Raw genomic sequence first — 56,821 nt, 5'->3', positions numbered from 1 at the left:
TGAGTTCTCAAGGAACGGTCGCTTCCTTTGTACTCACCCTCTCGGGCTTTCCTCCGGGCTTCCCTTCGGTCTTGCGTTTCCGACTCTATCAGATCCTTTTCGACCCGATTTCCTCGGTGCTTTCCAGGTTCCCGCTTCCGCGTTTCCCTTTCCGGCGATTCCGACTTTATCAGAAGTCCTGAGTCGAAATTCCCCTCCCCGGCCGGACATGGTTCCTGGTGCCTAAGTTGGCCCGGGTGCCCCGTCGGGAGGAGTTGTAAACCTACTGGAGCGGGGCGCCTCGATGCAAATCGAGGCGCCCCGCTCCCAGTTGGCGCTTGCTCAGGCCCGACGGACCGTCAGACCTCCACCACCACAGGCAGGATCATCGGACGGCGCCGGTAGGTGTCCGAGACCCACTTGCCCAGCGTGCGGCGTACGAGCTGCTGAAGCTGGTGGGGCTCGACCACGCCGTCCTGCGCGGAGCGTTCGAGCACCTCCGTGATCCGGGGCACCACGTCAGCGAAGGCGGAATCCTCGATGCCGGAGCCGCGGGCCTGGATGTGCGGGCCGCCGGTGATCTTCCCGGTGGACGAGTCGATGACGAGGAAGACCGAGATGATGCCCTCGTCGCCGAGGATCCTGCGGTCCTTCAGCGCCGGCTCGCCGACGTCACCGACCGAGAGGCCGTCGACGTAGACGTATCCCGCCTGGACCTTGCCGGAGATCTTGGCCTTGCCCTCGATGAGGTCGACGGCGACGCCGTCCTCGGCGATGACGATGCGGTCGTGCGGGACTCCGGTCAGGGCGCCGAGCTCGGCGTTGGCCCGCAGGTGGCGCCATTCACCGTGCACCGGCATCAGGTTCTTCGGGCGGCAGATGTTGTAGAAGTACAGCAGCTCGCCCGCGGACGCGTGGCCGGAGACGTGGACCTTGGCGTTGCCCTTGTGGACCACGTTGGCGCCCCAGCGAGTGAGGCCGTTGATCACGCGGTAGACCGCGTTCTCGTTGCCCGGGATCAGGGACGACGCGAGGATCACCGTGTCGCCCTGGACGATGCGGATCTGGTGGTCGCGGTTGGCCATGCGGGACAGGGCCGCCATCGGTTCGCCCTGGGAGCCCGTGCAGACCAGGACCACCTCGCTGTCCGGGAGGTCGTCGAGCGTCTTGACGTCCACGACCAGGCCCGGGGGGACCTTCAGATAGCCCAGGTCACGGGCGATGCCCATGTTGCGGACCATGGAGCGGCCGACGAAGGCGACACGGCGGCCGTACTCGTGTGCCGCGTCCAGGATCTGCTGGATGCGGTGCACGTGGCTGGCGAAGCTCGCGACGATGATGCGCTTGCGGGCGCCGGCGAAGACCTGGCGCAGGACGTTGGAGATCTCCCGCTCCGGCGGGACGAACCCCGGCACCTCGGCGTTCGTCGAGTCCGAGAGGAGGAGATCGATGCCTTCCTCGCTCAGACGTGCGAATGCGTGCAGGTCCGTGAGGCGGCTGTCCAGCGGGAGCTGGTCCATCTTGAAGTCGCCGGTATGGACCGCCATGCCCGCAGGCGTGCGGATGGCGACGGCCAGCGCGTCCGGGATGGAGTGGTTGACCGCGATGAACTCGCAGTCGAAGGGACCGATGCGCTCGCGGTGCCCCTCCGCCACCTCGAGGGTGTAGGGGCGGATGCGGTGCTCCTGGAGCTTGGCCTCGATGAGGGCGAGGGTCAGCTTGGAGCCGATCAGCGGGATGTCCGGCTTCTCGCGCAGGAGGAAGGGGACACCGCCGATGTGGTCCTCGTGCCCGTGCGTGAGCACGATGCCCTCGATGTCGTCGAGGCGGTCCCTGATGGACGAGAAGTCCGGCAAGATCAGGTCGATGCCGGGCTGCTCCTCCTCGGGGAAGAGCACGCCGCAGTCGACGATGAGAAGGCGGCCGCCGAATTCGAAGACCGTCATGTTGCGGCCGATTTCGCCGAGGCCGCCGAGCGGGGTGACGCGCAGGCCGCCTTCGGGGAGCGGCGGGGGCGTGCGGAGTTCGGGATGCGGATGACTCAAAAGACTCTCCTCACCACGCGCGCCACGTACCGGTGGGGCACGTGGCGCGCGTGACGTTCGTGCAGAAGCAGTTGTCTGTGTGGGGTGCGGGCACCGGTGGCCCGCTTATTCAGTTGTGAAGCAGGTGCGCGGAGGTCCGCGCGAAGTCTGATGTCAGAGCTGTACCCCGCCCGCGGCAAGATCGATCTTGAGTTGCTCGATCTCCTCGGGCGCGCACTCGACCATGGGGGCACGCAGGGGCCCGCCGGGCAGCCCCTGCAGGGCGAGCGCCGCCTTGGTGGTCATGACGCCCTGCGTGCGGAACATACCCGTGTAGACGGCGAGCAGCCGCTGGTGGATCTCGGTGGCCTTCTGGACGTCGCCCGTGGTGTACGCCTCGACCAGGGCGCGCAGCTCCGGGGTGACGACGTGGCCGACGACCGAGACGAAGCCGACCGCGCCGACCGAGAGCAGGGGCAGGTTCAGCATGTCGTCGCCGGAGTACCAGGCGAGGCCGGAGCGGGCGATGGCCCAGCTGGCGCGGCCGAGGTCGCCCTTGGCGTCCTTGTTGGCGACGATCCGCGGGTGCTCTGCCAGGCGGACGAGCGTCTCGGTGTTGATCGGGACGCCGCTGCGGCCGGGGATGTCGTAGAGCATCACCGGAAGGCCGGTGGTGTCGGCGACGGCCGTGAAGTGCCGGTAGAGGCCTTCTTGCGGGGGCTTGTTGTAGTACGGGGTCACGACGAGCAGGCCGTGAGCGCCGGTGCGCTCCGCCGCCCGGGCGAGTTCCATGCTGTGGTGGGTGTCGTTGGTGCCGACTCCGGCCACCACGTGGGCACGGTCTCCGACCGCCTCCAGGACCGCCCGTACGAGATCCGCCTTCTCCGCGTCGCTGGTGGTCGGGGACTCGCCGGTGGTGCCGTTGATGACCAGGCCGTCGTTGCCTGCGTCCACCAGATGGGCGGCGAGCCGCTGCGCGCCGTCGAGGTCGAGTGCGCCGTCCGCCGTGAAGGGCGTGACCATGGCGGTGAGGACCCGCCCGAAGGGGGTCTGCGGAGTCGAGGTCGGAGCCATGGGTTACACGCTACTCGTTGCTCAGGACCGGGTCTGCCCATGGGGCAGGCGACAAGTCGTGACAAAGGCGGAGCCCGGCACTGCCTGCTCGGGGGTTCAAGCAGTGCCGGACCCGTTTGATCAGGCTAGATGAACTTCTCCAAATGCCGCAATACGGACACTTCGCGCGGCTGAACCGTACATCTGTACCTGACCGGGTGATCTGGGCCGCGTTACGGCGCCACGCGTCCGTTCCCGTTGAAGGCCGCGTAGGTGAGCGGCATGAGCCGGGACCACTCGGCCTCCATCTTCTCGCCGACCATCTCGATCTCGCGCTGCGGGAAGGACGGGACCTTGGCCAGCTCGTGCTGGGTGCGCAGGCCGAGGAAGTGCATCAGCGAGCGGGCGTTGCAGGTGGCGTACATCGAGGAGTACAGGCCGACCGGGAGGACCGAACGGGCTACCTCGCGGGCGACGCCGGCGGCGAGCATCTCCTGGTAGGCCTCGTACGCCTGCCGGTACGAGTCCTCCATGACACGGCCGGTCAGCTCCTGCTGGGCCTGGGTGCCCTCGACGAACACGTACTTGCCCGGGCGGCCCTCCTGGACCAGTTTGCGGGACTCGTCGGGGACGTAGAAGACGGGCTGGAGCTCGCGGTAGCGGCCGCTCTCCTCGTTGTACGACCAGCCGACGCGGTGCCGCATGAACTCGCGGAAGACGAAGATCGGGGCGCTGATGAGGAAGGTCATCGAGTTGTGCTCGAAGGGGCTGCCGTGCCGGTCCCGCATCAGGTAGTTGATCAGGCCCTTGGAACGCTCGGGGTCCTTCTTCAGCTCGTCCAGGGACTGCTCGCCGAGGGTCGAGACGCGGGCGGCGAAGAGGACGTCCGCGTCGGACGCGGTGTGCTTGACCAGCTCGACGGTGACGTCGCTGCGGTAGCTGGGTTTGAGGTCGTCGGCGGGAGTGTCGGTCACGGTTGGCAGGGCCTTCCCATCTCGTCGTGTGGCGACGCCACTCTACGGCCCGGCCGATTCGGTGCGATCGGTGGCGTGCCGCAATGAAGTTGGTGAAACAGGGCACCTCTGAGGGAGTTCGTTCGTCTCTACAGACGAAAGTGATCCGTTCCACCCTTGAAGGAGACGTACCCCTGATGTTCGGTCGGCGTGAACCCGTACCGTTTGCCTTCGTCGCCGAGGCCGACAGGTTCCGCAGCAATGTCACTCCCCCGCCGCGCGAGCGGTCGTCCGTCGGTCAGATGGCCGGCCGTTGGCTGCTGGGGCTCACCATCGTGGCGGGGCTCGTGGGGTCCCTGGTCATCGGGACGCCCGCGCTGACGCCCGGCAAGACGGCTGATCAGCCGCAGCAGTCGCAGGCGTCCGAGAGGCGCTGAACCGCACCGCTGCGGCGGCGACTCCATCTGGCCCCCCGCCAGTGGTGACCGAGCACACAGATCGGTAGCCTCACCGGGCACAGCCCACGCATGGATCGAGTGAGGACCAGCCGTGCCCCTGCCCTTCCTGACGGCCGACCGCGTTTTCGAGGCGACGGACGACGTTCCGTTGCCCTACGAGGACCGTGACCGCTGGCGGCGGCCGTACCGGCCCGGGCCCTGGCGCGTGGCCGTCGCGGCGCTCGCGCTGCTGCTCGCCTCGTTCGTGCTGTTCGCGGCGGTCATCATCGCCGTGACGGCCGAACTGCCTTCGGCCGCGGTGGTGTTCGCGCTCGCGCTGCTCGTCATCGCCGCGGCGCTGCGGCTGCTGCGCATGGGCGTGTGGGTCAGCGCGCGCGGGCTGCGGCACGTGGGATTCCTCACGACGCGTACGGCGTCCTGGGAGCAGGTCGTCTCCGTGCGTACGGTGCAGCAGCCGGTGCGCTGGCTGGCCCTGCCCCGGACCGTGCAGGGGCAGGCGCTGCTGCTCGGGCGCCAGGGGCAGGACGCCACCCCGACGCCGTTGATGACGACGCACAACGCGGACTTCCTCGGCCGCGCGGAGGCCTTCGACCGGGCGGCGGACTCGGTGGAGGCGTGGGCCGAGGAGTACGGCCCACGCTGACGTCCTCGATCTCATGACGGCGGGGACCGACCGTTCTCACGGTCGGGCCCCGCCGTCATGAGTGGGCCGCGGTTCAGGCGGCTTCGGACTGCTTGCCGTCGTGCAGGGCGATCGCGTGCTGCATCGCCTTGCGGGCGCGCGGGGTGTCGCGGGCGTCGTGGTAAGCGATGGCGAGGCGGAACCAGGTGCGCCAGTCGTCGGGGGCGTCCTCCGTCTCGGCCTTGCGCTTGGCGAAGACCTCGTCGGCCGAGTCGCGGTCGATGCGGCCGCTGGGGGTGCGCCGCAGTTCGTCGACGGGCAGCCCGCCCTCGGCGTCGAGTTCGGCGGCGAGTTGATTGGCCCTGCGGGCGAACTGGGTGTTCTTCCACAGGAACCACAGGCCGATGACCGGCAGGATCAGCACGGCGACACCGAAGGTGACGGTGAGGGGCGTGCCGGTCTCGATGAGCAGGACGCCACGGCTGCCGACCAGGACGAAGTAGACGACCAGGACGGCGGCGGTGACGGCGTAGGTGAGCTTCGCGCGCATGACGGTCAGAGGCTCAGTTCAGGTCCAGGAAGTGTTCCAGGCCGAACGTCAGGCCCGGAGTGCTCACCACGCGGCGGGCGCCGAGCAGGATGCCCGGCATGAAGCTGCTGTGGTGGAGCGAGTCGTGGCGGATGGACAGCGTCTCGCCCTCGCCGCCCAGCAGGACCTCCTGGTGAGCCAGCAGGCCACGCAGGCGGACGGAGTGCACGGGGATGCCGTCGACGTCCGCGCCTCGCGCGCCGTCCAGGGCCGTCTCCGTGGCGTCCGGTGCCGGGGCGGCGCCCGCCTCGGCACGAGCCGACGCGATGAGCTGGGCGGTGCGCGTGGCGGTGCCCGACGGGGCGTCGACCTTCTTCGGGTGGTGGAGCTCGATGACCTCCACCGACTCGAAGTACGGTGCCGCGATCTGCGCGAACTTCATGTTCAGCACGGCCCCGATGGAGAAGTTCGGCGCGATGAGCACGCCCGTCTGGGGAGCGGCGGACAGCCAGCCGTTCAGCCGGGCGAGGCGCTCGTCGGTCCAGCCGGTGGTGCCGACGACCGCGTGGATGCCGTGGCCGAGGCAGAACTCGAGGTTGGCCATGACCGAGTCGGGCGTGGTCAGCTCGACCGCGACCTGGGCGCCGGATTCGGTCAGCGTCTCCAGCTTGTCGCCCCGGCCGAGGGCGGCGACCAGTTCCATGTCCTCGGCGGCTCCGACGGCTCGTACGGCTTCCGAGCCGATCCGGCCCTTGGCGCCGAGGACCGCCACGCGCAGCTTGCTCATCTCTTGTGCTTCCTTCACCAGGGGGATTGTCAGGCGACGGCGTCGTTCAGGCGGGCCGCCTGTTTGTCCTTCAGCGGGCCGATGACCGACAGGGAGGGCCGCCGTCCCAGGATCTCGCGGGCTACCTCGCGGACGTCGTCAGGGGTGACCGACGCGATGCGGGACAGCATGTCGTCGACGGACATCTGCTCGCCCCAGCACAGCTCGCTCTTGCCGATACGGTTCATCAGCGCGCCGGTGTCCTCCAGGCCGAGGACCGTGGACCCCTGGAGCTGGCCGATCGCACGCCCTATCTCGTCGTCCGAGAGGCCGTGCTCGGCGACCTGGTCGAGTTCGTCGCGGCAGATCTTCAGCACGTCGTGCACCTGCGAGGGCCGGCAGCCGGCGTAGACGCCGAACAGGCCGCAGTCGGCGAAGCCCGAGGTGTACGAGTACACGCTGTAGGCGAGGCCGCGCTTCTCGCGGACCTCCTGGAAGAGGCGGGAGGACATGCCGCCGCCCAGGGCGGTGTTCAGCACGCCCAGGGCCCAGCGCCGCTCGTCCGTGCGGGCCAGGCCCGGCATGCCGAGCACGACGTGCGCCTGCTCGGTCTTGCGGTCGATCAGCTCGACGCGGCCCGCGGTGCGCAGGGCACGCGTGCCGCTGCGCGGGGCGACCGGGTCGGCGGCGAGGTCGCCGAAGGCGCCTGCCTTCTCGAAGGCGGCGCGGACCTGCCGGACGACCTTGGCGTGGTCGATGTTGCCGGCGCAGGCGACGACCAGGTGGGTCGGGTCGTAGTGCTTCTTGTAGAAGCGGCGGATGCGGTCGGCGGTGAGGGCGTTGACCGTGTCGACCGTGCCGAGGACCGGGCGGCCGAGGGGGTTGTCGCCGAACATCGTGTGCGCGAACAGGTCGTGCACGCAGTCGCCCGGGTCGTCCTCGGTCATGGCGATCTCTTCGAGGATGGCGCCCCGCTCGACGTTGACGTCGTCCTCGCGGATGAGCGAGCCGGTCAGCATGTCGCAGACGACGTCGATGGCCAGCGGCAGGTCGTTGTCGAGCACGCGTGCGTAGTAGCACGTGTACTCCTTCGCCGTGAACGCGTTCATCTCGCCGCCGACCGCGTCGAGCGCGGCGGAGATGTCCAGGGCCGACCTGCGGCTGGTGCCCTTGAAGAGCAGGTGCTCCAGGTAGTGGGTGGCGCCGTTCAGGGCAGGGGTCTCGTCGCGGGAGCCGACGTGCGCCCAGATGCCGAAGGTCGCGGAGCGGACCGAGGGCAGGGTTTCGGTGACGATGCGCAGGCCGCCGGGGAGGGTGGTCTTACGGACCGTGCCGATGCCGTTCTCGCCCTTGATGAGGGTTTGGGTACGGGCGACGGCCCGCGCCTCCGAAGAGGTGCGGGCCGTCGCCTTGGAGCGCTGGGACGTCACTTGTCGGCGTCGTCCTTCTTCTCGTCCGAGCCTTCCTCGCCCTCGATCACGGGGATCAGGGAGAGCTTGCCGCGGGAGTCGATCTCGGCGATCTCGACCTGGACCTTGTGGCCCACACCGAGGACGTCCTCGACGTTCTCCACGCGCTTGCCGCCGGCGAGCTTGCGGATCTGCGAGATGTGCAGCAGACCGTCCTTGCCCGGGAGCAGCGAGACGAACGCGCCGAAGGTGGTCGTCTTGACGACCGTACCCAGGTAGCGCTCGCCGACCTCCGGCATGGTCGGGTTGGCGATGCCGTTGATCGTGGTGCGGGCGGCCTCGGCGGACGGTCCGTCGACCGCGCCGATGTAGATCGTGCCGTCGTCCTCGATCGTGATGTCGGCGCCGGTGTCCTCCTGGATCTGGTTGATCATCTTGCCCTTGGGGCCGATGACCTCGCCGATCTTGTCCACGGGGATCTTGACGGTGATGATCCGCGGGGCGTTCGGGGACATCTCGTCCGGCGTGTCGATCGCTTCCATCATCACGTCGAGGATGTGGAGGCGGGCGTCACGGGCCTGCTTGAGGGCCGCGGCCAGGACGGAGGCCGGGATGCCGTCCAGCTTGGTGTCGAGCTGGAGGGCGGTCACGAACTCCTTGGTGCCGGCGACCTTGAAGTCCATGTCGCCGAAGGCGTCCTCCGCACCGAGGATGTCGGTGAGGGTGACGTAGTGCGTCTCGCCCTCGATCTCCTGGGAGATCAGGCCCATGGCGATACCGGCGACGGGGGCCTTCAGCGGGACACCGGCGTTCAGCAGCGACATGGTGGAGGCGCAGACCGAGCCCATGGACGTCGAGCCGTTGGAGCTCAGCGCCTCGGAGACCTGGCGGATCGCGTAGGGGAACTCCTCGCGCGTCGGCAGGACCGGCACGAGGGCGCGCTCGGCGAGGGCGCCGTGGCCGATCTCGCGGCGCTTCGGGGAGCCGACGCGGCCCGTCTCACCGGTGGAGTAGGGCGGGAAGTTGTAGTTGTGCATGTAGCGCTTGCGGGTCACCGGGGAGAGGGTGTCCAGCTGCTGCTCCATGCGGAGCATGTTCAGGGTGGTGACGCCCAGGATCTGGGTCTCGCCACGCTCGAACACGGCGGAACCGTGGACCCGCGGGATGGCCTCGACCTCGGCGGCCAGGGTGCGGATGTCGGTGACACCGCGGCCGTCGATGCGCTTCTTCTCCTTGATGACGCGCTCACGGACCAGGGTCTTGGTCAGCGAGCGGTACGCGGCGGAGATCTCCTTCTCGCGGCCCTCGAACGCCGGGAGGAGCTTCTCGGCGGCGAGCGCCTTGACGCGGTCCAGCTCGGACTCGCGCTCCTGCTTGCCGGCGATGGTCAGCGCGGAGGCGAGCTCCGGCTTGACGGCGGCGGTGAGGGCCTCGAGAACGTCGTCCTGGTAGTCCAGGAAGATCGGAAACTCGCCGGTCGGCTTGGCGGCCTTGGCGGCGAGGTCCGACTGGGCCTTGCAGAGCACCTTGATGAAGGGCTTCGAGGCTTCCAGACCGGCGGCGACGACCTCTTCGGTCGGCGCCTCGGCGCCGCCCTCGACCAGCTTGATGGTCTTCTCGGTGGCCTCGGCCTCGACCATCATGATCGCGACGTCGCCGTCCTCCAGGACGCGGCCCGCGACGACCATGTCGAACGCGGCGTCCTCGAGCTCGGTGTGCGTCGGGAAGGCCACCCACTGGCCGCTGATCAGCGCGACGCGGACGCCGCCGATCGGGCCGGAGAAGGGCAGGCCGGCCAGCTGCGTGGACGCGGACGCGGCGTTGATCGCGACGACGTCGTACAGGTGGTCGGGGTTGAGCGCCATGATCGTGGCGACGACCTGGATCTCGTTGCGCAGGCCCTTCTTGAAGGAGGGGCGCAGCGGGCGGTCGATCAGGCGGCAGGTGAGGATCGCGTCCTCGGAGGGACGGCCCTCGCGGCGGAAGAAGCTGCCGGGGATCTTGCCGGCGGCGTACATCCGCTCCTCGACGTCCACCGTGAGGGGGAAGAAGTCGAGCTGGTCCTTGGGGTTCTTGGAGGCGGTGGTGGCCGACAGCACCATGGTGTCGTCGTCCAGGTACGCCACGGCGGAGCCGGCGGCCTGCTTGGCCAGGCGGCCCGTCTCGAAGCGGATGGTGCGGGTGCCGAAGGTGCCGTTGTCGATGACGGCCTCGGCGTAGTGGGTCTCGTTCTCCACTAGCGTTATCTCCTCGTCTTCGTCCCGTCGCTGCCCGTGTGGCAGGGGGACGGTTGCGGAGAAGCGCTCCGGGCTGTGCGGGCCGGTCTTCGATCGAAGCACCCGGGTTTCACTTCCCCCGGGGGCCACTACCGAGGACCGGCGGCGGCTAGGTGCGCCTCTCCTCTTCTTGTTGTGCTGTGTCGTCCGTATTGCGTTGTGCTACCACACTACAAAGCAGCGGTGACACTCCGCACGTACAGCAAAGGGAGCGGTCCCCTTTCCTTCGGGAACCGCTCCCTCACGGCGTCTTACTTGGCGCCCGCCGCACCGCGGCGGATGCCGAGGCGGTCGACCAGCGCACGGAAGCGCTGGATGTCCTTCTTCGCCAGGTACTGGAGAAGGCGGCGACGCTGGCCCACCAGGATCAGCAGGCCACGGCGGGAGTGGTGGTCGTGCTTGTGGGTCTTGAGGTGCTCGGTCAGGTCCGAGATGCGGCGCGAGAGCATGGCGACCTGGACCTCGGGGGAGCCGGTGTCGCCCTCCTTCTGGCCGAACTCGCTGATGATCTGCTTCTTCGTAGCGGCGTCGAGCGGCACGCGTACTCCTCGTAGTCTGTGATGGGCCACCGAGTGCCCCCGGTCTGTGTCTCGGGGGAGCTTCCGTTACTCGGGAGGCGGGGATCCGCTGAGCGCGGCCTCCAGAGCGGTGAGCTCCGGGGGTGCGTACACAAACGGCCGTCGACCAGCGTACCAGGCGACCGGGATCCTCTTTGCCCTGGTCTCCGAAGCGCCCGGCCGGAGGGCAGGGGGCCACTAGGGTGAGCAGATTCGGATCGTTCGTACGTCGGGAAGGGGTCGCTGCGGCATGGCGGAGACGGCTGAGGAGATCAAGGCACGCAAGGAGCGGGAGCGGGACGAGCTGTACGCGCTCGACATCTCCGGTGTCGAGTGGCACAGCGCGCCGGGCACCGAGGGCCACGAGGAGCGCGTCGAGATCGCCTATCTGCCCGAGGGGGCCGTGGCGATGCGGTCGTCGCTCGACCCGGACACGGTGCTGCGCTACACGGAGGCGGAGTGGCGGGCGTTCGTGCTGGGGGCGCGGGACGGGGAGTTCGATCTGGAGCCGGGGGCGCGCAGTGGGGGGCCTGGCCCGGAGTGACGGGCGGGCACGGGAGCCCCTACCGGGTCGTCGGACAGTCCCGACGACCCGGTCATCGAGCCGGCGAGTCCCTGTGCGGCGCTGCGTCGTGGCGGTCGGCGACGTGTCCGAGCGAGCGGGAAACGGGTTCCACGGCGGCCCTGCCGACGCCGCTGCCCCGCTGATCGGCGGACCGGCGGGGCAGCGGCGTCGGTCGACGCTTCCCGTAGGTCTGGTGGATTCGCCACCCGGCCGGACCGGGTGGACACGGACGGCAGCGGGGCGGGGCTCAGCTGGTCATCGAGCGGACTGCCGAGTACACGTCGAACACCGCCAGGGTCAGCGGCACCAGGGTCAGCAGCACGAAGCCCTCGGCGATCTCCAGGAAGCGTCCCCAGAACGGGGTGAGGCCGCCGCGCGAGACGATCAAACCGATCGCCGTGAGGAGCGCGGCCGTCGCGGCGATCGCCGCGACGAGCCAGATGGTCCGGATGTCGAGGTCGCTGCGGTCGCCCGTGAGGGCCTCGCGGATGACCGAGTACGGCGGATTGAGTGCCAGCCCCAGGCCGAGCAGTACGAGAGAGGCGAGACCGGCCGCCAGGACGGGGGCCACCTGGCCGGTGTACCGGAACAGATGGGCGCGCATCAGCATGGCCAGGCCGGTCGCCAGGGCCAGGAGCTGGGCCCAGACGTTCTCGGAGAACCCGAGGACCGCCGAGGAACCGACGGCGAGCAGTGCGCAGCCGCCCACCAGACCGACCAGGAGTTCGTGTCCACGCCGTGCCTGGGCGGCGACCCGCTCGGCGTCGACCGGCTCCTTGGGGGCGGGGTCTGTGTCGTACGCGCTGCGCGGGGCCGTGTTCGGGGTGTCGAAGCCGATCGGGAGCCGGGCGAAGCGCATCGACAGCCCCGGCAGGAAGGCCAGACCTCCGACGGCGATCGGGGCGCACAGGGCGGCGATCTCGGAAGGCGTCCAGTCGGCGAGGATCGCCGCGAACACGGCGATCAGACTGATGGCGGAGGCGGCGACGAAGCCGACGAACGGGCCGTCCCCGCTCGGCGAGCACAGGGTGAGCAGGACCGAGGCCAGCAGCACCGCCGCGCAGGCGAGGAGGAACTGGAGTCGGCCGATGCCCTGTCCGTCGGCAAGCGGCAGGAGCCCCGAGCCCGCCACGCCGACGTTGGGGAGCGCGCCGAGCCCCAGGGCGATGGCCGAGGTCCGGTCGTCGTAGACCCGGGCGCGCACGCAGGCCAGGACGACCAGGAGGACACCGGCGACGCCGGCGAGGATGCCGGGTAGGTTGTTCATGTCGTGCAGCGGGTCGCCCATCCAGGCCACGAAGGCCAGCAGGACAGGCAGCACGCCTCCCCCGACGAGACCCGCCGCGCGCGTCAGGTCGCCGCTCCACAAGGTGCGCTCGCTGGTCACGGCGGAGGCGACCGCCTCGGAGACGTCGTCGAAGACTGCGGGCGGCAGCGACTCGGAGAACGGGCGCAGCGCGAGGAGTTCGCCGTCGAGGATGCGCTGGGCGGCGAAGGAACGGGCACTGTCGAGGACAGTGCCGTCCCGGCGGACCAGGTGGTAGCCGACGGGCGCGCCCTCGTCGGGGCTTTGCCGGGTGAGTGTGAGGATCTCCGGATACAGGTCGGCGACCGGGATGTCGTCGGGCAGCGCCACGTCGATCCGGCTGTCGGGCGCGACGATGGTGACGCGGCAGAAACCGAGACCCGTGCCCGCCCCGGCGGGAGTTCCCGTTCCGGGTCCCCTTCCGGTGGCTGCCGCGGAGGCCGTCATGCTCACCTGCTGCTCCCCCTCAGTGATGATTCTTTACCTACGGTACGAAAGCCCTGCGCGGTTTCCCGTCCCCTGTGACCGATCGTGCGGCGAGGTCACGGAACAGCCCTTGGTGCCGGTCGCCGGGCTTCCGCAGTGGGCGGGATCTGACGCAATGCCCCGCTCGCTCCGGCTCAAGTCGCGTGTGCCGACGCGAACTTCCGGCACCCTATCGCCCTTGCGTCCGAGGGAATCAGTAGGATCGCGCGGCGGCCTGCGTCCGCCTGACACGGGGCGGCGGACGGACTCTCGGGCTGGTCAAGGGAATGGATGCCAGTGAGCCACATCGTCGTGAAGCGCCCGCCTCGGGTGCTGCCGTCCGAAGTGTCCACGCAGGACATCATCCTGCAGCCTCCGCCGGAACTTCCGCGGGGCCACCGGGAGAGCGTGCTGATGCAACTCCTGCCGACGTTGGGCATGGGTGGCTCGGTGGTCTTCTTCTTCACGAGCGGACAGCCGTTCATGAGGATCATGGGCATGGTCATGATCGCCTCGACCATCGCCATGTCCGTCGCGATGGTGATCCGCTTCCGCCGCGGCTCCCAGGGGGAGTTGGCGGACATGCGCCGCGACTATCTGAGCTACCTGGCGCAGACCCGGCGCACGGCCGTCGACACGGCGAAGGCACAGCGTGACGCGCAGTACTTCCTCCACCCCTCCCCCGAACAGCTGTGGGCCCTGGTCGCGGAGGGCAGCCGGGTGTGGGAACGACGCTCCGGTGACGAGGACTTCGGCCAGGTCCGCATCGGCCTCGGCGCGCAGGCCCTCGCCAGGGCCCTCGTCGCCCCCCAAGCCGCCCCGGTCGAGCAGCTGGAGCCGCTGACCGCGGGTGCGATGCAGCGCTTCCTCGCCGTCCACAGCACCCTGGACGACCTGCCGATGGCGGTCTCGTTGCGTGCCTTCTACCACGTCACGATCAGCGGCGACCCGCAGTCCGTACGGTCCTCCGCCCGGGCCATCACCGGCTCGCTGGCCGCACTGCACTCCCCGGAGGATCTGCTCATCGTGGTGGCGGCGGGACGCGAGGCCCTGCCCCACTGGGAGTGGGCCAAGTGGCTGCCGCACGTCCAGGCGCCCGGCGCCGTGGACGGAGCGGGCAGCCGCAGGCTGATCGACAGCGACAGCCGCGAACTGGAGAACCTCCTCTCCACCCGGCTGACCGGCCGCCCGCGCTTCCACCCGAACGGGGCGCCCCTGCCGGAGGAGCCCCACATCGTCGTCGTCCTCGACGGTCTCACCCTGCCGCCGGACTCGGTCCTGGCCAATCCCGAAGGGCTCCAGGGGGTCACCGTCCTCGAGGCGGTCCCCGGCGACCTCGTCACGGGCGGCGGCGAGCTCTCCATCGTCGTACGGCCCGAAGCGCTGCACCTGGAGTCGGGACACGGCGTCGTCTACGAAGGGACCCCCGACGTCCTCTCCTACGAGTCCGCAGAAGCCCTCGCCCGGCAACTGGCCCCGCTGCGGATGGCCTCCGGCGGTGACGACGACGAACCACTCCTCGCCAACCTGGAGTTCACCGATCTGCTGAACCTCGGTGACGCGGCGTCCGTCGACACCCAGCGCAGCTGGCGGCCGCGGTCGCTGGCGGAGCGGCTGCGGGTGCCGATCGGTATCGGCGAGGACGGCCGCCCCGTGATGCTGGACCTCAAGGAGGCCGCGCAGGAGGGCATGGGCCCGCACGGCCTGTGCGTCGGTGCCACCGGCTCCGGCAAGTCGGAGCTGCTGCGCACGCTGGTACTGGGCCTTGCGGTCACCCACTCGTCGGAGACGCTGAACTTCGTCCTCGCGGACTTCAAGGGCGGCGCGACCTTCGCCGGGATGGCGCAGATGCCCCACGTGGCGGCCGTCATCACCAACCTCGCGGACGACCTCACCCTGGTCGACCGCATGGGCGACTCCATCCGCGGCGAACTCAACCGCCGCCAGGAGATGCTGCGCGACGCGGGCAACTACGCCAACATCCACGACTACGAGAAGGCCCGCGCGGCCGGTGCCGCCCTGCAGCCCATTCCGTCGCTGGTGCTGGTCATCGACGAGTTCAGTGAGCTGCTGACGGCGAAGCCCGACTTCATCGAGATGTTCGTGCAGATCGGCCGCATCGGCCGGTCGCTCGGTGTGCATCTGCTGCTGGCGTCGCAGCGCCTGGAGGAAGGCCGCCTGCGCGGTCTGGAGACCTACCTGTCGTACCGGGTCGGTCTGCGCACCTTCTCCGCCGCGGAGTCCCGCGCGGCGATCGGCGTACCGGACGCCTATGAGCTGCCGAACGTCCCGGGCTCCGGCCTTTTGAAGTTCGGTACGGACGAGATGGTGCGTTTCAAGGCGGCCTACGTCTCCGGCGTGTACCGCTCGGGCACGCAGCGAGCTGCGCTGGGCGGCGGCCCGCTGCCGATGGACCGGCGGCCGGTGCTGTTCACGGCGGCCGAGGTGCCGGTGCAGTACATGGCTGTGCCACAGCAGCGCCCGTCGACTTCGGACGGTCCGGAGGTCGACGACGCGCTCGCCGACACCGTGCTCGACGTGATCGTGCGCCGGCTGGAGGCCCAGGGCCCGGCGGCACACCGGGTGTGGCTGCCGCCGCTGGACAGTCCGCCGACGCTCGACGAACTCCTGCCCGGCCTCACGGCAGTGCAGGGCCGCGGCCTCACACAGCCGGGCTACGAAGGTGCCGGCCGCCTGGTCGTGCCCGCGGGCCTGGTGGACAAGCCCTACGAGCAGCGCCGCGACCCGCTCTGGGTCGACTTCTCCGGCGCGGCCGGCCACATGCAGATCATCGGCGGCCCGCAGTCCGGCAAGTCGACACTGCTGCGCACCCTGATCTCGGCGTTCGCCCTCACGCACACGCCGTACGAGGTTCAGTTCTACGGCCTCGACTTCGGCGGTGGCGGCATGGCGGCGGTGGCCGGCCTGCCGCACGTGGGCGGGGTCGCCTCGCGCCTGGATCCGGAGCGGGTGCGGCGCACGGTGGCCGAGGTGTACGGCGTGCTGAACCGTCGCGAGGAGTACTTCCGCTCCGCGGGCATCGCCTCGATCGCGGACTTCCGGGCCAGGCGGGCCCGGGGCGAGATCCCGGTCACGGATCAGCCCTGGGGCGACGTGTTCCTGGTCATCGACGGCTGGGGCAACTTCCGCGCGGACTACGAGGCGATGGACCAGGTGATCCACGACATCGCGGCGCGCGGTCTCGGTTACGGCGTCCACCTGATCCTCACGGCCTCACGCTCGATGGAGGTCAGGGCCAACCTCAAGGACCACCTGATGAACCGCCTGGAGCTGCGGCTCGGCGACACGATGGACTCCGAACTGGACCGCAAGGTGGCCGCGAACGTCCCGGCGGGGGTGCCCGGCCGCGGCCAGGCGCCGCAGAAGCTGCATTTCATGGCGGCGGTGCCGCGCATAGACGGTCTCACCTCCGACACGGACCTGGCCGACGCCACGGCCGCCCTCGCAACCGAGGTCTCCCGGCACTGGCAGGCCCCCGGCGCCCCCGAAGTCCGTCTGCTGCCGCGCGAGTTCCCGGCCGATCAGCTTCCTCCGGGCGATCGCTTCCCGCGCCGCAGCGTCGCCTTCGCCCTCGACGAGGACAACCTCGCACCGGTCTTCGTGGACTTCGAGCAGGACCCGTTCTTCCTCGTCTTCGGCGAGAGCGAGTCGGGCAAGTCGAACCTGCTGCGCCTGCTGATCAAGCAGCTGACGCAGCGGTACTCGGGCGACGAGGCCAAGCTGTTCGTCATCGACAACCGGCGCTCGCTGCTGGACGTGACGCCTTCGTCGCACCTCGCCGAATACATCCCCATGTCCAATTCCATGGACCACCACATGGCCGCCCTGGCGGACCTGATGAAGCGCCGCACACCGACCGCCGACGTCACCGCCCAGCAGCTGCGGGACCGGAGCTGGTGGCGCGGACCCACGGTGTACGTCGTCATCGACGACTACGACCTCGTGGCCACGTCGAGCGGCAACCCGCTGGCGGGACTGACGGAACTCCTGCCGTTCGCCCGGGATGTGGGGGTGCGGTTCATCATCGCGCGATCTACGGCGGGTGCGGGGCGGGCGTCTTACGAGGCGTTCATGCAGCGGGTGAAGGAGCTGGGGGCGCAGGGGGTTGTGCTGGCCGGCGATCCGGGTGAGGGGGATCTGCTGGGCGGGGTTCGGCCGCGTCCTATGCCTGCAGGGCGGGGGGTCTTTGTGTCTCGGCGGAGGGGGAGGCCGTTGGTGCAGGTGGGGTTTAGTTTGGATGGGGCGTTCTGATGGTTGGGGTCGGGGTTTCCGTGATCCTGCTCGCCCTCTGGCTGGGCGGGACGGGCCTGGTCGACCAGAAGGTGCTGCGGTGGCGCTTCAAGGCACGCCGGTTGAGTCTTGAGTCACCCAGAGGCAGCCGAATCAGCAGAAGTGGTACAGGGGTCGGCCGATTCTGCTGCTTCGCTCGCAGCAGTGCTGGTAGGGATGGCCGTGTGGTGGTTCATCAACGCTGACTACGTCGAGTCGGGTGGGCTTGAAGATCCAGACGAGCGGACCAGTCACAAGGGCATGCGCAGGCGCGAGTTGCAACTCGGAGGGGAGAGGACTTCTGAGTACGTCTGGCTACGCTGACCAAGCGTGATCGTCCAGCAACTGGCGGAGCGCAATCATCCGGGAATCGGACGGGCGAGACACCGGGGGAAGGGACACACCGATGGCGTGGGATGAGTGGGAACAGCTGAAGTCCGAGGCGGCTGAGCAGCAGTCGACGCGCATGCAGCTGAACCAGTATCCATCCGACCAGGGGGGAAACAACACCCAGGGAGACCTCGTAGCAAGTCAGAAGGATCTCGCGGGGGTCGGTAAAGCGGCCCATGACCTGTTCACGGACTTCACGGCCTATAGCGGCCATGCGCGCGTGGCCTCCGAGGCGGCCGCTGGCGCCCTCAAAGGGGAGGGATTCGCCCTGGGGGGCGCGCTGGAGCATGTGACAGAGCGCTGGAGCCGGCAGACCAAGACGCTCCTGGACGCCTGTGCCCACATTTCCAACCACCTGCGGTTCACAAAGAACCAGCACGCTGCCGACGAGTCCTACATCGCCGGCACGGTCAGCAGCATCGCCCTACTCGACGAGGGCTTCGACGACCGGAAGGGCCACTGACTCCGATGGACCTCGACGCACTGCGCCACGGCAACTTCTCGAAGCTCGGTGAAGCGATCACCGACTGGGAACAGATGACGAGGAAGCTGGCGGACCTGCAGAAGGACGCAGAGAGCAACCTGAAGTCCAAGGCTGACAAGGCAAATTGGGTGGGGGTCAACGCCTCCGTCAGCCGCGGCTTCATCACCAAGACCGCCGCCGAGTTCGCCGACGCCCATACCCAGGCCAACTCCATCACCAAGATCCTCAGCGACACCCGTGGTGAGCTCATCGGTTACCGCACCCAGCTGAGCGAGGCGATCGCGCGGGGGGCGCGGCAGAACATGACCGTGATCGACACCGGGGAGGGCACCTTCACTGTCACGGGGAACACCCGGCCCGACTGGGCATCCGACCCCAGCGGGAAGACGGGAGCGGCGGACCAGAAGGCGGTGAACGCCCTCAGCGATGAGATCGAAGGCATCCTGACCAAGGCGACGCAATGCGACAACAGTGCCGCGAAGGCCCTAAGGCTTATCGTCGACCAGGCGAAGTACGGATTCAGCGACGCCGACTACTCGGACCGGGACTCTGCGGCCAAGGCTGTCGCGGCCGCGGAAAAGCTGGCAAAGATGGCCAAGAAGCCGTCCGACATGAACCTCAGTGACATCGCCAACTTCAACCGCACGATGGAGAAGTACAAGGCTGACCCCCTGTTCGCGGAGCAGTTCGCGAAGGGCCTAGGTGCTAGGGGGACACTCCAGTTCTGGACCGAGATGACCTCCGTCCACGCCGGCGCCAGGGGCTCGGAACTCGAGGCCATGAAGAGCCTTCAGCAAAACCTCGGCCTGACCTTGGCTACGGCATCCTTCTCGGACTCGGACGCCATGCAGAACTGGAAGAAGGACATTATCGCCGAGCGCAACACGAACTTCGTCGCCTCAAACTCACCCAGCCCTGTTGGCGCCCTCGGCTCCCAGGTCATCAGCAGCCTCATGCGCAAGGGCGTGTACGACACGGAGTTCCTCGATGGCTACCGGGAGAAGCTGTTCAAGGCGGACAAGGGAGCGGGGGACGCCGGCACCGACAACCTTTGGGTCAAGGGTTACGACTCGCTGGACCTCGTCTTCGGTGATGGCAATGGGCGGGATCCTTTGGAAGGGCTTTTCGAGGGTCTGTCCCACAATCCCGAGGCGGCGGTGCACGCGTTCGAGTCCAAGACGGACCTTGATCACATGCTGGGCACCACCAGGTACACGGACCGGGGTGAGACTCTTGGGCGGGCTCTGGAGACCGCGGTTACAGGGGTCGCCGCCGATGACTACACATCAGCGGCGCCGCCTCACAGCACCGAGCAAGTCCAGATCATGGCCAACATCATGAACGCGGTGGCACAGCCCGGCGGAGGCTCGGACCTGGTGGGCAACGGGCTGGGGGAAAGCCTCGGAGACATGGCGGCTTCCTATATGCCAGAGATCAGCCGGGCTCTCGGAGGCCCTAATTCAGAGGTGTTCCTAACTAACAGCGAACTTCCAGAGGCACTGAAAACAGCGGACGTGACACGATTCCTCTCGGAGGTCTCTCTAGACCCTGCAGGAAGAGCCGGGATCATCATCGGTGAGAGCGTCTATACCAGTGGCCTCTTGGACGCACACCTCTCTGATCCATCTCTCTTCGACGGCCCCCGCAAGCAAGTTCTCGAAAACATCGGCAGAAATGCAGGCATCATCGAGGGGATTGTCGGGCATTCGGTGGCAGATGAAAGTGTTCAAGCCGCCATTGATGGAGAGTCTGACTACAACGACGCTCTACAGAAGAAGGGAGATTTCATCAAGACGTGGATCGCGACCGGCTTGGGATATGGATCCGTCTCCCTTTTCCCGGGTAGCCACGCCGCGGCCGGCGCAGCAGTCGGAGGCTTTGCTGGAGGGGTCGTCGGTTTGGCCGTTGATCGCTTCCTTGAGGGGCAAGAACTGAAAGGCGCTCGAGATGAGGCACTATATGCGAGCGCCAAAGACCTCTACGACATGCGGGATTCAGTCAACCAGCAAACACAATGGTCGACCGAGGACGCTCTTAAGGAGCACCACGTGGATCTCCCCAAAGACGGGACAAGCGACACCGTCCGCGTCGCTGTCAATCAAGGCTGGGACGACGCAAGTGAATTCCTAAGCCGATCCAAGGTGCGCCCGAATGGCTAGGATCACTGCGAGTAAGGAACGGTTTGCGACGTCTGAGTACACCGCCAAAGGTTTTGTCACCTCCCTGGCGGTCCTCGGTCTCGTATGCACTGCTGCCTGGTTTGGATACGCACAGATCTTCACCAAAGGACTTGAGCGCTTGCCGCCCAAGGTGTGCGACGGGGCCGTCGATCGCCAAGTGGTGATCAGGACGCTACCGCGCACACGAACGGCGGAGGAGGGCGCCAGCCAGCGGTACGAGAGGGAAGACCTTATGTTCTCCTGCCACGTACGCACCAGCGCGGGCTCGATTCTCTCCGGCATGGCGCGCGTCGAAGACGCTTCCGTCCAGCAGTGGCTCAACCACTATGGGACAAGTACGGATGGCGATGCCGTACGTGTTTCCATCGGTGGCGTCGAGGCATCGGCCGAGCTCGACTCGAGCAGTGGCAGCTCCTCCATCTATATTCCTTGCGTCCCTCGCGGAGTCCGAGCCGAGGAAGCAAACGAATCCTATGCGATCATCGCAGAAGCTGGCGTGATCGGGAACGGAAGATTTTCTGGAGCAAAACTTCGCCAAGCGGTAACCGACTTCACCTATCAACTTACCAAACACACTTATGCACTGGCCGAATGTCGTAACCCCCGGACTCTTCCTGAAGAGCTGCCCCGTTACGAGGACCACGCATGACGGACGAGGAGATCATCAGGAACTTCGACGGACGAGGCCGCGTACAACTGCAGTTCCCTTACACCACTAGTGCCGAACAATGTCGCCGTATGGTGGCGATTGCCCATGCTCTCGGCTACAAGCCGCTGTTCACCGACACTCTCGGCCGCCGAGAGTTCCCCCGGTTCTACGAACGTGACGACACTCCCGACGCCCGCCGCCGGGCGGAGCAGACCATCGAACGGCTGCGCGCGGGCGGCCCAGTATTGCCGCCGCTGGAGCCCCCACCGCCTCCACCTCCACCCGTCCCGCCCTTCACACCTCAAAAGTCGCCATCGCGCTCCCGACCGTCGTTGGAGCCCAAAACGCCTCCGCCGCCGAGGCCCCCAAGGGCTCGGATTCCGCCACGTCCGACCTATCCGCCTCCGCCACCACCTCCGCCTTCCGTCGGCCCGGATTCTTCGTCGTAACGACGTTCAGACGCCGACGCAGCTGTGGTTCTTGATCAGTCGCGATAGCCGAACGTCAGTGGACGAACGTCATAGGGGCGGAAGTGAGTGCCGTTCGAGCCCGTCGCCCTCAAGTGCGTCTACACGGCACTGATGAGACTCCACCCGACCGGCAGGAGCCGCAATTGAGGGCCCGAAGCGCAGCTTCCCTGATCAAGTAGCCGTGCCAACGCACTTCTATCGTCAGTACCCTCAGTGAAGCCGTGCACCCATCGCCGCTCCCAAGGTGCTGCCGTCGTCCGTTGTGAGCTTGCACCTGGTGGTGGTCCCGACCTTGGCGGCGAGGTCCTCTGGACAGGTTATGTACGGCTTTGGCACGGCCCGTTGTGGGGGGGAGCTTTTCGGCGAATAGGGTGGCCACCTTGACCGAAGACATTCTCGCCGTCGACCCGATGTTGACCGAAGCCGAGAGCAGACAAGCATCAAGCTGGCGGCCGATGGCCGGGAGGTTCGAGATCGCTGCGGACGACCGTGTTGTGGCCGTGAAAACTCCGACCTTGAGGTCTTGACAAGACGAAGCGAACCAGACAGCGCAGGGTGGGCACCTCCCGTGTGTGCCCACCCTGGTTCCGCGATTGCGCGCTCCTACTGGAAGTAGCTGGCGCCCTTCAGGTCGCCGCCTCGGTAGTCACCGCCGGCGGTGTGGACTCGCTGCGAGATGTTGACCAGCGCCTGGTGGATGCCCCGCGCGTGCGAGTCCCACTGCTTGGACTTCTTCTGGAACTCCTCGTACGCTTCGCCGCCCCAGCCCGAGGACACGTTGAGCACGGCCTGCTTCAGGGCCTCGAGGTCCTCCTCGAGCTTCTTTGCCTGATTGCCGAGCTCGGTGGCGAGCGCATCCATGGTGCCGTAGGTGACGGCAAGTTCGTCGTAGTGGGCTCCGGACATGTTTCCCTCGTTTCTGTGCAGATTTCAGCCGGACTGCGCAGCCCGGACCACGGTGCGGCTCGCTGCCGCCGATGGCTCGTCAGTAGCCTCAGTAGCTGTTGAGCGCCGAAGTCTTTCCACCGAGATCGTCCACCGAGATCTGCTTGAGGTCGGCTTCGATCTGGTCTTCGAGGTTGCGCTTGTCGGTCTTGTTCAGGTTGATGCCCTCGAGGAAGTCGTCGAGCATCTTGCCGATCGCGACCATGTGCTGATTGATTTCCGTCTGCTTTGTGTTGAACGCCTGGGCGCCCTGTCCCCTCCAGGCCTTCTCGATCATGTCGATCGTGCCCTGCAGCTTCGCGAGCGATCCCCTGATGTTGTCGTATCGATCGACGACCTCGGTCTGAAGCCTCTGTACGTCGCCTTCATTAAGCTTGCGGTCGACCATTTCGGCACTCCCCTTCGTAAGAGCTGTGGTTCGTTTCCGAGCGCGTCATCGCGCCGGAGAGGTCGCGTGTGACCGGTTGACGTGCGTGAGTTGTCACGCTTTTCGCCGCGAGCGGATCACCGCGAAGGCACCGCCGCCGATCACCAGGGCCGCCCCTACGGCTCCGAGAGCGACCCACATCGTGGCGTTGTCGGACGACTCCGAGGTCGATCCTGATGCCGAAGTCTGGCCGCCAGAAGGGCTCTTGGGGGCCTGTGATGAGGTTGATGCGGGAGCGGAGGGTGAGGCGGTGACGCCCGTGACGCCGGTTCCGTTCTCGAAGCTGAGGGGGTCGGTGGCGGCTGACCCCGGGTTGATGTCGCTGTTCTCCAGCACCTTGCGGGGGCGGACCAAGCCGTAGCCCAGAAAGTTGCTCGGCTTATTCTTCGGCCAGTCGCGGCTCGCTGTGTCGATCAGACTGCTGAGAACCTGGTTCGCGGTCCAGTCGGGGTGGGCGGACCAGATGAGGGCGGCGGAAGCCGAGGCGATGGCAGTTGCCATACTTGTTCCATCTCCGTTGTCGCAATACGAGCGGAACGTTGCGTCGCACCAATAGGGCACGTTGAGGCCTGGCGCCGCCAAATCGACATAGTTTCCGCGCTCCGAGAACTTACCGACTTTTCCCTTCGCATCCGCGGCAGCCACCCCGACGACATAAGGATAGGCGGCCGGATAGCCAATAAAGCTCTTGGATTCAGCGTCATTTCCAGTGCCTGCGAACATCAACTTGCCCTTGGACTGGGCGTATTTGACGGCCTCTTCCTCGTCTGGGTCGATGATGTCTCCGGCGAATGACATGCTGATAATCTGGACATCGCTATCGGCGGCAGCCCTGATCGCATCCTCGACCGATGGCGTCTTTTTCTTGTCGGTGGCGCTCTTAACACCCTTGACGAGTACCCGATAAGGGACAATTTTCGCGCCGGGCGCTAGGCCCCGCAGGCCGCCGCCTGCGCCGGTCCCGGCAATCAACTCCGCCATGCTGGTGCCGTGGCCATCGTAATCCGTGGTGGCGTTATACGAGACTGCCTTAGGCGCCACGTCTTCTAGCACCTGGCCCTTGAGGGAAGACGTGTGTGGATTCACGCCAGTGTCCAACACAGCAACCTTGACACCCTTGCCAGTGCTGATCTTCCACATCGCGTCAGCGTTCATTGCGTCCAAGTACCACTGCTGGGAGTGGACGTGGGCAGCGATCGCGCTCGGAGCCAGCCCCGAAGACATGATTGCGAAAGCACCGAGTGCCGCGCACACGGTGCATACCTGTCTTCCGGCAGGTCCTGCGAAGAACGCCGTCAATCCGCCGCTGGTCCCTGTCATACCTCTGTAGATCCTCGCTCTGATCAGTCAGTCGCTGGTGGCGTGTTGCGTCGCGGTGTCTCCGGTTGCGACCCACCCTCACGATCCCTGCGGTTCCCGTTTCGTCGGTTTCCCGTGCGGTCGTGCGGCGCGCCTGCGGCGCCTTCGGCCGGTCCACCGCTTCTCCCTGCTGGGGCTCGGCCCTTGGGTGTACCAACGACGCCGTCGGCATTGCCCGCGGCTGGACGCGCAGTCTGGCCCGGACGAGCGCCAGGGGTGGGGTTCGGGGCCCCGATCACTCCGCGCTGCCCGATTAGGCCGGCGGGCGCACGGGAGCCGGTGTTGCCGTCGACGCCGACGACCGTGCCGCGTGGGACCTTGGAACCGGTCACCCCTTGAGGACCTGCGGCGGGTCTTCCGCCGACAATTCCATTACCGCGCGCCGCACCCGTGGCACTCGCACCGCCCGCGCGTTCGCTCGTCGGTCCTCCGACGGTGCGTGGCATCCCGCCGGAGACGCCTCGGCCCATGGGTGAAGCGCTGCCACCTCGAGCACCGGACTGCCCCGTGGTGTTGGCGTGCCCCACTGGGCCTGTGGCGCCGCGACCGCCGACGGTCCCGCTCGGAGTGCCTGTACGTCCTTGAGCCGAGATCGGGGCCCTGTTGCCGTTCGCTCCGCCGAAGGCCGAGGTGCGGCCGGCCGGCCCACTGAAGGCGGGAGGAACTGTGCCGGAGGGGAAGGGAGGGGCTGTCCCTCCGCTGCCGCCAATGGGACCAGTCATCGTCGGCGCCACACTGGTCGTCGGCCTTGCGTTTTCCTGTGGCGACAGAGTGCCTACGCTGTCGATCTTAGTACCGACGTCCCCATCTGAGGTGATAGGCGAGTCATCCGCCGGCTTGAGCGGCGCGGTAGTGCCTCTTGAATGTGAGTGGCTCGACACCGTGCTCGACGGGTCCTGTCCGGCCACTACTGACTCACGAACAGTCCCGAGTCCACCGTTGCCTTGCACATCACCACCCGTGATGATGGGGGTTTCGTAACCTGGCTGCGGTTTAGGCACCCCCACATCCGGCATAGGCTCGAACGTCGGCGGCTCCTGCCCCGCCATGATTTCTTCCGACACCGCATAGAAGGACGCCAGCCGGTTCATCTGGTTGATCGCCTCTTGGCGGTCCTTCTCGGCCTTGACCGCAGCCGCGTACTCCGCGTTGCTCTCGATCTGCTTGGGCGTCGGAATGTCCGCGACCGCCTTGGGGTCCTCTCGGGTGTCGCGCGGCGGCATTGCGCTTCGGACGGAGGCGAGGCCCGTGGCCGCTGCCGTCACCTGGGTGCCGGCGGCGTCGGCGAAGGCGGCGAGTTTGCGGGCGTGGATGACGAGATTGGCGCCCCACTTGCGGAAAGCCTCGCCCGACTCGCCCTCCCAGTCGACCCGGGTGATGTGGCCCTCGAGTTCCTCGGCGGCGTCTTCAATGGCCCTCTGGGCGTTCAGCAGGGCAGTGCCCGCAAGTTCGAGGTCCTCTGGTTTTGCGGACTCGACCATGTCGATCATGGCGTTCAGGGCGTGGCCCTCGAAGTTCGTCTTGCCGAAGACACGGGGGACCTTCCAGCCGAAGGGGAGGAGTTGGGCCACCCCCGTCGCGCCGCTCACCATGTCGATGACGTTGACCTGCGCCGCGGCCTGTTCCCTCTCCGCCTGGTGCAGTACCGGGTGTTCCTGCTCTTCACCCATCAGTACAGGTCACCTGCCTGGTCGTCATCAGAACGTTCTGGCGCGGTCTTGCCCTGCTTCGCGGCCTCCGCAGCTTCCCTCTCCTGCTTCGCTTCAAGCTGCTGACGGCCGATCTCAGTCCTGATCTCCCAGAACCGCCGCCGCTCCTCCTCGTCGACGTTGCTGAAGTTTCCGCCCGCGCCCATGACGGCGATCTGCATCGCCTCGATCTGAAGACCCAGGTTCTTGGAGAGTGCGGTGAGGCGTTCGTGGACGCGCTCGTACTGGCTGTGGAGGCCCTTGGCCTCGGCGAAGCCGCCCGAGCCGCTGAAGGAGGCCTCGGAGAGGGCGTGCGCCGCGATCTTCTGCGGGCTGCCGGGTGAGCCCTCGAATGTGGAGAGCACGGCATCGACACGCTTCTTGAAGGTTCCCAGTGCCTCCAAGCCGACTTTGAAACCCTCCGCAGGCAGCATGCCTTCCCTCCCCGTTCCCCGTTTGTTAAGTCGTTGAGCGGTGCACAGGTGATCACCGGTCGGCACACTCGATCACCACTGTAGTCAACGTGTGTGACACAACCAACTGAACTTCGTGGTATGTGAGTTACCAGGGGGACCAGACCGGCCGAGCCACGAAGTCAGCAGCCCCCCTGCCGCGTCGTCACCGCGAAGTCATACGAGGGTCCTCTGACCTCCCCCGATTCCCGGCGGCTCATAGTCCCCGTCCTTCGACCGGGTGCGTGTGACCTGCATACAGAAGGCCGAGTCACCGCCGGTGACCGTGTAACGCGCCTCGGAGGGCGTATTCGAGTCGGCGGGCGTCGCATTCACGCCGTACTGCGGGGCGTCGCCACCGCCGTGCTCGACGACTTCCTGCTCGATCTTTGTCGCGTATTCGTCGATCCAGCCGGTGTCGTCGTCCTCGGCATAGATGTCGCCGAAACCGGAACTGCCGTCCAAGGCGTCCGTGGCGCCCCGCACCGCGGTCGTCAACTCGGTGTCGTCCCACGCCGTGTCATCGGAGACCTTGAAGCCCTGCACACACAGGTAGATGCCGACGCCGGCCAGGGCGACGAACACGAAGCGAGCGGCGATGAAGGAGGCGTCGGACAGTTCTCCGGCCGACGGGTTGATGCCGGCGCGCCACGCTCGGACGCGGTCCGCCTTGACGCAGGCCATGGCCAGCAGCACGGCGGACAGGACGAGGCCGAGGACATTCAGTTCGGTCAGCACGTCCATGATCCGCCCTGCACCCGTCGCTTCTGCCTGCGTCGCGCGTCCCGGAGCGCCACCGCCGTGCCGCCCATCCCCGCGACGAGGACCACCGCGCCCACGGCCACGTAGGTGGCGAGGCGGGCGTTGCGTTCCTCGGCGGTTTCGCCGATCTGGAACTCGGCCGGGGTGGGGGCTTCCGGTCTGCCCAGGCCTGCTTGGGGGTTGGGGGACTCCATGGGGTGTTCGTCCTGCGTCAGGGCTCGTACGGGGTCGACCACTCCCCAGCCGACCAGACGGTCGTGGCCCGCGGTGGTGCGCTCCGCGGTCTGCTCGATCTGGGCGACGATCTGCCGGGCCGTCCAGTCGGGGTGTTTCGCCTTGATCAGCGCCGCGAGGCCGGCGACGTACGGCGCCGAGAAGCTCGTACCGTTGTCGGAGCAGTGGCCGCCCTTGGGGACGGTGGAGATCATGTCGACACCGGGGGCCGCGACGCCGACGAACTCGCCGGACTGGGAGAAGGCGGCGCGCTCGTTGTTGCGGTCCGAGGCGGCGACGGCGAGGACGCCCTCGTAGGAAGCGGGGTAGGTCTCCTTGACGTTGCCGCCGAGGCCGTCGTTGCCCGCCGAGGCCACGACCACGATCTTCCGGGCCAGGGCTTGGTCGATCGCCAGCTTCAGATCGGACGTCGACGTCATCGGCTTAGTGGTGTCCTGGGAGATGTTGATGACGTCGGCCCCGGCCTGGATGGCGTAGCGGATCGCGTCGGTCAGGGTGCCGACGTCGCCGTTGCCCTCCGCGTCGTTCTGCTGGATCGGGATGATCGTCGCGTCGGGGGCCAGGCCCACGAAGCCGGTGCCCTTGGCGGGGCGGGACGCGATGATGCCCGCGACCTTGGTGCCGTGGCCGACCGTGTCCGTGGTGCCGTTCTCCTTGCCCCGCTCGATCGGGTTGCCGTCGTCGTCCTTGAGGTTCCTGGGCAGGAAATTGCGGCCGCTCTTCACGTCGACCGCGTCGGTGAGTTGGGGATTCGTCACGTCGACGCCGGTGTCGATCACCGCCACCCGCATGTCCTTGCCCGTGGACTGGCTCCACAGCTCGTCCAGGAGGACGCGCTGCAGGGACCAGGGGCGGCCCGGGTACTTGCCGTTGGGGAACGCGCACTGGTCCGAGTACGGCAGGTCGGCCGCCGTCGCCGGGGGCGCGAGGACGACGGGGGCGGTCGTGAGCAGGGTCGCCGCCGTCACCGCGGTCGCCCTGCGGAGGAAGGAGGGCACGTGTGGCATGTCCGGACCCCTCAGGAACCCTGCGGCTGGCGTGCCGCCGTCGTCGACAGGCGTGGGCCGGTCGGCAGGAACTCCGACCAGGCGACGGGGATCGGCGCGGGGCCCACGTCCTTGTAGCCGAGCCGGGTCTGGGCCTGCTGGGCCTCCTGCTGGGCCTGCCGGCGGTCCTTGGTCGTCGTACCGATGCCGGCGTCGTCCGCGCCGCTGTCGGCGTTGGACTGCAGGACGTAGCGCAGGCCGGTGTCGGTGACGAGGAAGACGGGGCCGGCCTTGGTCTCCCTGCCCTGGAACTGGCGGTAGAGCTGGCCGGAGCCGGGCGTGACGTAGGCGCTGGAGGAGCCGGTGGGTAGCTTGGCCGGGAAATCCGTGCCGGCCCAGGTGCTCAGGGTCGTGCTCCCCGAGCCGGCGTCGACGCCGCGCAGGACGTTGCAGACGGTGCCGCGGCCTCCTGCGGTGCCGGAAGCATCGTTGACGGGCTGGGGGTCCTCGGTGGGCCAGCGGTGCTCGGTGCCGAAGGGCTTGCCGGGGACGATCGCACCCGGGCTCATGTCCTTGGCTGCACCGGCCTGACCGAGGGAGGCCAGCTCCTTGCTGAACAGCAGGAGTTGGGCCACGAAGGCCGAGACGGGGGCGACCCGGCCGGGCAAGACCACGTAGTACTGATCGCTGTTGAGGTCGGACGCCTTGAGGACCATGCCGACCTTGTCGGTCTCGTCGTCCAGTTGGCCTGGGGCGTCGGCCGCGACACCGATGTGATCGGGGATCTTCGGGAAGGAGATCGGGTCGCCGGTGTGCAGGGTCTCCAGCCACTCACGGGAGACCTTCTGCGGCTTGCCTCCGGAGCCGACGACGGCGCGCAGCAGCAGTTCGTTGCTCTTGTCGATGGGGTACGAGCGTCCGCTCGCGTCCACCACGTAGTGGTTCCCGTCGGGGGCCACGACGTAGAGCAGTTGCCCGCCCGTCAGTTTCTCGCCCTTGCCCTCGGTCGCCTTCACGTCGCGGGAAGCGAGGACCAGGGCCGCCTTCTGGATGGACTCGCCGCCCGCGCTCTGGCGTTCGCAGACCGCCCAGCGCTTCTCACCGCCCGCCTCGGACGGCGAGGGGAGACGGTCGGGCGCGTAGGGGATGCCGATGGTGGCTCCGTGGGGGATCTTGCCGTTGTCGAGGACGGACTCGGCGACGGTCACCACATCGCCCCGGCCTTCGTTGAGGAGCAGCTTCGCGGAGGCCATGTTGAGGACCGGGTGCAGTTGGACCTGTTGGCCGGTCTTCAGGACGACGTAGCGCGTGGTCGAGTCGCTGGCGACGATCACCTTGGCGTTGGGTTCGTCCCAGCCTTTGGGCGCGGTGGGCTTGAACATGCCCCAGGCCCCGAAGACCGCCATGACGACCACGGCCACGATGGCGCCGGGGATGACCGCTCGCAGTGGACGTGGTGCCCCCTCGTCCGAACCGTCGGGCGACGACTGCAAGAAGGCCGCGAGCATGCGGCGCTTCGCGAAGGTGTAGGCATTGAGCTGGTCGCGCCGAGATGCCATCTCTGCTTGTCTCTCCCCGTGTTCAGATGTGCCGCGCTCGCCTGGTGTGTCATGGCCGACCGCCCCGGTGTCAGAGCGGCCCCCTACTATGCCTGGTATCCGCGGGGACTTGTGTTGCGGGTAGGGTGCCGGGGCCTTCACAGGCAGGGTGCGGTGCTGAGACACCAGCGAGTCGTCAGCAGAAACGGGGGGATGGAGTGATGGTTTCCGGAACGCGCGCCCGGTCCCGCGACCGATCGCGGACGCGGGGTGCTTCGGCGTCCGGGCAGGGACCGGCGCAGCAACCGGCTTCGCCGGGGGCGCTCCACTCCAAGGTGCGTTCGGGTCAGGTCGGGGCGTTCCGGTTGCAACGCCTTGTCCTGTTCGAGGTCGCGGCCGCCGCCGTGCTCGTCGGATGGGTGATCGATCCCGTGGCCGTGGTGCCTGCGGCTGTCCTCGCCGGCTGTCTGGTGCTGCTCTCCTTCCTCCGTCGCCGCGGGCGTTCCCTGCCCGAGTGGCTGGCCACGGCTCAGGCGTTGCGTGCGCGGCAGCGGCGGGCCGCGCGTACGCCGATACCGGAGGGCACGGAGCCGGGGCTGTCGCCGGCCGTGGAGTGCGACCCGAGTCTGCGGACGTACACGTACAGCGGCCGCGACCGCCGCCCCGTCGGAATCGTCGGGGACGGTACGTTCGTCACCGCGGTTCTGCATGTCGAGGCCGACGCCACCGCGCTGCGGGCCGAGCGGAACAAACAGCCGTTGCCGCTCTCTCTGGTGCACGACGCCTTGGATGTGGACGGTATCCGGCTGGAGTCGGCGCAGGTCGTGCTCCACACCCAGCCCGCGCCGGCGATCCATCTGCCCCGGCAGTCCGTGGCAGTCGCCAACTACGCTCCCCTGCAGGAGCAGACGGGTGCGCCGGCCGTACGCATCACGTGGATCGCGTTGAAGCTCGATCCGGAACTGTGCGCGGAAGCGGTGGCCGCCCGCGGGGGCGGCCTGGTCGGAGCGCAGAAGTGCGTCGTGCGTGCCGCCGATCATCTCGCGAGCCGACTCACCGGCTCCGGATTCCGGGTGACCCTCCTCGACGAGGAGCAGCTGACCGCCGCCATCGCCACGTCGGCCTGTGCCAACCCGCTGGTGACGGCGGAGGCCGGGCGGACGGACACACGGGAGCGGCGGACCGAGGAGTCGGGCCGGAACTGGCGCTGTGACAACCGCAGACACACCACGTACTGGATTCGTCGGTGGCCCGCCCTGGGTGGGGAGAGAGCGCCGTCGCTGCCCCAGCTCGTCGCTCTGGTGACGGCCGTCCCCACCCTCGCCACCACCTTCAGCCTCGCGCTCAGGCGGGGGGAGCGGAACGAAGTGTCCGTCTGCGGGCACCTGCGGGTGACCGGGCGCAGCGACGACGAACTCGTCGCCGCCCGGCGCGGGGTGCAGGCTGCGGCCCGCCACACAGGCATGGGGCTCTCCCGACTCGACCGGGAACAGGTGCCCGGCATGCTGGCCACTCTGCCCCTCGGAGGTGCCCGGTGACGGCGACGACCCCGCGCGTAGGACAGGCGGCGGCCATCGGACGGGGCGAGCCGCAGTCCTCTGCCCCCGAGCGGGCACGTGAACTACTGCGCCGCGGCTTCGGATTGTTCGGCCCCAGACACCCTCGGCACTCTGTGACCGTCGACCAACTGGACGCCCTCGCCCTTCCCGTCGCCGACGACGGCGTCGTCGTCGGCGTGGACGCGGAGAACCGGCCCGCTGTACTCGGGCTCAATCGGCCGCTGCCGTACGACGTCGTGCTCATCGGCGGGCTGTGGACCGTCCAGGTCATCGCGCTCAGGGCGGCGGCAACAGGGACGCGGGTCGCCGTGGAGACGGCGCGGGCGCAGGTCTGGATGCCGATGGTGCACGCCATGGGGGGCGGTCAGAACGGGATGGCCGTGTACGACGTCGGGCGGGTGCCGCCGCTGGGTGCCTCGGCCGGTACGCCGGTGCTGGTGGTGCGGGACTGCGGGATGCGGCCACCTCGCGGTCGCGTGGTCTCCGGGCCCTGGCAGTCGGTGCTGACCCTGTTGCCGTACGTCAGCCCGGTCGCTCCGCGGCTCGTGCGGCAGGCGCGGCTGGTGGGCATCCAGAGGGTGTCGCCCGACGAGGCCACGCAACTGGGCCGCACGATGGCGCTCACCCGGGCCGAAACGGACTCCCTGCCGGGGCTCTCCGACGGCCTCACCCTGTGGTGTACCGACCGCGATCGGCAGTACGTGATGACACAGCCCACGGATGTGGAGACCGGGTTGTTGGGTACGCCACGTCGGATGGACTGACGGGCCTGGCAGCGAAACCGTTCACAGCACCCGGTTTGTTGACTGTTGCGCCAGCAATTGCGTCGTATTTGCCTGGTTTTCAAGGTCCAGCGTTGCTGTGGAGGGGCAGACGGGCCTGCCGGGTCGGGGCGTGTGGTGACTAGGCTGGGACAGGGATCGACGTCGGACCGCGTGGAGTAGGCGTCGGCGTCCCAGGCAAGCGGGGGAGCCTGTGGAGCGGACGACCTCGGACGACCTCTGACACGCCTCAAACGACTTCGCACGACGTCGGACGACAAGCAAGGGTCGCCCCAGCACGGCATGAGGGTGCTCGACCACACCAGGAGGAACACTGTGAGCAGCGATCGGGACGGGATCCGCGGGGGCTGGGCGACACCCGGCGATGACCAGCCCGACGCGGAGTCCGCAGCAGAGGTGACGGGCGAGTTCACCATCGACTACGCGCCGCCCGCCTGGTACACGCAGAACGCCTCGGGGAACTCGTCCTCGGGACAGGGGACGGGGGCGTCCGAGGAGTCCAGTCCGTCGGGGGCTGCCGGAGGGCCCGGGGGTTCCGGGGCGCCCGGGGGCTCCGGGATGCCGAAGGGGCCGGTGCCGCCGCTGCCCGGGCTGACTCCGCCGCCGCATGCCAATCCGTCCGGTGGGGCCTCGGCCTTCTCGCCGCAGAGTCCCGCTCAGGGACCGGCCTCGGCGTCGCAGCCGGCTCCGGCGCCTGGTGCGCCCTTCACGCCGCCCGTGCCGCCGCCCGCTCCGGGTGCTCCGTTCACGCCCCCGCCGCCCGCGCCGGGTGCGCCCTTCACTCCGCCGGCCGCCGGAGGCCCGGCCGGTGTGCCCAGGTTGCCGATGGGGAGCGGTTTCGAGCCGCAGGCGTCGCAGCAGGCGCAGTCCGAGGCGCCCCAGGCGGGTCCGGCCTCTCCCACGGCTGTGCCGCACATCCCCGTGGGTGGGTATCAGGCGCAGTGGACGCCGCCGGCTCCGCCGGAGACGGCTCCGGCTGCTCCTGCTCCTGCTCCCGAGGCGGCCCCGGCTGCCCTGGAGGTGGCTCCTGCCGCTCCGCACGTTCCCGAGGCACCGGCCACTCCTCCTGCCACCCCTCCCGCCGCCTCCGGGACTCCCGAGGTTCCGGCTGTGGCTGCCGGTGCGGCGGAGCCGTCGGCCGGTGATCTGGAGAGCGGCGCCACCATGCGCTTCTCCGCCGTCGCCCTGAAGCGGGAGATCGAGGAGCGGGCCGCCGCGGAGGCGGTTTCCACGCCCGACGTGCCCGGTACCCCCGACGCCGAGGGCAAGGGTGACAGCGAGGCGGACGAGGCCGCCGACGAGACCGGCAGCACCGTCCGCGCGGATGACACGGAGGACCACCGCCCTGACGCGGAGGCCGACGACGCGTCCGACGGGGTCTCGGAGTACGCGCTGGACGCGGACGCCTTCGCAGACGTGCCGTCGGCCGAGGAGGCCGAGCCGGAGGAGACGCGGCCGGAGGGCGAAGACGCGGCGCCCGTGGTCGTCGAGCCGCCTGCCGTGGCAGCCGACGACAGCGAGCCAGAAGACGCCCCCGTCCAGGACGGGGCGCCCGCCGACGACGCCCGTTCGGAAGAAGCCGAAGACAAGGACGCCGAGGCGGAGAACACCGTGCGCGAGGACGCCCCGTCGGAGGCCGCTGAGCCCGAGGACGTCCCGTCCGAGGCCACCGAGCCCAAGGGCGCCCCGTCTCAGCCCGCCGAACCCGAGGACGTCCGGCCCGAGCCCGAGGATGCCCTGCCGGCAGGCGCCGAACCCCCGCGTGGGGACGCCGTCGCTGCTCCTGAGGAGCCCTCCGACGCGCCCCACGCCGACCTCGCGTCCTCGGAGAGCGAGCCGGAGGACGCCGTACCGGCCGTCCCGGCCCCCGACGCCCCGGCGCCGCAGAGCACTCCGTCCGACTCGGTTCCCCCGCTCCCGCAGGGTGTGCCGCCGGGGCCGCCGTCGTACCAGCCGGCGGCCCCGGCGCCCGCGCACCAGTGGCCCGTGCGGCCTCAGCAGCAGCCCCAGCCGGAGGCGCGGCCCGCCGATGCGCAGGTGCCGGGGCGCGGTCAGCCGCCGGTGCAGCCGCAGCCCTCGGTACCGGCCCAGCAGCCGCCGTTCCAGCCCCAGGCTCCGCAGCCCGCGCCTGCCGCATGGAACCAGCAGCCCGCACCGACGCCTCCGAACCAGCCGCCCGCCCAGCCCGTACCGCAACCCGGCGGCCACGGCTTCCCGCACCCCGGAGCGCAGCCCCCGGCCGCGCCGAACGCCCAGGGCGGCTACGGCTTCCCCCACCCCGGCGCCCCGGCCCCGACCGCGCAGCCCCCGGCCCAGCAGCCGGACGGCCCGCACGCGCCCCCCGCGCAGGGCGGCTACGGCTTCCCTCAGCAGGGCGCACCCGCCCCGGCAGCCCAGCAGCCCCCGGCCTCGCAGCCCGCCACACCGCCCGCCCCCGCGCCGGCCCCGCAGGACGGTTACGGCTTCCCCCAGCCGGGCGCCCCCGCCCCGCAGGCCGGCTACGGATTCCCCCACCCGGGCACCCCTGACGCCCGGGGCGGCTACGGCTTCCCCCAGCCGCCCGCCCAGCAGACGCAGCCCCAGCCTCACTCCGGCGTACCCCCGCAGCCCCAGCCCCAGCCCGAGGCCCAGCCCCCGCACACCGGGCAGCCCCAGCCCCAGCCCGGCGTACCCCCGCAGCCCCAGCCCCAGCCCCAGCCCGAGGCCCAGCCCCCGCACACCGGGCAGCCCGAGCAGCAGCCGGGTCAGCCCGGTCAGCCGGCCCATCAGGGCCACCCCGGGCAGCCCCAGCAGCCTGTCGACCCCCGTACCGGTGCCGCCTGGCCGCAGCCCATGCAGCACGACCAGCGGCAGCCGACCAACCCCGGGGCCGCGCCGCTCGGTTACACCGCTGCCGTGGAGCTGTCGTCCGACCGGCTGCTCAACAGCAAGAAGCAGAAGGCGAAGAGCAGCCGTCCGGCGGCCGGTGGCGGACGGTTCAAGATCGGCGGCAAGAAGGAGGAGGCCGAGCGGCAGCGCAAGCTCGACCTGATCCGCACGCCCGTGCTGTCCTGCTACCGGATCGCCGTGATCAGCCTCAAGGGCGGTGTGGGCAAGACGACCACGACCACCGCGCTGGGCTCGACGCTCGCCACCGAGCGGCAGGACAAGATCCTCGCGATCGACGCCAACCCGGACGCTGGCACGCTCGGGCGCCGGGTGCGGCGGGAGACCGGGGCGACCATCCGTGACCTCGTCCAGGCGATCCCGTACCTCAACTCGTACATGGACATCCGGCGGTTCACCTCCCAGGCGTCCTCCGGTCTGGAGATCATCGCCAACGACGTCGACCCGGCGGTGTCCACGACCTTCAACGACGAGGACTACCGGCGCGCGATCGACGTGCTCGGCAAGCAGTACCCGGTGATCCTCACCGACTCCGGCACCGGTCTGCTGTACAGCGCCATGCGCGGTGTGCTGGACCTCGCCGACCAGCTCATCATCATCTCGACGCCATCGGTGGACGGGGCGAGCAGTGCGAGCACGACGCTGGACTGGCTGTCCGCGCACGGGTACGCCGACCTCGTCTCGCGGTCCATCACCGTCATCTCCGGGGTCCGTGAGACCGGCAAGATGATCAAGGTCGAGGACATCGTGACGCACTTCGAGACGCGCTGCCGTGGCGTCGTCGTCGTGCCGTTCGACGAGCATCTCTCCGCCGGTGCCGAAGTCGACCTCGACATGATGCGGCCGAAGGTGCGGGAGGCGTACTTCAACCTCGCGGCCATGGTCGCCGAGGACTTCGTCCGCCATCAGCAGTCGCACGGCCTGTGGACCTCGGACGGCAACCCGCCGCCGGTCGCGGCCCCGCCGATGCCCGGCCAGGCCATGCCGGGTCAGCCCTACGCCCAGCCGGGCCAGCCTCCGTACCCCGGGCAGCAGCAGCCGGCGCCCGGTCAACAGGTCCCCGGCCAGCCGGGCCCGTACCCGCAGCAGTCGCAGCAGCCGCAGCCGCAGCCCGGCCAGCCGTACGCCCAGCCGGGTCAGCCGTACCCGCAGCCCGGACAGCCCTACGCCCAGCCCGGACAGCCCTACGCCCAGCCGGGACAGCCCCCGGTCCAGCCCGGCCAGCCGTACCCGCAGGCCGCGGCCCAGCCGCCCTACCCGCAGCCCGGGCAGCCGGGACAGCCGGAGCAGCCCGCTCAGCACGCCGGGCAGCCGGCGGCCCACCCCGGACAGCCGTACCAGCAGCCCGGGCAGCCCCCGGCCGCTCCCCCGCAGCCGGGCTACGGCTACCCCCAGCCCGGTCACCCGCCCCAGCCCGGTCACCCGCCCCAGCCCGGTCACCCGCCCCAGCCCGACGGGCAGACCCCGCCGCCCCCGCCTCCGACGCAGTAATCACCTCACCCGATCGGGCCCTTCTCAAGGGCCGATCGCCGCCCGGCCCGCGCCGTTCCGACTCGGCGCGGGCCTTGGCGCGTTCAGGGGCGAAATTCCGTTGCCAGGCCCTGGCCAGGGGCGCGTCAGTGGTCTCCACCAATGGGTGCGAAAAGCTCGCCAATTCGTTATTTCCGCAGGCCACAAGGGGTGAACGCGCCGTTGACGGGTGGAGACGGCCGCTGGTACACACACATCACGCATCTGACAGCTGATCAACCCGTCCTTCCCGTCCGAGCGATGACGCGAGGTCCGACCATGGGCACGAACGATCAGAAACGCAGCCTCCCGCGCGGCCTCCGGCTCGTCGCCCTGGCCGGGGCCGCCGCGCTCACCCTCACCGCCGGTCTCGCGACCCCGCTCGCCCCGGCTCCCCAGCAGGCCCGGGCGGCCGACGACGGCAAGAAGGTGCTGACCGTCGCCGTGGCGCAGAGCGTGGACTCGCTCAGCCCGTTCCTGGCGGTCCGGCTGCTCAGCACGAGCATTCACCGGCTCATGTACGAGTACCTGACCAACTACGACCCCAGGGACAACCACGCCATCCCGGGGCTGGCCACCAAGTGGGAGTCGTCGTCGGACAAGCTGACGTGGACGTACACGATCCGCGCCAACTCCACATGGTCGGACGGCGAGCAGGCCACCGCCGAGGACGCGGCGTGGACCTTCAACAAGATGATGACCGACACCGGCGCGGCCACGGCGAACGGCAGCTACGTCGGGAACTTCCGGAAGGTGACGGCACCGAGCCCCACGAAGCTGGTCATCGAGCTGAAGAAGCCGCAGGCCACGATGGCCGCGCTGGACGTGCCGATCGTGCCGAAGCACGTGTGGGAGAAGGTCTCGGACTTCTCCGAGTTCAACAACGACAAGAGCTTCCCCGTCGTGGGGAACGGGCCGTTCGTGCTCAGCGGCTACAAGGCCGACAGCTATGTCCGGCTCAAGGCCAACAAGGACTTCTGGCGTGGGTCGCCGAAGTTCGACGAGCTGGTCTTCCGCTACTACAAGGACCAGGACGCAGCCGTGTCGGCGCTGCGCAAGGGCGAGGTGTCCTTCGTCGCCGGGTCCCCGTCCCTGACGCCCGCTCAGACGGAGTCCTTGGAGGGCGCGGACGACATCCAGGTGAACGACGCCCCCGGCCGCCGCTTCTACGCCCTCGCCACCAATCCGGGCGCCAAGGCGAAGAACGGCAAGAAGTTCGGCGACGGCCACCCCTCCCTGCTGGACCAGCGGGTGCGCAACGCGCTGTTCCGTGCTGTCGACCGCGAGGCCATCATCGACAAGGTGTTCCGGGGCCACGCCGTCGAGGGTGAGGGCTATATCCCGCCGCGCTTCCAGGACTACTTCTGGAAGCCCTCCGCGGACCGGAAGCTGGCGTACGACCCGGCCGAGGCGGCCCGGCTGCTCGACCATGCGGGGTACAAGAAGAACGGCGACGGCAAACGCGTCGGCAAGGACGGCAAGCCGATCACCTACCGTGTGCTGTGCCACGCCACCGACCCCAACGACAAGGCGGTCGGCAAGTACCTCCAGGAGTGGTGGGGCGAGCTCGGCATCGGCGTCCAGCTCAACTGCCTGGACAACGTGACCGACCCGTGGCTGGCCGGCAAGTACGACCTGGCGTTCGACGGCTGGTCGGTCAACCCCGACCCCGACTTCGTGCTGTCGATCCACACCTGCGGGGCGCTGCCGGCGACCCCGGAGGAGACGGGCGCGACGGACAACTTCATCTGCGACAAGAAGTACGACGAGCTCTACGCCCGGCAGCTCACCGAGTACGACCCCGCCAAACGGGCGGACATCGTCAAGCAGATGGAGTCGCGGCTGTACGACCTCGGGTACATGAACGTCATGGCGTATCCGAACGCGGTCGAGGCCTTCCGGACGGACCAGATCAAGTCGATCACGACCATGCCGGCGAAGGCGGGCAACATCTACGGCCAGGACGGCTACTGGAGCTGGTGGTCGGCGGTGCCCGCGGACTCCGGCGGGTCCTCGGACAACGCGTCGTCGACGGGCGTCGTGGTGGGGATCGTCGCGGGTGTCGTGATCCTGGGCGGGCTCGGCGCCTTCGCGGCGATGCGGCGGCGGGCCACCGCCGAGGAACGCGAGTAGGGCGGCGAGCGGCTACCCATGACCGCTGACGCGACCCCCGCGCTGGTCGAGGACGAGCAGAGGGCGGCCGGGCCGCGGGTACGCAAGAGCTCCGCGTACCCGCGGTACCTGGCGGGCAAGGTGGCCGGTGCCGCCGTCTCGCTGCTGGCCGTGCTCGTGACCAGCTTCTTCCTCTTCCGGCTGATCCCCGGCGACCCGGTGAAGACCATGACGGGCGGCCGTCAGGTGTCGGCGGAGCAGCTGGCCGCCTACCGCGAGGAGTTCGGGCTCGACCTGCCCCTGTGGCGGCAGTTCACGGACTACTGCGGCAAGGCGCTCACGGGCGACTTCGGGACGTCGTACCAGTTCCGCGCCCCCGTCGTCGACAAGATCACCGAGGCGCTGCCGAACACCCTGCTGCTCACCGGGACCGCGTTCGTCCTCTACACGGCGCTGGGCATTCTCCTCGGCACCCGGTCGGCCTGGCGGCACGGCCGGCCGGGCGACCGCGTCAACACGGGCCTCGCGCTGACGCTGTACTCCATCCCGTCCTTCTGGCTGGGGCTGCTGCTGATCATCGTGCTGTCGGTGGGCATCGGCCCGCTGCCCGGCATGTTCCCGACCGGCGGCATGGAGTCGGGCGGCGAGGAGGGCTTCGCATACGTCCTGGACGTGGCGCACCATCTGGTGCTGCCGGTGGTGACGCTGGTGGCCGTGGAGTACGGACAGACCCTGCTGGTCATGCGGTCGGCGCTGCTGGACGAGATGGGCAGCGACTATCTGACGACCGCGCGGGCCAAGGGGCTGCGCGACGACCTCGTACGCCGCCGGCACGCCGTGCCGAACGCGCTGCTGCCGACCGTGACGCTGATCTTCATCAACCTCGGGCGGACGGTGGCGGGCGTGATCCTCGTGGAGACGGTGTTCTCCTGGCCCGGCCTCGGCGGGCTCTTCTACCAGGCGCTGAGCGTGCCCGATCTGCCGCTCGTGCAGGGGCTGTTCTTCGTGTTCGCCGCCGCGGTGATCCTGATGAACACCCTCGCCGACCTGGTCTATCCGCTGCTGGACCCCCGGGTGGCCCGATGACGACGACTGCCGGGACGGCCCCGAGCCCGCGCGCCCTGGCCCGGCAGCGCCGCCGGGCGTCCGTCGCCCGCTTCTGGCGTCAGTACCGCTCCGAACGGGCGGGGCTGTACGGCCTGACGGTGCTCGCGCTGTGCGCGCTGCTGGCGCTGTTCGCACCGCTGTTCGTCGGCTCCGACGTGAGCAGCGTGACGGACGCGCCGGGGCGCCCGATGCAGAGCCCGAGCGCCGAGTTCCCGCTCGGCACCGACCAGTTCGGGCGTGACCTGCTGGGCCTGGTGATCTGGGGCTCGCGGGTGTCGCTGCTGGTCGGGCTGCTGGCCGCCGTGCTGTCGGTGGCGATCGGCACGCTGATCGGGGTGACGGCGGGGCACTTCAAGGGCTGGTACGCGACGGTGATGATGCGGATCACCGACTGGTTCCTGGTCATGCCGACGCTGGTGCTCGCGATCGCTCTGGCGACCGTGATGTCCCGCTCGCTGACCACGACCGTCGTGGCGATCGGCGTCACCACCTGGCCGACCACGGCCCGGCTGGTGCGGGCCCAGACCCTCGCGGTGGAGACCCGGCCGTACATCGAGCGGGCGCAGGCGCTCGGCGGCGGCCACTGGCACGTCATGTCCCGGCACGTCCTGCCGAACGTCATGCCGCTGGTCCTGGCCCAGACGACCCTGATCATCTCCTCGGCCATCCTCGCGGAGGCGACGCTCGCCTTCCTGGGCCTCGGCGACCCCACGGTCGTGTCGTGGGGCGGACTGCTCCAGGACGCGCGCGAGGCCGGCGCGGTCAGTGCCGGGGACTGGTGGTACCTGGTGCCGCCGGGCATCGCCATCGCCGTGGTGGCGCTGGCGTTCACGCTGTGCGGCCGGGCCGTGGAGGCCGTCCTCAACCCCAGGCTGGGGGTGTCGCGTTGAATCTGCTCGACGTCAGGAACCTGACCGTGACGTACGCGGGCGGGGCCGCCGCCGTGCGCGGGGTGGACCTGCGCCTGGACGCGGGCCAGAAGCTCGGTCTCGCCGGGGAGTCCGGCTGCGGCAAGTCCACGCTGGCACTGGCCCTGCTGCGGCTGCTGCCTGCCGGAGCGCGGATCACCGGGGAGGTGTTCCTCGACGGCGAGGACGTGCTGACCATGAAGTGGGGCCGGGTCCGGGCGGTCCGCTGGGCCGGGGCCTCCCTCGTCTTCCAGGGCGCGATGCACTCCCTCAACGCCGTGCACCGGGTCGGCGACCAGATCGCCGAGCCGATGCTGCTGCACAGGAAGGCCACGGCGGCCGGGGCGAAGAAGAAGACCGGGGAACTGCTGGAGCAGGTCGGCCTGCCGGCCGCCCGCGCGGACGCGTACCCGCACGAGCTGTCCGGTGGCCAGCGCCAGCGCGTCATGATCGCCATGGCCCTGGCCTGCGACCCGCGGCTCATCATCGCGGACGAGCCGACGACCGCGCTCGACGTGATGATCCAGGCCCAGATCCTCCGGCTCATCGAGCAGCTGGTCGCGGACCAGGACCTGGGCCTGATCATGATCAGCCACGACCTCGCCGTCCTCGCCGACACCTGCGACCGGCTCGCGGTGATGTACGCGGGCCGGGTGGTCGAGGAGGGCCCGGCCCGGCAGGTGTACGAGGACGCCCGGCACCCCTACGCCCGGGCTCTGTCATCCGCGTTCCCGCGCATCGGCGACCCGGCGTCCCGGTTCGCCCCGCAAGGACTGGCGGGCGACCCGCCGGACCCGGCGGCGCTGCCGTCGGGCTGCACGTTCCATCCGCGCTGCCCGGGGGCGCTGGAGTCGTGCCCCGAGGAGGACCCGGTGCTGCGGGCGGCGGGGCCGGAGCGGCGGGCCGCGTGTGTGCTGGTCGGACCGCCGGAAGCGGAAGCCGCCGACGAACGGGCGACGACCGAGCCCGCGGCCCCCGAGAGCGGATCGGCCGGCGAACCGAAGGCCCCCGCGAACGGCCAGGCCGACGAACCGGAGGCCCTTGAGGAAGCGAGGCCCGGCACGCCATGACCCTCTCCCCCACGGCCCCCGAGGTCACCACGGCGCCCCTGCTCAGGGCCCAGGGCCTCCACGTCACCTTTCCCGGCCGGCACGGCGGCCCCCGGGCCCGCGCGGTGGACGGCGTCGACCTCGACATCCGCCGGGGCGAGATCGTCGCCCTGGTCGGCGAGTCGGGCTGCGGCAAGACGACCCTGGCCCGCAGCCTGCTCGGGCTGGTCGAGCCGACGGCGGGCCGGGTCACCTTCGACGGCCGCCCGCTGGACTACTCCGGCCGGTCCCTGAAGGCCTACCGCAAACGCGTCCAGCTGGTCCTCCAGGACCCGAGCGGCTCGCTCAACCCCCGCCACACGGTGTACGACGCGGTCGCCGAGGGCCTGCGCATCCACGGCTACGGCGGTGACGAACGCACTGCGGTCGCCGGCGCCCTGTCCCGGGCCGGCCTGCGCCCTCCGGAACGCTTCTTCCTGCGCTACCCGCACGAACTGTCCGGCGGGCAGCGCCAGCGGGTCGTCATCGCCGGCGCGCTCGTCCTGGAACCCGAACTCCTCGTCGCCGACGAGCCGGTGGCGTCCCTCGACGCCTCGGTACGCGGCGAGATCCTCGCCCTGCTGCTGCGCCTGCGCACCGAACTGGGCCTGTCCGCACTGGTGGTCACGCACGACCTGGGCCTGGCGTGGAACATCGCCGACCGGGTCGCCGTGATGTACCTGGGCCGGATCGTGGAGACGGGGGCGGTGGAGCAGGTCCTGACGGCACCGCGGCATCCCTACACGCAGGCGCTGCTGTCCGTCCTCCCGGAGGCACCCGGCGCCCCGGTGATCCTCACGGGCGAGCCCCCCGACCCGACCCACGTCCCGTCAGGCTGCCGCTTCCACGTGCGCTGCCAGATCCTGGCCAGTGGAGAGGCGGACCGGGCGGGCGTGTCGGACGCGTGCAGGGGCCTGGACTTGCCGGTGCTGAGCGGCGGCGGAGAATCACGGGTGGCCTGTCACTGGGCAGCTGCGTACGCGCCCCGAAGGGGCGCGGGAAACTGCGCGACAAGCCCCCACCCGCCCGCAGACGGCCCACAAGGAGACTAGGCAGCCCCCTCGGCCGCCACCAACTCCGCGCACTTCTCGACGTCCTGCCCCATTTGAACCAGCAGCGCGTCCAGCGTCTCGAACTTCGCCTGGCCCCGTACGAACGCCAAGAAGTCGACCGCGGCATGCAACCCGTACAGATCGAGCCCCACCCGGTCGATGGCGTACGCCTCCACCGTGCGCTCGGTCCCCTCGAACTGCGGGTTCGTCCCCACGGAGATCGCCGCCGGCATCGCCTCCCCCTGGGCGTGCAGCCAGCCGGCGTACACACCGTCGGCCGGGATGGCCGTGTGCGGCAGCGTCTCGACGTTCGCGGTGGGGAAGCCCAGTTCGCGCCCGCGCTGGGCGCCCCGGACGACGACGCCCTCGACCCGGTGCGGGCGGCCCAGGATCTCCGCCGCGCCCTCGACGTCGCCCTCGGCGACCAGCCGCCGCGTCAGCGTGGAGGAGAACGGCTCGCCGCCGCCCGCCTCACCCGTCACGTACAGGTCGACGACCTCGACCTCGAAGTCGTAGGTCTTGCCCTGCGTGGACAGGAACTCCACGTTCCCGGCGGCCTTGTGGCCGAAGCGGAAGTTGGGGCCCTCCACGACCGCCTTGGCGTGCAGCTTGTCGACGAGGACCTTGACGACGAAGTCGGCCGGGGACAGCTTCGAGAACTCGGTGGTGAAGGGGAGGATGAGCACCGCGTCCACGCCCAGGTCGGCCATGAGTTCGGCGCGGCGGTGGTGCGGGGCGAGCAACGGCGGGTGGCTGCCCGGGCGGACGACCTCGCTGGGGTGCGGGTCGAAGGTGACGACCACGGCGGGCACGCCCAGCTCCCGGGCGCGGTCCACGGCATGCCGGATGATCAGCTGGTGCCCGCGGTGCACTCCGTCGTAGGAGCCGATGGTGACGACGCTGCGCCCCCAGTCCTGGGGGATGTCCTCCAAGCCACGCCAGCGCTGCACTGTGCCTGCTCCTTGTCGAAAGCTCGTCGAACCCGTGTCCGGTCGTTGTTCGTGATTGCCTCGTGCGCAGGTCTAAGGGTGCCATGCCGGGTGCCTCCTGCCAGCATCGGCATGGGGGCTGTGACAGGGCGCACGACGCCGTACCGCGGCCCGGCGCCCGGGAGGCCGGTCAGGCGGGGACGCCCGCGCCCGCCAGGTTCTCGATCATCCGGTGGGAACTGGGCCCGACCAGGGCCGCCCACTCCTCGGGCGCGCCGGTCAGCCAGGCGGCCGCACGGGCGGCGAAGCCGGGCACGTGCCGGCCCAGGGCGACCAGGGCGCGGTCGAAGCGCGTGGCGCCCTCCGGGGTGCGTACGAGGAGCAGTCCGATGCGGTGGACGAGGTCGCACAGGTCGTCGCCGCCGTTGCGGGCGGCGGCGTTCAGCAGCGCGTCCAGGACGTCGGTGTCGTACTCCCGGGCGAGGAGCGCGTCACGCAGTTCGCGGCGCAGCGGGCGCGAGGCGGGGACGCCGGGCAGGCTGAGGACGCCGGCGAGGGCGCAGCGCAGCCGTACCGGGCCGTCCTCCAGCAGGCCGGTGACCAGCGGCAGGAGCACGGGCCGGGCGGCGGGTCCGCGGTCGAGCCGCTGGTCCGCGTAGCCGGCCACCTGCCCGGCGAGTTCCGGCCGCTGCCGCGCCGCCCGGCACACCAGCGCGGCGACCCGCCGGGCCAGGCCGGGCGGGGTGGCGTCGGCGAGTGCCCGCAGCGCCTCCTCCGCGTCGGGCCGCTCCAACCGGGCCGCGAAGGCCCCGAGGACCGGCTCGGGGTCGGTCAGGAGTGCTCCGGCCAGCGCGTCCGGTGAGAACCTCGGGTCGCCCGCCGCGAAGTGCTCCAGCGCCCGGGGGAGGTAGCGGGCCCGGGTGTGGGGGTCCTGGACGAGGAGGGCGAGGGCGCCGCCGTGCAGGGAGCGGTCGGCGGGACGGGCGAGCAGGGTGAGGGCGGCGTAGCGCAGGAGGGCGCGGTCGCCTCCGGTGCTCACGCGCGGTGCGACGCGCAGTCCGTGCGCCACCGCCGCGCTCCGCCGGGCGGGCCGCTCGTCGCGGGCCCACCGGTCGACGGCCCGGCACACCGCCGACGGTTCCTCCTCGGTCAGGACGGCGAGCAGTTCGTCGGCCCTCGGGTGCGCGCGCTCGACGAGGACGTCCGTCAGCTGGTCCAGGGCGCCGTGGCGGTGGGTGTGCAGCAGCGCCTGGGCGGCGGTGGCGACGGTCGCGTGCGGGGTGGCGGGCAGCGGCTGTTCGTCGTCGAACCAGCGGGCCAGCTGCGGTTGCACGGGGTTGGGGTCGGCGGCGAGGAGTCCGGCGACGGCGTCCAGGAAGCGGGGGCCGGCCTCGCACGGGGGTCCGTCGGCGTGGACCAGCCGCCGCAGCAGGGCGCAGCGTGTCTCCTCGGGCAGGCGCAGGCCGGTCCAGAAGGCGGGCCCGAGCTCTTCCGGCACGGGCCGCTCCTGGCGCCGCCAGGCCACGATCCGGTCGGCGAGCAGCCGCAGCACCTCCGCGTAGGGCGCCGCGTCGGGCATGGCCGAGAGCGTCCCGGCGAGCAGCCTGGCGGCCCACCAGGAGCGTGGATCGGCGTCCAGGGCGTGCACCAGGTCGGCCAGGCGGGAGGCCGGCCGACCGGCGCCGTGCTGGCGGGCGAGGCAGAGCAGGGCCTGGACGACCGGCCCGATGCGGTGGTGCGGCACGGGGTCGCACTGCGCGTCCTCGCCGCGGTGGACGAGGACGGACAGGGCCTCGTCGAGGTCGAGGTGGGCGCCCTGGAGCCAGTCGGCGAACCCTTCGTGCGCGAAGCGGTATCCGGCCCCGGCGGGCACGAGCAGGCCCTCGGCGAGCACGGCCGACGCCCAGCCCGGACAGCCGCCGAGCCGCGCCGGGGCGGGCCCCCACGGGAACACCTCCTCGAACGCCTCCCGGTCGAGGTCCCCCGACCCCGGGCCGAGGCTGCGCCGGGCGGCCTCGTGCACCTGCCCGGCGACCTTGGCGGCCAGCCGGCGTACGGCGGTGCCGTGCAGGCCGTTGCCGGTGGCCAGCCGGGTGGCGATGCGCAGGGACATCAGGTCCAGGTAGGCCGTGAAGACGTCGTGCCGGTCGATCGCCGCCCGTTCCGGGGGCGCGGAGGCGGCCGCCAGGACCTCGGCGAGGAGACCGAGGGCGAGGGGATGCCGGGCGTCGGCCGGGACGAGGGCGTGATCGGGGATGCCAAGGCTCTGGCGTGCCTCCCGGGCCTCGTCCTCGGTGAGGTCGCCGAGCCGCACGCACTGCTCCGCGGGGAAGGACGTGGTCTCCCAGTACTCCGCCCGGCACGCCACCACCAGCCGGGTTCCCGTTTCCCGCAGCCACCGCGCGGTCCCCTCCGCCCAGTCGGTCATCCGGCGGGCCAGGGCCGGTGGCATCTCCTCGGGGCCGTCGAGCAGAAGCAGCAGGGGGCGGCCCAGGGAGCGGGCGAGGCGGGCGAGGCGCTCGGGTGTGATGTCGCCGAGGTCGGCGCGGGCGGCGGCCGCCACGGCGGGGGCCGCCCGGTCCAGCGCCCGGCGGGCCGCGTCCGCCACCGACGCATCGCCGTCCCGCAGTTCGCAGCCGCGCAGCCACAGCGTGGGCCGCGCCTCTCTCCGGCGCCGCGCGGCGAGCGCGGCGAGCTCCGTCGTCCGGCCGCTGCCCGGTGGTCCGACGAGGCCGAGCACGGCCGACGGGCCTTCCATGAAGGCGGTGAACTCGGCTGCCACGGCAGCCCGTTCGACCGGTGGCGGGACGCCGGGGCCGTCGGGCGGGCCCTCCAGGGTTATCGAGGCGCCGGTCAGCTCCAGCATCCCGGCCGGGTTGAGGTCCGCGCCGTACGCGGGGACCGTCGCCGCGTTCTCGGCGAGCAGCTCGCCCAGCGGTCCCGCCGCCGCGGGGATCCGGGCTCGCAGCGGTACGGCGAACCCGACGTCGCGGTGGTCGGAGCTGAGCGCGGTGCCGAGGACCGCGACGACGGCACCGGTCCCGGCGTCGAGCACCGGGCCGCCGGCCGCTCCGCCACCCCGCCGCAGCGCGTCCCGCCCTGCCGTGCCGACCGCCAGCTCCAGCACGTCGTCGAGGCGGTGGAAACGGTCCGTGGCCGCGTACGTCACGGTGGCCGGGCCCAGCACCCGCGCCTCGCGCCAGCCCCCGGCGGCGATCCGGACGTAGGCGCCGGTCCCGGTCCCCTCCCGCACGGTGACCGGCAGCGGCGGCACGCCGAGCCCCTCGGTCCGGACGAGGGCCAGGTCCAGCGCGGGCAGCGGGGTGACCGCGTCGGCGGACACCACCCGGCGGCGGTCCCCGGCGCCGTGCAGGACGAGCCGGGGCAGGCCGTCGACGGCTTCGTGGCTGGTGATCAGCGTGCCGTGGTGGTCGGCCAGGAAGCCGGTGCCGCGGGGGCGGCCGGCCAGGTCGTGGATCCGGACGAGGGCGTCCGCAGGGACCGCCCCGTCCTCGATGTTCGCTGTTCCGGGGCGGTCCGGGGAGCCTTGTGGGCTGTCGTCCGTCTCCCGGGACCCGTTCCGCGACGCCATCGTCGAGCCTCCCCGCCGTACACCCGTGCCCTGGTGTTCGACAGTAGGGGCGGGATGATCAGCGGGACAGATCGCTCTGCGAAAGCGCCCCCTTCCGCTCCCCCGGTTCACTCCGAGCGCCCGCTCGGACGGGTGAAGGAGAGGGGGCGGCTGGATACACCCTAGGGGTGGGGGAACCGAGGGGGGACCGTGGAGCGGCGGCAGTGGAGGTACCCCGTGGCCGCCGCTCCACGTGCGGACACCCGGTCCCCCGTTTCCTGCGTCAGGCGAAGACGGCCAGACTCTTGGCCTTGCCCCGCTGCTCCTCGACGAGTGCGAGGAAGCGGCCCTCGGGGTCGAAGACGGCGACGGGGCCGGCGCCCGCGTACGTCTCGGGCATCTCCAGCCGCACGCCGTTGGTGAGCAGCTTGGCCCGCCGGTCATCGACGTCCCACCGGGGGAACGCGGCCGTGGCGGCCTCGGCGATGGGCATCACGGTCAGCTCCTGCTGGAGCTGGTCGAGCGTGCGGGCCGCGTCCAGCTTGTAGGGGCCGACGCGGGTGCGGCGCAGGGCGGTGAGGTGACCGCCCACGCCCAGGCCGGCGCCCAGGTCACGGGCCAGGGCCCGGATGTAGGTGCCGGAGGAGCAGACGACCGAGACGACCAGGTCGAGTACGGCCGTGCCGTCGTCGGCGAGGGCGTCGCGGACGTCGTACACGCCGAAGGAGGAGACCGTGACGGGCCGGGCCGGGATCTCGAACTCCTCGCCCTCGCGCGCCCGCTTGTAGGACCGCACGCCCTTGATCTTGATGGCGCTGACCTTGGACGGCGCCTGCATGATGTCGCCGGTCAGCTCGGCGATGCCGGCGTCGATCGCGTCGCGGGTGATCCTGGAGGCGTCCGTGGAGGAGGTGATCTCCCCCTCGGCGTCGTCCGTCAGGGTGTTCTGCCCGAGCCGGATGGTGCCCAGGTACTCCTTCTCGGTCAGCGCGAGGTGGCCGAGGAGCTTGGTGGCCCGCTCGACGCCGAGGACGAGGACGCCCGTCGCCATCGGGTCGAGGGTGCCTGCGTGCCCGACGCGTCGCGTCCTGGCGATGCCGCGCATCTTGGCGACGACGTCGTGCGAAGTGAAGCCCGACGGCTTGTCGACGATGACAAGGCCGTCGGGCGTGGTGTGCTTCTGGGTCATTCGGCGCTGTCGTCCGTCTCGTCGTCCTCTTCGGGCTTGCGGTACGGGTCGGCCTCGCCGGCGTACTTGGCGCCCGCGGACGCCTCGCGCACCTTCTCGTCGGACTGGCGCGCCTTGTCGAGGAGGTCCTCGATGGTGCGGGCGTTGTCCGGAAGGGCGTCCATGACGAAGGCCAGGGTCGGCGTGAACTTCACACCGGCGGCCCGGCCCACCTCGGAGCGCAGGATGCCCTTGGCGCTCTCCAGGCCGGCGGCGGCCGCCGCGCGCTCCTCGTCGTCCCCGTACACCGTGTAGAAGACGGTCGCCTCCCTGAGGTCACCCGTGACCCGGGTGTCCGTGATGGTGACGTGCGAGCCGAGCCGCGGGTCCTTGATCCCGCGCTGCAGCTTCTGGGCCACCACCTCTCGGATGAGGTCCGCCAGCCTCTTGGCACGCGCGTTGTCGGCCACTGGTCCGTCTCCTTAAGTGCTTACTCGTTGCTTCAGTCTTCGTCGCTGTGGAGCCTGCGTCGAACCGAGAGCAGTTCGACCTCGGGCCGCCCGGCGACGAGCCGCTCACAGCGGTCCAGTACGTCGGTGAGGTGTCCCGGCTCCCCCGAGACCACCGCGAGCCCGATCTCGGCCCTGCGATGGAGGTCCTGGTTCCCCGTCTCCGCCGCACTCACCCCGTACTTGCGCTGGAGTTCGGCCACGATCGGGCGGACGAGAGAGCGTTTTTCCTTGAGCGAGTGGACGTCGCCGAGGAGCAGATCGAAGGACAGAGTCCCCACGTACATGTGTGTATCCGGATGTCCCGCCGGTTCGGGGTGCGGGCGCCACGCTTCGACGCGAATACGGGAACCGTACACGCAACGGCCGGGGCCGATCGACGGAATAAGTCCCGTCGATCGGCCCCGATCGTGACTCGGATCAGACGCGCGGCTTCTCGCGCATCTCGTACGTCGCGATGACGTCGTCGACCTTGATGTCGTTGAAGTTGCCGAGGTTGATACCGCCCTCGAACCCTTCGCGGATCTCGGTGACGTCGTCCTTGAAGCGACGCAGACCCTCGATGTTGAGGCTCTCCGCGACCACCTTGCCGTCGCGGATGAGGCGCGCCTTGGTGTTGCGCTTGACCTCGCCGGAGCGGATGAGAACACCCGCGATGTTGCCCAGCTTGGACGACTTGAAGACCTCGCGGATCTCCGCCGTACCGAGCTCGACCTCTTCGTACTCCGGCTTGAGCATGCCCTTGAGGGCCGCCTCGATCTCCTCGATCGCCTGGTAGATGACCGAGTAGTACCGGACGTCGACACCCTCGCGCTCGGCCATCTGCTGCGCCCGCCCGGCGGCGCGCACGTTGAAGCCGATGACGATGGCGTCGGAGCCCATGGCCAGGTCGATGTCGGACTCCGTGACCGCACCGACACCACGGTGCAGGACGCGGATGTCGACCTCTTCGCCGACGTCCAGCTGGAGCAGCGAGGACTCGAGCGCCTCGACGGATCCGGAAGCGTCACCCTTGATGATCAGGTTCAGCTGCTGGACCTCGCCGGCCTTCAGCACCTTGTCCAGGTCCTCCAGCGACACGCGGCGCGTGCGCTTGGCGAACGCGGCGTTCCGCTCGCGGGCGGCGCGCTTCTCGGCGATCTGACGGGCCGTACGGTCCTCGTCGACCACCAGGAAGTTGTCGCCCGCACCCGGGACGTTGGTCAGGCCGAGGACCTGAACCGGCGTCGACGGGCCGGCCTCGGCAACGCTGTTGCCGTTGTCGTCGTGCATCGCCCGGACTCGGCCGTACGCGTCGCCGACCACCATGGTGTCGCCGACCCGCAGCGTGCCTCGCTGGACGAGGACCGTCGACACGGCACCACGGCCGCGGTCGAGGCGGGACTCGATCGAGATGCCCTGCGCGTCCTGGTTCGGGTTGGCCCGCAGGTCGAGCGAGGCGTCGGCCGTGAGGACCACGGCCTCCAGCAGGGAGTCGATGTGCAGACCCTGCTTGGCGGAGATGTCGACGAACATGGTGTCGCCGCCGTACTCCTCGGCCACCAGGCCGTACTCGGTCAGCTGACCGCGCACCTTGGTCGGGTCGGCACCCTCGACGTCGATCTTGTTGACCGCGACGACGATCGGGACCTCGGCCGCCTTGGCGTGGTTGAGCGCCTCGACCGTCTGCGGCATGACGCCGTCGTTGGCCGCGACGACGAGGATCGCGATGTCCGTCGACCGCGCACCACGGGCACGCATGGCGGTGAACGCCTCGTGACCCGGGGTGTCGATGAAGGTGATCTTGCGCTCTTCGTCGTTGACCTCGGTCGCGACCTGGTAGGCACCGATGTGCTGGGTGATGCCGCCGGCCTCGCCCGCGATGACGTTCGTCTTGCGGATGGCGTCGAGGAGCCGGGTCTTACCGTGGTCGACGTGACCCATGACGGTGACGACGGGCGGGCGGACCATCAGGTCCTCCTCGTCGCCCTCGTCCTCGCCGAACTCGATGTCGAAGGACTCGAGGAGCTCGCGGTCCTCCTCCTCCGGGCTGACGATCTGAACCGTGTAGTTCATCTCGTCGGCGAGGAGCTGCAGTGTCTCGTCCGAGACGGACTGCGTGGCCGTGACCATCTCGCCGAGGTTCATCATGACCGCGACGAGCGACGCCGGGTTGGCGTTGATCTTCTCCGCGAAGTCGGTGAGCGAGGCACCGCGCGACAGGCGAACGGTCTCGCCGTTGCCGCGAGGCAGCATCACACCGCCGACCGACGGGGCCTGCATGGCCTCGTACTCCTGGCGCCTCTGCCGCTTCGACTTGCGACCACGACGCGCGGGACCGCCGGGACGGCCGAAGGCACCCTGCGTGCCACCACGGCCGCCGGGACCGCCGGGACGACCACCGAAGCCGGGACGGCCACCGCCGCCGGGACCACCGGGACGACCGGCGAAACCGCCGCCACCGCCACCGGGACCGCCGGGACGCCCGGCGAAACCGCCACCGCCGCCACCGGGACGACCGGCGAAGCCGCCGCCACCGGGACGACCGCCGCCGCCGCCGGGACGACCGCCGCCGCCGGGACCGCGGCCGCCGGGGCCACCGCCGCCGGGACGCGGGCCGGCAGCAGGACGCTGCGGCATCATGCCGGGGTTGGGACGCGGGCCGCCGGGGCCGCCGCCGGGACGGGGGCCGCCGCCCTGCGGGCGGGGCATGCCGCCCGGGGTCGGACGCGCGCCGCCCGGAGCCTGCGGACGAGGACCGCCGCCGGCACCCTGCGGACGGGGACCGCCCTGGCCCTGGCCCTGCGGACGCGGGGCACCACCGGGGGCACCGGGGCCGCCCGGGCGCGGGGCACCGCCCGGACGGGGCGCCTGCGGGCGCGCCATGCCGGTGGAGCCACCAGAGGTGAACGGGTTGTTGCCCGGACGGGGACCCGCCGGACGGGCACCGGGACGCGGGGCGCCGCCACCCTGACGCGGAGCGCCGGGACGGTCGCCACGGTCACCACGGCCCTGGCCGCCCTGACCGCCCTGGCGCGGAGCACCGGGACGAGGCGACTGGCCGGCCGGACGCGGGGCGCCCGGACGCGGGCCGGAGCCCTGGGACGCAGCCGGGGCGGCGGGCGTCGACGGGGGCGCCGTGAACTCGGGCGCGGACGGAGCCGGGGACGCCGGGGCGGGCCGCGGCGCGGGCTTCGGGCCCGGGGTGGGACGGGGGCCGGGAGCGGCCGGCGCGGACGGAGCCGCGGGCTTCTCTGCGGCGGCCGGCTTGGGGGCCGGCGGGCGCGGGGCTGCCGGACGGGCAGCCTGCGCGGGTGAGGGGGCGCCCGGCTTCGCCGGGGCAGCCTTGCGGGCAGGGGCGGGCTTGCCGCCTCCGCTGCCCTGCTGGAGGGCGTCCGTCAGCTTGCGTACAACAGGCGCTTCGATCGTCGAAGACGCCGAACGGACGAATTCACCGAGTTCCTGGAGCTTGGCCATGACGACCTTGCTCTCGACGCCGAACTCCTTGGCGAGTTCGTAGACCCGGACCTTAGCCACTTCGCTCCTTTGAGGTCCGGGTTGCGTCCGGACCGTCGCTAGTTCATGGGCGTACTCATCGCGTACTCATCGAGTGCTCATCGCAATCTCGACCTGCTTTCGACTCGCGAGGTACCTAGCCGCACGGGGTTCCGTACGGCACGTCTTACCGTGTTGCCTGCTCGGCAACTGTTGTCTGCTCGACGTATCGGCGCAACGCCTTTGTGTCGAGCGGTCCCGGGACGCGCAGTGCCCTCGGGAACGCTCGGCGGCGTACCGCCTGGTCGAGACAGACCGGTGCGGGGTGTACGTACGCACCCCGGCCGGGCAGCGTACCGCTTGGATCAGGAACGCATGCGTCCTTGATCGTCACGATCCGCAACAGTTCGGCCTTGGCCGCTCGCTCCCGACACCCCACACAGGTGCGTTCAGGGCATGCGCGGGCGCGCGTCCGGCCAGACACCGTTAAGTCTACCTCCCCGTGCGCGCCTCACCCCTTTGGGGCAGGATTCGAACAGTTGGCGCGCATGAACCTGTCGTGATCTGAACGGCCCGCGGCTTGGATCTATTCCTCGGAGCCGTTCCCGGCCGGTTCCGTGTCCGGACGGATGTCGATGCGCCAGCCGGTCAGCCGGGCCGCGAGGCGGGCGTTCTGCCCCTCCTTGCCGATGGCCAGGGACAGCTGGTAGTCGGGCACGGTCACCCGGGCCGACCTGGTCGCCATGTCCACGATCTCCACCTTGGAGACGCGGGCCGGGGACAGCGCGTTCGCCACCATGTCGCCCGGGTCCTCCGACCAGTCGACGATGTCGATCTTCTCGCCGTTCAGCTCGCCCATGACGTTGCGTACACGGCCGCCCATGGGGCCGATGCAGGCGCCCTTGGCGTTCAGACCGGAACGGGTGGACCGTACGGCGATCTTCGTGCGGTGACCGGCCTCACGGGCGATCGCGGCGATCTCCACCGAGCCGTCGGCGATCTCCGGCACCTCCAGGGCGAAGAGCTTCTTCACCAGGTTGGGGTGCGTGCGCGACAGGGTGACGGAGGGCCCGCGGACGCCCTTGGCCACCCGGACGACGTAGGAGCGCAGCCGCATGCCGTGCGGGTAGGTCTCCCCCGGCACCTGCTCCTGCACCGGCAGGATGGCCTCGAGCTTGCCGATGTCGACGAGCACGTTCTTCGGGTCGCGGCCCTGCTGGACCACGCCGGTGACGATGTCGCCCTCACGGCCGGCGTACTCGCCGAGCGTCGCGTCGTCCTCGGCGTCGCGCAGGCGCTGCAGGATGACCTGCTTGGCCGTGGTGGCGGCGATACGGCCGAAGCCGGACGGGGTGTCGTCGAACTCGCGGGCCTCCTGGCCCTCCTCGAGGTCGTCGGGGTCCTCCTTCGCCCACACGGTCACATGGCCGGTCTCCCGGTTGAGCTCCACGCGCGCGTGGCGGCGGCTTCCCTCGGTGCGGTGGTAGGCGATGAGGAGGGCCGACTCGATCGCCTCGACCAGCAGGGAGAAGGAGATCTCCTTCTCCCGAACCAAGCCCCGCAGGGCGCTCATGTCGATGTCCACGGCTACGCCTCCTCTTCCTTCTTGTTGTCCTTGCGGCTGAACTCGACCTGGACACGCGCCCGGACGATGTCGTCGAAGGCGATTCTGCGCGCGGTGGCCTTGCGGCCCTTCACTCCGGGCACCTCGGTGTCGACACCCTCGTCGTCGACCTTCAGGATCCTGGCGACCAGCTCGCCGCCCTCGGACAGCTGGAACTTCACCAGCCGGTCCGTGGCGCGGACGTAGTGCCGGTGTTCCGTGAGGGGGCGCTCCGCGCCCGGGGTGCCGACCTCGAGGGTGTACTCGCCCTCGCCCATCGCGTTCGTCTCGTCGAGCTTCGCCGAGAGCGCGCGGCTCACATCGGCGATCAGGTCCAGGTCGGCGCCCGTGTCCGAGTCGACGACCACGCGCAGCACACGCTTGCGTCCGACGGAGTCCACTTCGATCTCTTCGAGGTCCAGGCCCTGAGTGGTGACGAGCGGCTCCAGCAGTTCTCGCAGCCTCTCGCTCTGGGTGGTGCTCATCCGGGTGACTCCTCGGCCGCGTGTGCTGTTGTGGGATGGGGCGCGTGTCTGGTCAAAGGGTATCCGGTCGCGGGGGGTGTTGCCGTCCACCCGGTCACGAACGGTGCCGCTGAGTGATGCCGGGCGGAGGCCCGGGTACCGTGATCACGGGCATGCAGCCCTTGCACTCCCTTCTTTCTCGCATGTTTCTCGAAACGAGCCCCGAGGACGTCTGACGTGCCCTTCCCCTCATCGCCGCGTGCCCGCTCGGGGCCGCGCAGAAGGAGTCTGCTCGCCGTCGCCCCGGCGGCCCTCACCCTGACGGGCTGCACCGGCGGGGACTCCGGCGGACCGGCCGGCGAGGACTCGTCGGCGGCGGACCGGGCACGCGCGCGTGCGGCCCGGGACAGCGAGGGTCTGGTGGAGCGCTACGACGCGGTGATCGCCGCCCGTCCGGGGCTCGCGGGGCGGCTGGGGCCGCTGCGCGAGGAGGTCGTCCGGCACGCGCGGGCGTTCGGCGGTGGCCGGAAAGCATCGCCCTCGGCGTCCTCTTCCCCCTCTCCTTCGGTGACCTCGGCCTCGCCCTCGTCCGCGACCGTGCCGGGGAACGACAAGGACGCCCTCGCCGGGCTCGCCGCGGCGGAGCGGGAGCTCGCCGGCCGGCGGACCAAGGCGCTCGGCGGAGCCCCGGGTGAGCTGGCACGCCTGCTGGCGTCGGTGGCGGCGGCCGGGGCGGCGCACGTGTATCTGCTGACGGAGGGTGACGCGTGAGCGAGGAGAAGGACCGGGAGCTGCGCGCGCTGCAGGCGGCGCTGGCGGCCGAGCACGCGGCGGTGTACGGCTACGGCATCGTCGGCGGGAGGATCGGCGACGGGCAGCGCACCGAGGCGCGCACGGCGTACGACGCGCACCGGGCGCGCAGGGATGCGCTGGTGCGTGAGGTGAAGGACCTGGGGGGCCGGCCGGTGGCCGCGTCCGCCGGTTACGCGCTGCCCTTCCAGGTGCCGGACTCGGCGGCGGCCGTGCGGCTCGCGGCCGAGCTGGAGGACCGGGTGGCGGGGGTGTACGCCGACCTGGTGCGCGCGGCGGGCGGCGGACGACGGACGCTGGCCGCCGAGGCGCTGCGGGAGGCGGCGGTGCGGGCGGTGCGCTGGCGCGGCGAGAGCGTAGCCTTCCCTGGGCTCGCCGAGCGGGCCGGCACGGCCCCGCCCTCGGCGGCGCCGACGGCGTGACCCGGGCCGGGCACGCACCGCGGACAGCACGAAGGGAACGGCTCGCGCATGGTTTTCGAACCGCCGAAGCGTCTGGTCAGGGCGCTCGGTGAGACGGCGCCGGACGGTGACGACTGGCTGGAGAAGCTGCCCGAGGCGGCGCAGCAGGCCGTCGCGCTACGCGAGTCGACCGTGGAGCGGGTGCAGGTGCCCGGCGGGCGCAGCAGCCTGGTCGTCCTGGTCCGGACCGCCGACGGGAGGCCCGCCGTGCTCAAGCTGGCGCCGGGCCGGGCCCGCCCGGAGGCCGAACGGGCCGCGCTGGCGCACTGGGCCGGGCGCGGTGCCGTGCAGCTGCTCGAGCCCTTCTTTGCTGAGGGGGTCCTGCTGCTGGAGCGGCTGCATCCGGACGTGTCGGTGCGGTCGCTGCCGGAGGCCAAGGCGTTGCTGGAGGCGGCGGGGACGCTGCGGCGGCTGTGGGTGGAGCCCCCCGCCGACTTCCCCTTCGAGACCGTGGCCGACCGGACCGGGCGGCAGGCCGAGGCGATGCGGGCCCGGGCGCAGGCCGATCCCGAGGTGGCCCCGCTGGTCGACCTGGCGCTCGCGGCGCGCGAGGAGCTGCTGACCGCGCCACCCGAACACCGGCTGCTGCACGGCACGTTCCGGCAGAGCAAGGTGCTCGGCGCGGAGCGGATGCCGTGGCTGGCCGTGGGTCCCGACCCGGTGGTCGGCGAGTGCGCCTTCGATCTGGCCCGGCTGGTCCGGGACCGGGTGGAGGACCTGATCGCCCAGCCGTCCGGCGCGGCCACCACCCGGCGCCGGGTGAAGCGGCTGGCCGAGTCCCTGGACGTGGACCAGGAGCGGCTGCGGGGCTGGACGCTGTTCAGGGCCGTGGAGTCGGGTGTGCGGGCGGGGCGGGTCGGACGGCCGCGCGACGCGGAGCTGCTGCTGGAGTTCGCGAGCTGGCTGTAGGGCGTCGGGGCGGGGGTCCGGCTGCCGCGCCCGGGACCTCCGGCCGGGACGTCGTCCTCGCGCCCCGGGCGGACTGATTTCGGCCAGTCCGCCCGGCCCTTTCG

The 56,821-nt window shown here is 70.3% G+C and carries 44 protein-coding genes; 18 read left to right on the top strand and 26 right to left on the bottom strand.

Annotated elements, in window-relative coordinates; genetic code table 11:
• Positions 1 to 338 precede the first annotated feature (338 nt).
• The 3 genes from HDC93_RS19845 to thyX form a co-directional block, all read right to left on the bottom strand.
• A complete protein-coding gene (locus HDC93_RS19845) occupies positions 339 to 2,024 on the bottom strand; it encodes a ribonuclease J (RefSeq protein ID WP_185012216.1) in 1,686 nt (561 codons plus the stop codon).
• Between the two features lie 153 nt (positions 2,025 to 2,177).
• Positions 2,178 to 3,077 (bottom strand): 4-hydroxy-tetrahydrodipicolinate synthase, encoded by a 900-nt coding sequence (gene dapA / locus HDC93_RS19840; protein WP_185012215.1) that lies wholly within the window; start codon positions 3,075 to 3,077, stop codon positions 2,178 to 2,180.
• 212 nt (positions 3,078 to 3,289) lie between these two features.
• The gene (gene thyX, locus HDC93_RS19835; RefSeq protein ID WP_031109938.1) at positions 3,290 to 4,030 is read right to left on the bottom strand and encodes an FAD-dependent thymidylate synthase; all 741 of its coding nucleotides are present in this window, start codon (positions 4,028 to 4,030) and stop codon (positions 3,290 to 3,292) included.
• A 176-nt stretch (positions 4,031 to 4,206) separates the two neighbouring features.
• Between thyX and HDC93_RS19830 the strand changes: the two genes are divergently transcribed.
• On the top strand, positions 4,207 to 4,446 hold the full coding sequence (locus tag HDC93_RS19830; RefSeq protein ID WP_185012214.1) for a hypothetical protein: 240 nt from the start codon (positions 4,207 to 4,209) through the stop codon (positions 4,444 to 4,446).
• A 112-nt stretch (positions 4,447 to 4,558) separates the two neighbouring features.
• Entirely contained in the window at positions 4,559 to 5,110 is a 552-nt protein-coding gene (locus HDC93_RS19825; protein ID WP_185012213.1) for a hypothetical protein, read from the top strand.
• A gap of 73 nt (positions 5,111 to 5,183) precedes the next feature.
• On the opposite strand, the gene HDC93_RS19820 is transcribed toward HDC93_RS19825, so the two are convergent.
• The 5 genes from HDC93_RS19820 to rpsO all read right to left on the bottom strand — a co-directional run bounded on the left by HDC93_RS19820 (position 5,184) and on the right by rpsO (position 10,608).
• On the bottom strand, positions 5,184 to 5,639 hold the full coding sequence (locus HDC93_RS19820; protein ID WP_185012212.1) for a hypothetical protein: 456 nt from the start codon (positions 5,637 to 5,639) through the stop codon (positions 5,184 to 5,186).
• Positions 5,640 to 5,652: 13 nt separating this feature from the next.
• Complete coding sequence (gene dapB / locus HDC93_RS19815) at positions 5,653 to 6,405, bottom strand: 4-hydroxy-tetrahydrodipicolinate reductase (RefSeq protein WP_185012211.1); 753 nt, start codon at positions 6,403 to 6,405, stop codon at positions 5,653 to 5,655.
• Between the two features lie 29 nt (positions 6,406 to 6,434).
• Positions 6,435 to 7,814: a pitrilysin family protein gene (locus tag HDC93_RS19810; protein WP_185012210.1), complete on the bottom strand. Its 1,380-nt coding sequence runs from the start codon at positions 7,812 to 7,814 to the stop codon at positions 6,435 to 6,437.
• Positions 7,811 to 10,030, bottom strand: coding sequence for a polyribonucleotide nucleotidyltransferase (locus tag HDC93_RS19805; protein ID WP_185012209.1), 2,220 nt, complete (start codon positions 10,028 to 10,030; stop codon positions 7,811 to 7,813). The genes HDC93_RS19810 and HDC93_RS19805 overlap by 4 nt, the downstream gene beginning before the upstream one ends.
• A 290-nt stretch (positions 10,031 to 10,320) precedes the next feature.
• Positions 10,321 to 10,608 (bottom strand): 30S ribosomal protein S15, encoded by a 288-nt coding sequence (gene rpsO / locus HDC93_RS19800; protein ID WP_015657483.1) that lies wholly within the window; start codon positions 10,606 to 10,608, stop codon positions 10,321 to 10,323.
• A 268-nt stretch (positions 10,609 to 10,876) separates the two neighbouring features.
• Here rpsO and HDC93_RS19795 point away from each other — a divergent pair, with 268 nt between their 5' ends.
• Positions 10,877 to 11,170 carry a DUF397 domain-containing protein gene (locus tag HDC93_RS19795; protein ID WP_062929400.1) on the top strand — a complete coding sequence of 98 codons (294 nt, stop codon included), beginning with the start codon at positions 10,877 to 10,879 and terminating at the stop codon, positions 11,168 to 11,170.
• A 268-nt stretch (positions 11,171 to 11,438) separates the two neighbouring features.
• Here HDC93_RS19795 and eccD read toward each other — a convergent pair whose 3' ends face one another.
• Positions 11,439 to 12,950 carry a type VII secretion integral membrane protein EccD gene (gene eccD, locus HDC93_RS19790; RefSeq protein ID WP_311774581.1) on the bottom strand — a complete coding sequence of 504 codons (1,512 nt, stop codon included), beginning with the start codon at positions 12,948 to 12,950 and terminating at the stop codon, positions 11,439 to 11,441.
• A gap of 309 nt (positions 12,951 to 13,259) precedes the next feature.
• On the opposite strand from eccD, the gene eccCa reads away from it, so the two are divergent.
• The 4 genes from eccCa (at position 13,260) to HDC93_RS19770 (ending at position 20,955) form a co-directional block, all read left to right on the top strand.
• A complete protein-coding gene (eccCa, locus tag HDC93_RS19785) occupies positions 13,260 to 17,234 on the top strand; it encodes a type VII secretion protein EccCa (RefSeq protein WP_185012208.1) in 3,975 nt (1,324 codons plus the stop codon).
• Between the two features lie 424 nt (positions 17,235 to 17,658).
• Positions 17,659 to 18,105: a hypothetical protein gene (locus HDC93_RS19780; RefSeq protein WP_185012207.1), complete on the top strand. Its 447-nt coding sequence runs from the start codon at positions 17,659 to 17,661 to the stop codon at positions 18,103 to 18,105.
• Between the two features lie 5 nt (positions 18,106 to 18,110).
• A complete protein-coding gene (locus HDC93_RS19775; protein WP_185012206.1) occupies positions 18,111 to 20,285 on the top strand; it encodes a hypothetical protein in 2,175 nt (724 codons plus the stop codon).
• Positions 20,278 to 20,955, top strand: a complete 678-nt coding sequence (locus HDC93_RS19770; protein WP_185012205.1) for a hypothetical protein — start codon at positions 20,278 to 20,280, stop codon at positions 20,953 to 20,955. The genes HDC93_RS19775 and HDC93_RS19770 overlap by 8 nt, the downstream gene beginning before the upstream one ends.
• A gap of 1,073 nt (positions 20,956 to 22,028) precedes the next feature.
• On the opposite strand, the gene HDC93_RS19760 is transcribed toward HDC93_RS19770, so the two are convergent.
• The 8 genes from HDC93_RS19760 to eccB form a co-directional block, all read right to left on the bottom strand.
• Entirely contained in the window at positions 22,029 to 22,331 is a 303-nt protein-coding gene (locus HDC93_RS19760) for a WXG100 family type VII secretion target (protein WP_185012204.1), read from the bottom strand.
• An 88-nt stretch (positions 22,332 to 22,419) separates the two neighbouring features.
• On the bottom strand, positions 22,420 to 22,758 hold the full coding sequence (locus HDC93_RS19755) for a WXG100 family type VII secretion target (RefSeq protein ID WP_097221214.1): 339 nt from the start codon (positions 22,756 to 22,758) through the stop codon (positions 22,420 to 22,422).
• Between the two features lie 93 nt (positions 22,759 to 22,851).
• The gene (locus HDC93_RS19750) at positions 22,852 to 23,937 is read right to left on the bottom strand and encodes a S8 family serine peptidase (protein WP_260419658.1); all 1,086 of its coding nucleotides are present in this window, start codon (positions 23,935 to 23,937) and stop codon (positions 22,852 to 22,854) included.
• A 203-nt stretch (positions 23,938 to 24,140) separates the two neighbouring features.
• Entirely contained in the window at positions 24,141 to 25,826 is a 1,686-nt protein-coding gene (locus HDC93_RS19745; protein WP_185012203.1) for a hypothetical protein, read from the bottom strand.
• Complete coding sequence (locus tag HDC93_RS19740; RefSeq protein ID WP_185012202.1) at positions 25,826 to 26,278, bottom strand: hypothetical protein; 453 nt, start codon at positions 26,276 to 26,278, stop codon at positions 25,826 to 25,828. The genes HDC93_RS19745 and HDC93_RS19740 overlap by 1 nt, the downstream gene beginning before the upstream one ends.
• A gap of 195 nt (positions 26,279 to 26,473) precedes the next feature.
• Complete coding sequence (locus tag HDC93_RS19735) at positions 26,474 to 27,040, bottom strand: hypothetical protein (RefSeq protein ID WP_260419657.1); 567 nt, start codon at positions 27,038 to 27,040, stop codon at positions 26,474 to 26,476.
• Positions 27,028 to 28,299, bottom strand: coding sequence for a type VII secretion-associated serine protease mycosin (gene mycP, locus HDC93_RS19730; RefSeq protein ID WP_185012201.1), 1,272 nt, complete (start codon positions 28,297 to 28,299; stop codon positions 27,028 to 27,030). The genes HDC93_RS19735 and mycP overlap by 13 nt, the downstream gene beginning before the upstream one ends.
• An 11-nt stretch (positions 28,300 to 28,310) precedes the next feature.
• A complete protein-coding gene (gene eccB, locus HDC93_RS19725) occupies positions 28,311 to 29,837 on the bottom strand; it encodes a type VII secretion protein EccB (protein ID WP_185012200.1) in 1,527 nt (508 codons plus the stop codon).
• Between the two features lie 200 nt (positions 29,838 to 30,037).
• Here eccB and eccE point away from each other — a divergent pair, with 200 nt between their 5' ends.
• The 8 genes from eccE to HDC93_RS19685 all read left to right on the top strand — a co-directional run bounded on the left by eccE (position 30,038) and on the right by HDC93_RS19685 (position 42,819).
• Positions 30,038 to 31,354, top strand: coding sequence for a type VII secretion protein EccE (gene eccE / locus HDC93_RS19720; RefSeq protein ID WP_185012199.1), 1,317 nt, complete (start codon positions 30,038 to 30,040; stop codon positions 31,352 to 31,354).
• The gene (locus tag HDC93_RS19715; protein WP_398985668.1) at positions 31,351 to 32,139 is read left to right on the top strand and encodes a hypothetical protein; all 789 of its coding nucleotides are present in this window, start codon (positions 31,351 to 31,353) and stop codon (positions 32,137 to 32,139) included. The genes eccE and HDC93_RS19715 overlap by 4 nt, the downstream gene beginning before the upstream one ends.
• A gap of 333 nt (positions 32,140 to 32,472) precedes the next feature.
• Positions 32,473 to 36,534, top strand: coding sequence for an SCO5717 family growth-regulating ATPase (locus HDC93_RS19710; RefSeq protein ID WP_311774580.1), 4,062 nt, complete (start codon positions 32,473 to 32,475; stop codon positions 36,532 to 36,534).
• A gap of 297 nt (positions 36,535 to 36,831) precedes the next feature.
• A complete protein-coding gene (locus HDC93_RS19705; protein ID WP_185012197.1) occupies positions 36,832 to 38,685 on the top strand; it encodes an ABC transporter substrate-binding protein in 1,854 nt (617 codons plus the stop codon).
• Positions 38,686 to 38,703: 18 nt separating this feature from the next.
• On the top strand, positions 38,704 to 39,750 hold the full coding sequence (locus HDC93_RS19700; protein ID WP_185012196.1) for an ABC transporter permease: 1,047 nt from the start codon (positions 38,704 to 38,706) through the stop codon (positions 39,748 to 39,750).
• Entirely contained in the window at positions 39,747 to 40,661 is a 915-nt protein-coding gene (locus HDC93_RS19695; protein WP_185012195.1) for an ABC transporter permease, read from the top strand. Before HDC93_RS19700 ends, HDC93_RS19695 begins: the two co-directional genes overlap by 4 nt.
• Positions 40,607 to 41,749: an ABC transporter ATP-binding protein gene (locus tag HDC93_RS19690; protein ID WP_398985663.1), complete on the top strand. Its 1,143-nt coding sequence runs from the start codon at positions 40,607 to 40,609 to the stop codon at positions 41,747 to 41,749. Before HDC93_RS19695 ends, HDC93_RS19690 begins: the two co-directional genes overlap by 55 nt.
• Complete coding sequence (locus HDC93_RS19685) at positions 41,746 to 42,819, top strand: ABC transporter ATP-binding protein (RefSeq protein ID WP_185012193.1); 1,074 nt, start codon at positions 41,746 to 41,748, stop codon at positions 42,817 to 42,819. The genes HDC93_RS19690 and HDC93_RS19685 overlap by 4 nt, the downstream gene beginning before the upstream one ends.
• Here HDC93_RS19685 and HDC93_RS19680 read toward each other — a convergent pair.
• The 9 genes from HDC93_RS19680 to rimP form a co-directional block, all read right to left on the bottom strand.
• Positions 42,816 to 43,769 (bottom strand): bifunctional riboflavin kinase/FAD synthetase, encoded by a 954-nt coding sequence (locus HDC93_RS19680; RefSeq protein ID WP_185012192.1) that lies wholly within the window; start codon positions 43,767 to 43,769, stop codon positions 42,816 to 42,818. The genes HDC93_RS19685 and HDC93_RS19680 overlap by 4 nt on opposite strands.
• Before the next feature lie 169 nt (positions 43,770 to 43,938).
• A complete protein-coding gene (locus HDC93_RS19675; protein ID WP_185012191.1) occupies positions 43,939 to 47,340 on the bottom strand; it encodes a trypsin-like peptidase domain-containing protein in 3,402 nt (1,133 codons plus the stop codon).
• 262 nt (positions 47,341 to 47,602) lie between these two features.
• Positions 47,603 to 48,508, bottom strand: a complete 906-nt coding sequence (truB, locus tag HDC93_RS19670) for a tRNA pseudouridine(55) synthase TruB (RefSeq protein ID WP_185012190.1) — start codon at positions 48,506 to 48,508, stop codon at positions 47,603 to 47,605.
• The gene (gene rbfA, locus HDC93_RS19665; protein ID WP_185012189.1) at positions 48,505 to 48,957 is read right to left on the bottom strand and encodes a 30S ribosome-binding factor RbfA; all 453 of its coding nucleotides are present in this window, start codon (positions 48,955 to 48,957) and stop codon (positions 48,505 to 48,507) included. The genes truB and rbfA overlap by 4 nt, the downstream gene beginning before the upstream one ends.
• A 32-nt stretch (positions 48,958 to 48,989) precedes the next feature.
• Positions 48,990 to 49,283 carry a DUF503 domain-containing protein gene (locus HDC93_RS19660; RefSeq protein WP_097221188.1) on the bottom strand — a complete coding sequence of 98 codons (294 nt, stop codon included), beginning with the start codon at positions 49,281 to 49,283 and terminating at the stop codon, positions 48,990 to 48,992.
• Positions 49,284 to 49,416: 133 nt separating this feature from the next.
• Positions 49,417 to 52,512 (bottom strand): translation initiation factor IF-2, encoded by a 3,096-nt coding sequence (gene infB, locus HDC93_RS39345; protein WP_185012188.1) that lies wholly within the window; start codon positions 52,510 to 52,512, stop codon positions 49,417 to 49,419.
• 145 nt (positions 52,513 to 52,657) lie between these two features.
• On the bottom strand, positions 52,658 to 52,954 hold the full coding sequence (locus HDC93_RS19650) for a YlxR family protein (RefSeq protein ID WP_078885411.1): 297 nt from the start codon (positions 52,952 to 52,954) through the stop codon (positions 52,658 to 52,660).
• 102 nt (positions 52,955 to 53,056) lie between these two features.
• On the bottom strand, positions 53,057 to 54,055 hold the full coding sequence (nusA, locus tag HDC93_RS19645) for a transcription termination factor NusA (protein WP_031111413.1): 999 nt from the start codon (positions 54,053 to 54,055) through the stop codon (positions 53,057 to 53,059).
• A gap of 2 nt (positions 54,056 to 54,057) precedes the next feature.
• Positions 54,058 to 54,558, bottom strand: a complete 501-nt coding sequence (gene rimP, locus HDC93_RS19640; protein WP_185012187.1) for a ribosome maturation factor RimP — start codon at positions 54,556 to 54,558, stop codon at positions 54,058 to 54,060.
• A 216-nt stretch (positions 54,559 to 54,774) separates the two neighbouring features.
• On the opposite strand from rimP, the gene HDC93_RS19635 reads away from it, so the two are divergent.
• Genes HDC93_RS19635 through HDC93_RS19625 form a run of 3 tightly spaced genes read left to right on the top strand, consistent with a single transcriptional unit; the run spans position 54,775 to position 56,717 of the window.
• Positions 54,775 to 55,308 carry a hypothetical protein gene (locus HDC93_RS19635; protein ID WP_185012186.1) on the top strand — a complete coding sequence of 178 codons (534 nt, stop codon included), beginning with the start codon at positions 54,775 to 54,777 and terminating at the stop codon, positions 55,306 to 55,308.
• Positions 55,305 to 55,769 (top strand): ferritin-like domain-containing protein, encoded by a 465-nt coding sequence (locus HDC93_RS19630; protein WP_185012185.1) that lies wholly within the window; start codon positions 55,305 to 55,307, stop codon positions 55,767 to 55,769. Before HDC93_RS19635 ends, HDC93_RS19630 begins: the two co-directional genes overlap by 4 nt.
• Before the next feature lie 48 nt (positions 55,770 to 55,817).
• A complete protein-coding gene (locus HDC93_RS19625) occupies positions 55,818 to 56,717 on the top strand; it encodes an aminoglycoside phosphotransferase family protein (protein WP_185012184.1) in 900 nt (299 codons plus the stop codon).
• Positions 56,718 to 56,821 lie beyond the last annotated feature (104 nt).

The organism is Streptomyces sp. AK010 (genome assembly GCF_014207295.1).
GTDB classification, from domain to species: domain Bacteria; phylum Actinomycetota; class Actinomycetes; order Streptomycetales; family Streptomycetaceae; genus Streptomyces; species Streptomyces massasporeus.
Note: the sequence above shows the minus strand (reverse complement) of the source record. Positions and strands in the feature narration are given on the sequence as shown.

What these genes read in the sequence shown, in the direction of transcription:
- dapA (WP_185012215.1), bottom strand. Translation starts at nt 3,077, where the DNA reads ATGGCTCCGACCTCGACTCCGCAGACCCCCTTCGGGCGGGTCCTCACC.
- HDC93_RS19830 (WP_185012214.1), top strand. Translation starts at nt 4,207, where the DNA reads ATGTTCGGTCGGCGTGAACCCGTACCGTTTGCCTTCGTCGCCGAGGCC.
- HDC93_RS19820 (WP_185012212.1), bottom strand. Translation starts at nt 5,639, where the DNA reads ATGCGCGCGAAGCTCACCTACGCCGTCACCGCCGCCGTCCTGGTCGTC.
- dapB (WP_185012211.1), bottom strand. Translation starts at nt 6,405, where the DNA reads ATGAGCAAGCTGCGCGTGGCGGTCCTCGGCGCCAAGGGCCGGATCGGC.
- HDC93_RS19795 (WP_062929400.1), top strand. Translation starts at nt 10,877, where the DNA reads ATGGCGGAGACGGCTGAGGAGATCAAGGCACGCAAGGAGCGGGAGCGG.
- HDC93_RS19780 (WP_185012207.1), top strand. Translation starts at nt 17,659, where the DNA reads ATGGCGTGGGATGAGTGGGAACAGCTGAAGTCCGAGGCGGCTGAGCAG.
- HDC93_RS19775 (WP_185012206.1), top strand. Translation starts at nt 18,111, where the DNA reads ATGGACCTCGACGCACTGCGCCACGGCAACTTCTCGAAGCTCGGTGAA.
- HDC93_RS19770 (WP_185012205.1), top strand. Translation starts at nt 20,278, where the DNA reads ATGGCTAGGATCACTGCGAGTAAGGAACGGTTTGCGACGTCTGAGTAC.
- HDC93_RS19760 (WP_185012204.1), bottom strand. Translation starts at nt 22,331, where the DNA reads ATGTCCGGAGCCCACTACGACGAACTTGCCGTCACCTACGGCACCATG.
- HDC93_RS19755 (WP_097221214.1), bottom strand. Translation starts at nt 22,758, where the DNA reads ATGGTCGACCGCAAGCTTAATGAAGGCGACGTACAGAGGCTTCAGACC.
- HDC93_RS19750 (WP_260419658.1), bottom strand. Translation starts at nt 23,937, where the DNA reads ATGTGGAAGATCAGCACTGGCAAGGGTGTCAAGGTTGCTGTGTTGGAC.
- HDC93_RS19745 (WP_185012203.1), bottom strand. Translation starts at nt 25,826, where the DNA reads ATGGGTGAAGAGCAGGAACACCCGGTACTGCACCAGGCGGAGAGGGAA.
- HDC93_RS19740 (WP_185012202.1), bottom strand. Translation starts at nt 26,278, where the DNA reads ATGCTGCCTGCGGAGGGTTTCAAAGTCGGCTTGGAGGCACTGGGAACC.
- HDC93_RS19735 (WP_260419657.1), bottom strand. Translation starts at nt 27,040, where the DNA reads ATGGACGTGCTGACCGAACTGAATGTCCTCGGCCTCGTCCTGTCCGCC.
- mycP (WP_185012201.1), bottom strand. Translation starts at nt 28,299, where the DNA reads ATGCCACACGTGCCCTCCTTCCTCCGCAGGGCGACCGCGGTGACGGCG.
- eccB (WP_185012200.1), bottom strand. Translation starts at nt 29,837, where the DNA reads ATGGCATCTCGGCGCGACCAGCTCAATGCCTACACCTTCGCGAAGCGC.
- eccE (WP_185012199.1), top strand. Translation starts at nt 30,038, where the DNA reads ATGGTTTCCGGAACGCGCGCCCGGTCCCGCGACCGATCGCGGACGCGG.
- HDC93_RS19705 (WP_185012197.1), top strand. Translation starts at nt 36,832, where the DNA reads ATGGGCACGAACGATCAGAAACGCAGCCTCCCGCGCGGCCTCCGGCTC.
- HDC93_RS19700 (WP_185012196.1), top strand. Translation starts at nt 38,704, where the DNA reads ATGACCGCTGACGCGACCCCCGCGCTGGTCGAGGACGAGCAGAGGGCG.
- HDC93_RS19695 (WP_185012195.1), top strand. Translation starts at nt 39,747, where the DNA reads ATGACGACGACTGCCGGGACGGCCCCGAGCCCGCGCGCCCTGGCCCGG.
- HDC93_RS19685 (WP_185012193.1), top strand. Translation starts at nt 41,746, where the DNA reads ATGACCCTCTCCCCCACGGCCCCCGAGGTCACCACGGCGCCCCTGCTC.
- HDC93_RS19675 (WP_185012191.1), bottom strand. Translation starts at nt 47,340, where the DNA reads ATGGCGTCGCGGAACGGGTCCCGGGAGACGGACGACAGCCCACAAGGC.
- truB (WP_185012190.1), bottom strand. Translation starts at nt 48,508, where the DNA reads ATGACCCAGAAGCACACCACGCCCGACGGCCTTGTCATCGTCGACAAG.
- HDC93_RS19660 (WP_097221188.1), bottom strand. Translation starts at nt 49,283, where the DNA reads ATGTACGTGGGGACTCTGTCCTTCGATCTGCTCCTCGGCGACGTCCAC.
- rimP (WP_185012187.1), bottom strand. Translation starts at nt 54,558, where the DNA reads ATGAGCACCACCCAGAGCGAGAGGCTGCGAGAACTGCTGGAGCCGCTC.
- HDC93_RS19625 (WP_185012184.1), top strand. Translation starts at nt 55,818, where the DNA reads ATGGTTTTCGAACCGCCGAAGCGTCTGGTCAGGGCGCTCGGTGAGACG.